This window comes from Mariniphaga sediminis (assembly GCF_003573545.1).
GTDB lineage: Bacteria > Bacteroidota > Bacteroidia > Bacteroidales > Prolixibacteraceae > Mariniphaga > Mariniphaga sediminis.
Genome location: NZ_QWET01000022.1, coordinates 1 through 57671, shown reverse-complemented (window position 1 = coordinate 57671; position 57671 = coordinate 1). Strand labels below are relative to the sequence as shown.

The following is a 57671-nucleotide window of genomic DNA, read 5'->3' as shown; positions in this document are numbered from 1 at the left end:
CTGGCGCAAAACCTTCTGCGGAAAAGGGAGGGGAAACAGCCCAGATCCTTTCAATACAAAGACAAAGGCACCATGGCCACAGTGGGGCGAAACCTGGCTGTTGTAGAACTGTCTTTCCTGAAATTCGGTGGTTTTTTTGCCTGGTTCACCTGGATGTTTGTCCACCTGATGAGCATCCTCGGGATCAAAAACAAGTTTTTTATTTTCACAAACTGGGTTTCCAATTATTTCACCTACAACCTGTCGCTGCGCCTGATTATAAAGCCTCGGAAATAGATTACTTTTTCAGCGCTGTTCCAAACAGACTGATAACAACTTCGTGCTCCACAATCATGTTATAAATCCTCTAATAAATAATGAAAAACGTACCATAATTAACAGAGAGACATTGCTGATATTTATCTATTTCGCTGCAATTATTCAACCCGTTCTAACGAGCATCATTCCGGGAGAATAACATAGAAGAAAGTTTTTAGGCGGGAAGCTGGAAAAAAGATGCCAGGTAACACAATATATTTTAGGGTAAAAAGCAAACCGGCTCCTTCCGAAGCCGGTATGTTCTCATCTCATTCGATGGAACTTGCCAAAACACGTTGTATAATTTGTTGATATGTAGCCTCACGGCTTGTTTCATGGCGTATTTTTTCTAAAAAGTCACAGCATCACCTAAAGTGATACCATAACTTTCTTATAATTATTCAGGGAGTAACACGCTGTCAATTACATGAATGACACCGTTTTTACCTTCGATGTCGGCGGCAACCACTTTGCTGTCGTTGATTTTTACACCCGACGAAAGGTCAATTTTGATTTTCTGCCCGTTAAGTGTGGCCGCCGAAGTATTTGACAAGTCGGTTGACATTACTTTTCCTGAAACCACGTGGTAAGTCAAAATCGGAGTAAGTTGCTCGGCGGTCAGGTCTTTTACACCCGAAACTCCCAATTTACTAAACAGGCTTTTAAATGCATCGTTGGTGGGAGCAAAAACGGTAAACGGTCCGTCGGCGCTCAAAGCTTCGGCCAAACCGGCCTTGGTTACCGCTTCCACCAGAATGGAGAAATCGGGATTTCCCACTGCAATTTCTACTACGGTTGAGTTGGCAGTTTTCGAATCGTCAGTGCCAAAAAGGCTGGCATCCGGCATCCTGCCTTCCATTTCCATTGTTCTCTCTGCGGTATTCAATACCCATTCTGCGTCATTGAATTGTGAAGCAGTTACTGAAGTTACTCCAACTGTCAGCGCCACTGCCATTGCGATGTTTCTCATTTTTGTTTTCATTTTGTTCCATTTTAATTGTTTATAAATATTTCAATTTTGAAATTATTCGGGAAGTAAAACCTGGTCAATCACGTGAATTACACCGTTTGAACCTTGAATATCGGCAGCAACCACTTCGCTTTCGTTTATTTTCACTCCGGCCGACAGGTCAACCGAAAGATTTTTTCCATTCAACGTTTCTACCTCTCCGCTGGAAAGTTCCGTTGAAACAACGTTTCCGGAAACAACGTGGTACGTCAAAATGGGGATCAGTTGTTCGGCGGTTAAATCATCGATTCCTGAAATTCCAAGCTGTGCAAACAGTGCATCGAAAGCTGCATTGGTTGGTGCAAATACCGTAAACGGTCCGTCGGCGCTCAATGCATCAACCAACCCGGCTTTTACAACCGCCTGAACCAGAGTGGTAAAATTTTCGTTGGCCAGCGCAATGTTTACTACCGTCGGCGGCAAAATAACCTTATCTACCACATGAATAACGCCGTTTTCAGCCTCAACATCGGCCGTGGTTACCGAAATGTTGCCATTTATGGAAACCGTGTTTTCCACGGTAACATACATGGAAACCGGGCTGTTGTCGAAGCTGGCCAGTGTAGAAACATAGCCTGTGCTTAAATCAGCCGACATCACTTTGGCACCGATTACGTGGTAAGATAAAATCTGCGTCAAGTCGGCTACCGGAATATCATCGAGTGACGAAAGCCCGAGGTCACTCAAAAGCGCAGCAAAAGCTGCATCGGTGGGAGCAAAAACCGTCAAATTGTTTTCGGTACTCAAAAACTCTGCAAGTCCTGCTTTTTGAGCAGCTGCAATCAGAGTACTGAAGTTCCCGGCATCAGCCGCCACTTCAACAATGTTTTTTGATTCCATTACCGGAGTTTCATCCTCATCGTTGCATGCAGTAAAAAAGAAAGCTGCTGCAATCAATAACATTGGAATAGTTTTAAATTTCGTTTTCATGATGTTAAATTTTTAATTTTCAATTTGTTTTCTGCTTCTGAACTGTTTTTTTGTTTTCATTTTGTCTAACACATTAAATAAAAAATTAAACACTATTTTTGTTTACAGAATTATAAAATAAATTTCACAATGATATTACAAATAACAACAAATAGCTTATTATCAATAAATTAATATAAATGTTAAAATTTGTTAATACTGAATTATTTATTTATGATCGAAATACACTTACAACTTTTGGTATGTGATGAGGCGAATCAAAAAAATCATAAGACAATGTTATACAAATACAGGAACAGGCATTTGTATGACATTATCAATTGCGGATCGACGGCACGCAAACCGGTCTGCTGTTATTATCATTGAGTTACAAAAAAGTGCTTGCCTGGAGACAAAAATGAAACCAGGTAAGAATAATTTTACATATCCGCCTCAAAAACATGATTTTTCTTAATATTTCCTAAAAACCCACTGATTTCTAAGGTTCAATCTCGTAAATAGGCTAATTTTGCAGTTCGATTTTTTTAAATAAGTATCAACATGACAGATATAAACCAAAAGCTTTTTTCAGATTTTCCTCCCGTTACAACCGATGAATGGGAAGGGAAAATTAATGCTGATTTAAAAGGCAAAGATTATGACAGGGCGCTCGTTTGGAAAACCTACGAAGGAATTAACGTGCGCCCCTATTATCGCGGGGAAAACCTTGGGAGTTTGGATTATTTAGAATCCCTGCCCGGAGAATTTCCTTTCGTACGCGGAAATAAAAAAACAGGAAACGACTGGTTCATCCGGCAAGACATTTTTGTGAAAGACTTTGCTGAAGCCAACAAAAAGGCGCTGAACATTTTGGGGAAAGGCGTTACTTCCCTGGGTTTTTATTTTGATTGCAACACCAAAGTAACCAAAGATGATTTGGCTGTGCTGCTGAAAGATATTTGCCTGGAGGCCGCAGAAATCAATTTTGTTTGCCCGTGCGACAACTGCAACTGTGCCTTGCCTTTTGCAGCGTATATTTCGGAAAGGAAAGAAAACAAGACAAAAATCATCGCCTCTTCGCCGCTGGATCCCATCGGCTCCTTTGTACTGAAGGGCAACCTGAAAAAGGATGCTTTCGATGAGTTAAAGGTCGCCGTTGAAAAAACAGCCGATCTCCCCCATTTCAGGACAATTGGGGTTCACGGAAAGTTTTTTGCCAACAGCGGCGGTTCCATTGTTCAGGAACTGGCTTTTGCACTGGCGCAGGGTGTGGAATACCTTACAAAACTTACCGGTGCCGGTTTAAGCATCGACGAAGTGGCTCAAAATATCAAATTTAACTTCGGTATTGGCAACAACTATTTTATGGAAATTGCCAAACTGCGAGCCGCACGCCTGCTCTGGGCGCAAATTGTAAAGGCTTTTAATCCGCAAAACATTGAATCGGCCAGGCTGATTGCCCACAGCGAAACAAATACCTACAACAAAACACTTTACGATCCTTACGTAAACATGCTGCGCACGCAAACCGAAGCCATGTCAGCGGTACTGGGTGGCGCCGATTCCATTACAGTGCTGCCGTTCAACGCCATTTTCGGCGACACAACGGAATTTGCCGAACGCATTGCCCGCAATCAGCAGATCTTACTGAAAGAGGAAGCGCATCTTGATAAAATTGCCGATCCGGGCGCCGGATCGTACTACATCGAAAACCTGACTGCTTCACTGGCTGAACATGCCTGGAATTTGTTCCTTGAAGTGCAGGACAAAGGCGATTTTGTTCAGGCATTCAAAGACGGTTTCATTCAGGAAGAAATAAAAGCAATGGCAGCCAAACGGGATACCAATGTAGCCCTTCGCCGTGAAAACATCTTGGGAATAAACCAGTTTCCCAATTTTTCAGAGGTGGTCAAAGAAGAATTTCAGGACACCATTTTCCAGGCTTCTGACTTTACTGAAAAAGACGCTGAAGTGGAAACATTAAAACCATACCGTGCCGCACAACCTTTTGAAGCGCTTCGTTACAAAACGGACGTTTACGCCAAAGAGAACAAACGCCCCGTGGCATTTATGCTTCCCATGGGCAACCTCGCTTTCCGTAAAGCACGGGCACAATTCAGCACTAACTTTTTTGCTGTAGCCGGTTTCGAAGTTATCGATAACAACGGCTTCAAAACAGTAGAAGACGGCGTGGCCGCTGCAAAGGAAAAAAATGCGAACATTATTGTCGTTTGCAGTTCAGATGAAGAATATGCAGAAATTGTCCCAAAAGTTGCCGACCTTCTGGGTGAAGAAATCCTGGTGGTTGCCGGAAATCCGGAATGTAAACCGCAACTGGAAGCCAAAGGAATTTCAAACTTCATTCACATGAAGAGCAATATTCTGGAAGAATTAAAAGCGTATCAGGAAGAACTGGGAATCTAAACACAAAGGCACAAAGGCACGAAAATTAATTTTAAGTTGGAAATGAAAATCCAAACAAAAAAACACCTTATTTACTGTTGAAACTGATATTCATTTAACCAACCTTTGTGCCTTAGTATCTTCGTATTAAAAATTAAACAAAGATGATTTCAAAAGTCGAAATAGAAAGAATCGGGAAACAAATTGTTCATTCAGCATTTGAAGTGCATACTGAACTCGGTCCTGGTTTGCTGGAATCGGTTTATGAAATTTGTCTTTACGAAGAACTAACAAGTCGCAATATGCTGGTTGAAAGGCAAGTGCAAATCCCTGTATTCTACAAAGGGAAACCTGTTCTTAAAGACTTTTATATTGATTTACTTGTTGAAAAATCCATCATAATTGAATTAAAAGCAGTTGAATGTTTGCTACCGGTTCATGAAGTTCAGTTACTTACTTATATGAAACTGGCAAACATCAAATTAGGATATCTTATTAATTTTAATGTTCCATTAATCAAACAAGGCATTAAACGCAAAATTAACGGTTATTTTTAAACTTTGTGTCCTGGTGTCTTCGTGTTAAAAACAAAAAAAATGAAACCTGATTTCAAAAATATAAACATCAAAACAGCCTTTCCGCAAAAAGATACTGCGGAGTGGGTTGCCAAAAACAACATTGAAAAAAACTGGCTGACTCCGGAACAGATTCCGGTAAAACCGGTTTACACCAAAGAAGATCTGGAAGGCATGGAGCATTTGGCTTATGCTGCCGGATTGCCTCCGTTTTTACGGGGACCTTACTCTGCCATGTACGCCATGCGCCCATGGACCATCCGGCAATATGCAGGTTTCTCAACGGCTGAGGAATCAAACGCCTTTTACCGCCGCAACCTGGCTGCCGGACAGAAAGGATTGTCGGTAGCGTTTGACCTGGCTACCCACCGCGGTTACGACTCTGACCACCCGCGCGTTGTGGGAGATGTGGGAAAAGCCGGTGTGGCCATCGACTCCATTCTTGACATGAAAATTTTGTTCGACGAAATTCCGCTCGACAAAATGTCGGTTTCCATGACCATGAACGGCGCCGTACTTCCTGTTATGGCCTTCTACATTGTTACAGGCCTCGAACAGGGTGCAACACTGGAGCAGCTTTCAGGAACCATTCAAAACGATATTCTGAAAGAATTTATGGTGCGGAACACGTACATTTATCCGCCGGAGTTTTCCATGAAAATCATTGCTGATATTTTCGAGTTCACCTCGAAATACATGCCGAAGTTCAACTCCATTTCCATTTCGGGATACCACATGCAGGAAGCCGGTGCCACAGCGGATATCGAGATGGCTTATACGCTGGCTGACGGATTGGATTACCTGCGTACCGGAATCAAAGCCGGGCTTAACATCGATGCGTTTGCACCGCGGCTTTCGTTCTTCTGGGCTATCGGGATGAACCATTTTATGGAAATTGCCAAAATGCGCGCTGCCAGGATGCTTTGGGCGAAAATCGTAAAAGAATTTCATCCGAAAAATCCAAAATCGATGGCATTGCGTACACACTCGCAAACCTCGGGCTGGTCACTTACCGAACAGGACCCGTTTAACAACGTAGGACGTACCGCCATTGAAGCAATGGCTGCCGCGCTGGGCCACACCCAAAGTTTGCACACCAACGCACTGGACGAGGCGATTGCCCTGCCTACAGATTTTTCGGCACGAATTGCCCGTAACACGCAGCTTCACCTTCAGATGGAAACTGAAATCTGTCGTTCGCTTGACCCCTGGGCCGGTTCGTATTATGTAGAATCGCTGACTAACGAACTGGCGCATAAAGGTTGGGAACTTATCCAGGAAGTAGAAAAACTGGGTGGTATGGCCAAGGCCATTGAAACCGGAGTTCCGAAAATGCGTATTGAAGAAGCCGCAGCGCGTGCACAGGGAAAAATCGACAGCGGAACGCAAACCATTGTAGGAATCAACAAGTACCGACTTGAAAAAGAAGACCCAATTGATATTCTCGACATCGACAACACTGCAGTAAGGCAGTCGCAGGTTGAACGACTGAAAAAACTGCGGGCTGAACGAAACGAAGAAGAAGTGCAGGCTGCACTGGCAGCCATTACCAAAACGGCTGAAACGGGCAAGGGGAATTTACTGGAGCTAGCCATTGATGCAGCAAAAAAACGCGCATCCCTGGGCGAGATATCCGATGCCTGTGAGAAAGTGGCCGGAAGATACAAAGCAGTAATCAGAACAATTGAAGGCGTGTATAAATCAGAAGCAAAAAACAAATCGGAATTCCAGGAAGCACAGGAACTGGCGCAAAAATTTGCTGAAATGCAAGGTCGCCAGCCGCGCATTATGGTAGCCAAAATGGGCCAGGATGGTCACGACCGTGGCGCCAAAGTGGTAGCAACAGGTTATGCCGACCTCGGCTTTGATGTAGACGTGGGCCCGCTGTTCCAGACTCCGGAAGAGGCCGCCAAACAAGCCGTTGAAAACGACGTGCATGTATTGGGTGTTTCCTCTCTGGCTGCCGGACACAAAACACTGGTGCCGGCCGTTATCGAAGAACTGAAAAAGCTGGGGCGCGACGACATTATGGTCATTGTAGGAGGCGTTATTCCCTCACAGGATTACAAGTTCCTTTACGATTCCGGAGCCGTGGCTATTTTTGGACCCGGATCCAGCGTGGCCGCAGCAGGAAAGAAAATTCTGGAGATTTTGATTGAAGCGTATAAAGAGGAGTAGATTTTTAGTATTCAGTAAAGAGTAGTGAGAGATTAGTACAAAGTATTGAATACAAAGATATGAGATGGAAAGCCGGTTCTGAAAAGAGCCGGCTTTTTAATTGGGAGATGCGGTTTTTAACCGCGTCAAAGTTTTCAGAGAAGCCGGTTTTATTATCTTATTCAAGATATTCAATTTTAAATCTTTCATCATCACGTTTCCATATTCTACATTCCCTAGGGAAAAGTTGAATTTCATCATTTTTCATACACATATGCTTGACCTTTATCTTTTGAGGAAAAGATAGAAATGTAAGTAATTTATTTTGAAGTCTATTTTTTTCTGTAGTTATGTAAACAAATTGATTTAGATTCTGAAATACTGAAAATTGTTTTTCAAAAAATTTAAACCCTAGATAAATCTCCTTTATTGCTTCCATATTATAAAACTTCTTCCTTTCTTCAATTTTGGGCAAAAAAGTTAACGGATCAATAGGACAATCCATAAAAATAAATCTCCATTCATTTTCCTTTTTCCACTTTTCATCTTTCTGTGTTGTCCATCTGAGTATTCTGGAAAACAATTCAATATTTAAATCTTTTTCATTCATAGACTCAATACTAAATTTATCTAATTGACTTTTATCCAAATATTCAATTGCAAAAGGCAAGTTCCAAGATTTTATAAGTTCATTACTATTAAAAGAAACTGTAAATCCTTTCTGACTGGAATAATAGCCCCACATTAAATCCTGATTTTCAAACTTTGGTTTGTTAAGACAAATTATTCCAATAAATCCAAAAAAGATACTAAAAAACTGTTCTTTATTTTCATTATCGTCTGTTTTCCATAATTCTTTGAATAATGGATTAAATATTTCAAACATTGTTTGTTGTGAAAATATTTTCTTATCCCAAACTTGAACTGGACAGTCAAATGGATCATTAAAATCCAAAGGATTTGCGGCAAAAAGATAATTATTGATTAGTGCGTCAATATTATAATCACTTAAAGAATAAAACTTTAATAAAGTTTGCGGACATTGTGTTTGTTCTGAATATTCAATCTTATTGATAATATTATCATTAGAAATAACACTTTTATGAATTCTTTGATTTGATCTTTCTTTGTTTGAAATGTAAATTGATTGTTCATCCATTTTTATTTTAAAGATACAAAAGTTCTATTCGGACAGTGTTTTTATTTCTGAACTAATAACCACGTTGTATGAACTTTGAGTATAAACTATCAAAATATTAAATTGGAGAATCGGAATTAACCGAATCTGACGCGGTTAAAAACCGCATCACCCATGCATTCTACCTGTTAAAATGGAGAAAAGAACTACATTTGAAACCATAAAATGAACATCGATTTTAAAACGGATGAAACTAAAACAAAAACAAGGAGCCCGTTACAGGGAGTTTGAACTGCAGGACAATATCCTTCATGTTAAAACAAAGTCAATGGGCGAGAAAAATGAATATACCATTGACATTGAATTTCTTGGAGACGAAAAGTTTTATAAAACACACTCCCGGCTGGGCCCCAGAATTATCGGCATTGTTTTTTTCGCGATAATGCTCATTGCTATATATGGTTTCCTATTAGAAGAAAATCGCAGTGAAAGCAGCAATATTGTTGGTCTTGTTTTAGGAATTATAGTTGGCGGTGGAATTGGTTTGTTAGCATTCCTGTCGCCGTTAAGAAATGAATTACACCTTGTTGGAGGATCGTCACAAGTTATGTTTTTCTTAAACAGTCCTTCAAAAGAAGAAATGGAAAATTTTGTTGAAGAGATTATACACAGGACACGCTCTGTTTTGCTTGAGAAATATGGGAAAATAGATCCTGACCTACCCGAAGAAATACAAATGAACAATTTATACTGGTTAAAAAACAGAGGGTTAATTTCTGAAGAGGCGTACGAAAATCTGAAACTAGAGTATAAAACCAGAAGGTTGATGACTTAGCTGCTACTCCATCGTTCCGGTTTGAATGCCAATCCGGGGAACCATTCATAGCATAACCTGAAGTTACCCTATGAATGGCTCACTCAGATGCGGGGAATTATTTCATAAACTCCGAAAGCACTTCACCCCAAATATCGTAGCCCTTTTTGTTCATGTGTAGGCCGTCTTTTATAAAAACATCCTGTAAAACATCTCCGTCTTCATCAAGCATGGCGTTCCAAACATCGGCAAATTCAAGATTATCTTTTCGTTTGCAATATTTTTCCAGCTTCCGGTTTAGTTTTTCATAATTCTGTTTAAAAGATTCACGTGCTATGCTGGGCTTAGCAGAAATACAAATGACCTTCGTTTCCGGTAGGTCCCGCTGAATCCTGCTGAATAACTCTTTTGCATCCTTGAAAACTTCGCCTGGCTTTTTATCTCCGGCAATGTCATTGTCGCCTTCGTAAATAAAAAGAATGTCGGGGTCATGTTTCAGAATCAGTTTATCGTAGAAGTACAATAAATCACTGAAATGTGAACCACCAAAACCATTGTTAACCACATTAAAACCAGGATAGTAATCCTGTACATCTTTCCACATCCTCACACTGGAGCTTCCGGCAAACACTACCCGCTTTTTTGCGGCATCAAAATTATATTCCTTTTGTACCAGTTCGGCAACCTGATCGTTGTACCGGTTAGGATCTTGTGCGTTTAGTGAAAAAGTAATGAATAGGAAAAAAATCAATAATAAAATCTGGTCATTGAATTTCTGTTTCATTTTTTAAAATTTATCGTTTTTAATTTATCGCGACGTCCGTACATATTATTTGCTCCACCCCCTGCAATGGCAGCCCAAAATTAAACTTCTGCCTGCATAATATAGCATAATCGCAGCTTTATTTCCACCTCAAAATATGCAATTAAAGTGATTGTTTCGGCAACTCGTTTCTCTTGAAGGTCTTAGCCATTTTACATTGGTGATTGGCTAAAAATGTCCGTTTATAGCCCGACCAGAAATTCCTGAAATATATGGATACTCCATTGTTTAAAAAATCGTCTTTACTATTATTGAAACATTCTAAACTTTACCCTTCTGTGAACCGGATTGCACATTACTACAACCAAAACACCCCAAGTTAAAAACATTGGTTCAAAGTGGTTTACTCAACTCAAAAAACAAAGTAAAAACTATTCTAAAAAAATCAAATTTAGAGGCTCAGTACAATTCAAAAATATCTCTTATATATATAGTCGTGATTCGGTAAATTGCTCCGTTTCTTTGTGTTTTTCCTATGAGGATTTCAAATTAAATGAACAAACCTGCTGAAAATATCTTATGGAATAACCTCAAAAACGGGGATGACTCAGCGCTTACCCTTATTTATGCCAAATATGCCGACAATCTCTATTCTTACGGGTTAAAAATTATTAACGACGAGGCATTGGTCAAAGACTGCATCCATGAGGTATTTATTCAGCTCATTGAAAAACGTAAAAGTCTTGTTGTTACATCAAATATCCAAATATACCTTTTCAAATCCCTGCGAAATAAACTCTTCGAAGAACTGCGTTCAGAAAAAAGGAGAAAACAGATTTTAGCCCAACTGCCTGGCTCCGACGATCTACCCAAAAATACGATCGAACAGCTGATTATTTCTACTGAAGAGCAACAAGCAACTGAACGTACCATAAAACAGGCTATTGGCAGTTTAACGGAACACCAACAGGAACTGATTTATCTAAAATATACCGAAGGGCTTGAAAACCATGAAATCGCCCTACTGCTCGATATCGATGTTGCCTCAGTACGCACCCTGCTCTACCGCGCACTGAAGAAGGTGAGGGAGTTACTAAAAATCAATACACAGGGCCTTTAGAATTACCCCAAAAAGCAACTCCTTAATTTTCTTCCCCTGAAAGATTTATTCGAGTTCATGGTGACTTTTTAGCATCCGGATGAAATTACTTTTTAGCGAAATATTTTCGCGCTGAAGAAAATTCTGCACATCCTTTCCCAACCTGGAATGAATATGGTTATACAAAACGTATTTATTAATCCGGATAAAGTCAATCAGGGATAAAAGCTTATGAATATCTTGCTGACCGGAACGGGGCAGGTGGAATACACAATGCATAAAACTGGTTCCCAATTCCGTTGACAATTGGTATGGCTTGTTGCTGTCAGCATCTATTACCGGCAAGAACTTACAATTTGTAAATGCTATTTCGCCGGGCATGGGATCCGCCGTTGCCGAGCTGATTCGGTGAACTGTGCTGTTTTCAACCAGAAGTGTAAAACACGCCTTTCCTAACTTCAGGGACAATGAATTACAATTGGAAATATGTATTTTAGGATAAAGGGAAAAGCTGTCATAGGGTTCTTCTGAGATCATATTCAGTTGCAAATGGTAATCATTTTCTCCCCCACTGTCTTCATCTAACTGAATATTATCAAAAAACATGTGTGCATTTGGTTGAAAGAAAAAGTTATCGTAAGAACCGGTAAGAGGCAACAAGTATCCCTGCGGATCAGTTGCTTTCATTAACCGAACCCCCTTTTCACGCCCCTCGGTAAAAACATTGTGGAATCGCAGTTCCCTTGGGAAAAATGATCGCTGCCCTTCTTTCGATTTAGAAAAGCCAGACAGCCCAACAAGCCAGCTTTCTTTTTTGCATTCAGGTATTCCTTTATAATCGATAACGAAATCTTCAACTGACAGAAACCTGGCCAATCCAATCGGATAGCCGTAATCAAAATCAGTTGCCATAGAATACAGTATAAAAGTTTCTGAATCTGTTTTCGGCTTGAGCCGGCAATTTTTTATCACAATACTGCCATCCCATTTAGCACCAAAGTCTCTTCTGAGGTTAATAAAAAACCGGTTTTCGCATGTTGTATTCTCAATAATCATTTCACCTCCCCCGGTTACAGAAATCCCCCTGTTGCCAATAAGGGAATCTTTAATCGTCAGGTTCCAGCAATGGAAATGCACATCTACGCGATTCAGCCGGCAGTTTTCCACCCTGAAATTTTTATTCATATTGGTTCCAAAAACTCCCCAATGCAACATGGTGCCTTCCGCAGTTATATTTCGAAAGGTAGTATTTAACCACCTGCTGCCACCAATGCCATACGTACCTGCAGGAACATCTCTGTCTTCCCCCTCCCTGTTCTGTTCCCAGGGAATAAGCCTGATGTTTTCAAGGGTTACATCAAAAACGTTAGACAGCGTATAGAATCCGCTTCTGGGATTCATTGAAATATCTCTGGCTTCAGGCTCCAATCCGACCCACTGATTCTGTATGATTGTTCTGCTTCGCGAAACGACAAAACCATTGTGGATATACATTACCTTTTGACTCTCAGGAACATCTCCTGAAAGATAAAAAGAACCTCCCTCCAGCGTAAGGTAGCTGTTCTCTGCCGGATAGGCTTTCAGGTCGGTATAATCTTTAAAGTTCCAGGCAATGTCACCAAGAATTCTTCCATCCTCCTCCACATAGAAAAGTTCTTCCTTAGCCCAGGATCTGCCTTTGTATCGGCTGCCTGCCCGAAAGCCAATTCGGTCACTCTGATCCTGGATGACAATGAGATGGTTATTATACTCTTTTAAAACCGTAATTTCCTGTGCTCCCGGAGTAAGCTGCTGCAATAATTCCTTTTTTTGGAAAAAGTTTAATTCTATCTCTTTAGGCGAATTATAACTTGTTACCCGAAATACCGGCCGTTTATCATTGTATTTTTCATTGATGTGAAAGATAGTGGTTCCCCATTGTACAGAAGTTTTGATATCAATACTTCGCGTTTGTTTAATCCAAAATTCTCCGTGAATGTTCTCAACGGGCAAATGATATTTATTGGCATACTCATGCGCTAAATTTATTTGTACCCCGTCATCATTATGCGAATCACCCACTGCTCCAAACATCTTATAATTAATCGCTGTGCGGGCCATAAGAACAGCGGCCAGATCCTTGCCAACGGAAACCACATCTCCGTGATTTATTTCGATATCGCTGTTTTTTTCCACAATCCGATAGCAGGCTCCACCGCCATCACCCAACTCATAAAAACCATAAGTCAACAGAATGTCACCCGGGGCGGCCCCCTTCAATTCCCGGGCATTCTTCAACGATACAGACTGAAAAACAGTAGATTCTTCTGTCGTTGGCAATTCGGAAGGAACACCCAAAATTTCGTTGGACAACAAACCTCCCCCAACCAGAATCCCCAATTTCCCAAAAAGTTTCCTTCGGTTGATTATTTCCTGATTTCCGCTTTCTTCTGCACTAACTGGTTCTTTCATAGTAAATACAAATTCGTTACAATATGACAATCAATAAAAAAACCTGCACTCCCCCGGTTTTGACAGGTGATGCAAGTTACCTCATTCCGTAAATTTGGGAAGATAGGAAATACTTTTTAAAAAGCTATTTCTCATCTGCAGCCAGCACAAACATTTTTTTAGAATTTCTTAAGCGAACCCATGTAAACATGTTATTTAAAATTTAAATGCCTAAATAGAAACTATTTTACAAATATTTTAAAGGCTTCAGTACCAAAGTTAACGATATAAACTCCTCCTTTTTGAAAAGTAAAGGTAAAACCTTCTTTTACTGATCTTTTTTGAAGAAAAGCCTTTCCGTGTATATCATATATATACAAATAGTTATGATCTCCCCTTACAATCAGTTCTCTATTATTTATTACTATTAACCGACTAAAGTCGGTTAATAGTAAGACAGTTGCATTACTGTTTTTTTATTTCAGCCAAAACCAAAGGATTTAAATCCTGACTATGTTCGGCATGAAATACAACAGCCCCGTTGCCCAGGTCTAAAATGTACGTGAAATTATCCCGGCCCGCCACCTGTGAGATGGCCTCATTTATTTTTTGGTAAACCGGCTGCAAAAGTTCCACATTCCGCTTTTGTAACTGTTGTGTGGCATTTTGATGAAATTGCTGAATTTTACCGGCAGATTCCATCAGTTCCGCTTCTTTTGTTTTTCGTACAAATTCAGAATACGAACTACTTTCATTTTCAAACTTTTGCACATTCTTTTCGTGCTCTCCCAACATTTCGGAATACATGGCTTCCATCTCTTTCGCTTCTTTATTCAATACTGCCTGAATACTATCGGTTTCGGGCATTTGTTGTACCAGCTCAGGAATATTTACATGCCCTACTTTTAATGTTTCCTGCGAAAAGGCCGTACAAAAACTCAACAACAAAACAACAACCAGAAAATTCAATTTTGGGTTCATAACTTAGTCAATTTAGTACCTGAATAAAAATATCAATACTAAATTAGATACTCTCTGAAAAGCAACTATTTAAGAGATGTTAAAAACAAACGAAGAAAGCGTTAATTATCATAAAAGAGCCCGGGATTTCATCTAATTATTGTTTCAACCAATAAAATATGTTAACAATATTAGAAACTGTTTAAAAATCGTAAAAACATAATACTAAATAAAATGTGTTTTATCGCACAAATTATGAGATTGAAAATCAATTTTTTTAACCCCGACCCTAAAGGGAGTAAACTGATTTTCAGCACACCCTTCAGGGATTGGGGTAAAAGCTGAAAATCAAAACAATATAGTGCCGTGGAATAAAATTTAAACAGTTTCTTACTGTCAGCATCCGGGAACTTATTTTAGGAGAAGTCCCATTCGGACCCCAAATGAAAAAGCCAGTGGAAAATTTTCGCCCAGGGTAGCAAACCCATAAGGATAAGTTAAATCCAAATCTTCGAGACTGTTGTCTCCCAGACCAATTCCGCAATAGATATCTATCAGAAAACTGTCGTCGAAAACCCACTGCTTGCCGGGCACCATGAGCAATGCCCACTTGGTATTGTTATATCTTTTTTCTTCATCAAAAAAAGCTTGCTGACCGGTTACCGCATAACTGGCAAAATCGAATTCAAGCTTTACGTAAGCTCCTTTTAATATGTGGGAATAGCGCATCTCCCTCAGGTAAAAATCAGGGTTTTTGGCAAATTTGTAGCCTCCCCTGAAAAGAACCCCGGATGCATTTTCCTCCTCCAGTGCGACTCCAATTCCGATTATTCCGCCCGAAAACTCAACCGATCTTCCCGGCTTTAAGCATCGCTCATACGTTACAGTCAGGGTGTTGGCCGCAATGGACAAAAAATCAATTTTCAGCGCATTTTTTTTTTGAATCTGAAAAAGTTCCGCCGAGTTTTCCTCGATGGTTCCCCACTCCGTGTCAAATTTCTGTACCTGCCCGTTGGCAAAAACAATCCGGTCAACTTCATTTTTATCAATGGCATAAACCACATCTGTATTCATTTGTGGTTGAATATACTTCACCTCCGAGGTTCCTATTTCCTTCACTTTTCCCGTGAGTACCTTCCCGTTTTTTGTAAAAATTGAATCGGGTTTTTCTGTTTGTCCGAAGAGGGTTGTGGCTAACATAAAAAATGTTGCAATCAGCACCAGATTTTTCATTGCACAGGATTTTCGGTTTTCTGATACAATTTACGAAATAAGTTTTGAAGTATAACCCAAAAAGAAACGGACACCAAACATTTATTTTACTCCCTTACAACTACTTACCAGCTTCAGGTTTCCGGCAACCGGCTGTTGTCCTGCTTTAATTTCATTTCTAGCTGAAAACCGGAACTGTAAACTGCCCGTTAATCACTGCCCGCTTTTTCCTACCTTTACGCTGGTAACTTTACATTACGATGGCCGACGTGCATAACAAAGCAACCCGCTCGTTTAATATGAGCCGCATAAAGGGCAGGAACACCAAGCCGGAAATGCTGGTGCGGAGGTTTTTTAGAATGTTACTTATCGTCCGTTGATACACATTCTTCTATTGCTTTTCTTTGCTTCATGAAAAAGCACATATTTATTATTAAATACCTTTATCGTGATGCGGCCAATTATAAGTTATATAAGGAATCCATAATTAAAAACCCAAATAACTGGGATTTAAAAACGTTTAAAAAATGGTTCAAACTTCAATTAATTGATCAGTTGTGGTTCAATCCCCTAGATTTTGGGTTACCAAAACCTCAGTTTCCAAATTACAATCCTGAACTGGATCATGACTGGTGCGAATTTATTGGACTAAAAGAAAAAAAATGAAACTGTCATTATTTTATGTTCATTTTCTGTTAGCTTTATGGTTGACTTTTGAACAATAAATAAATGAAAAGAGCTTTTTACAATAACACAATCAAAAGTTTTAATGAATCATCTTATTCAGAAATACTTGGTACTCTTGTAGACAACAATGAATATTCTACCGAGCAAACTCAAAAAAATGCTTGGAAATATCAAATTATTTTTTTGCAACAAATTCTATCTGAATTAAATGGTTCCATTTATTTTGAATATGCTATTCCACGAATAGGAAAAAGGATTGATGTCCTACTAATTATTGAATCAATTATTTTCATTATTGAATTTAAGGTCGGAGAGAAGGAATACCATTCGCATGCCATTGACCAAGTTTGGGATTATGCTCTAGACTTAAAAAACTTCCACGAAACCAGCCACGATAAAATTATAATTCCAATTCTTATTGCGACGGATGCAAAATCTTCTGATATTTTATTATCTATTTTTCAAAATGATGATAATCTATTTAATCCAATTAGAAGCAATTCTCAAACGTTGCCTTCAATTCTTTCAACTGCTCTAAGATTTCTAGATGGGCATTCACAAATCAATACGAGTGAGTGGGAAAAAGGTCGCTATCAGCCAACACCTACCATTATTGAAGCTGCTATGGCTCTTTACAATCAACATTCCGTTGCAGATATTTCAAGAAGCGATGCAAGTGCAATTAATCTGAGTCAAACTTCTGATGAACTTTCAACAATCATTAAAAAATCTAGGGACAAATCAGAAAAAGCAATTTGTTTTGTTACAGGCGTTCCTGGTGCAGGAAAAACATTAGTAGGATTGAATATAGCAACGAAACATTTCGATAAGGAAAGTGAATTGTATAGTGTATTCCTCTCTGGTAATGGCCCTTTAGTGAAAATATTACAGGAAGCTTTAGCACGCGATAAAGTGAAGCGAGCTAAAGAAAGGGGTGAAAAGCTTACAAAAAAGGAAGCAAAGAGTCAGGTTCAAGCTTTTATACAAAATGTTCATCACTTTAGAGACGAGGGGATACGAGATAAAGGAGCTCCTATTGAACATGTTGTATTATTTGATGAAGCGCAACGTGCTTGGACATTTGAGCAAACAACAAATTTCATGAGACAAAAAAAAGGTATTCATGACTTTAATATGTCGGAGCCTGAATTTTTAGTTTCTTGCCTTGATCGTCATCCTGACTGGGCAGTTGTTGTTTGTTTGGTTGGCGGAGGACAAGAAATAAACACAGGAGAAGCTGGTATTAGCGAATGGCTCTTGGGACTTGAACGTAAATTTCCAGATTGGAAAATTTATATATCGAACCGCTTAACGGATAGTGAATATAATGCAGAAGAAATACTTCACAAAATTCGTTACAGAAATCATGTAATACACTCTGAATATTTACATTTAGCTGTTTCAATGCGTTCTTTTCGTGCTGAAAATGTTTCATTATTGGTTAAACAAATTCTGGATTTAAATATTGATGATGCGAAATCTACCTTACTTGAGTTAAAATCAAAATATCCAATTGTTGTTACAAGAGATTTTTCCAAAGCAAAGGAATGGTTGAAAAACAAAGCACGTGGCACTGAAAGATATGGAATTGTGGTTTCATCTCAGGCTCAAAGATTAAAACCTTATGCTATTGATGTAAAATCACCTATTGATCCTATTCATTGGTTTTTAGATGGAAAGGACGATATACGTTCTTCGTATTATTTAGAAGATGTTGCAACAGAATTTCATATTCAAGGCTTAGAACTTGACTGGGCTTGTGTTGCATGGGATGGCGATTTTCGTTTTAGCCCTGAAGGTTGGGTTTATAAATCTTTTAAAGGGAAGAAATGGCAAAACATTAATAAGACAGAAAGAAAATTATATCTAAAAAATGCCTATCGGGTATTACTTACAAGGGCCAGGCAAGGTATGGTTATTGTTATACCTACAGGTGACAAGAAAGATCCAACTAGATTACCCGAATTTTATAACGACACTTTTAATTACCTAAAGGCCATTGGTTTTGAGGCTTTATGAATCTTATTTCTCCGCATATCCTTACCTACATGATCCTACCACTCTTTTCTTACTCTGCAAAAACAAAATTATTTGCCTGAAATGGCAAGGTACAAATTTGTGCCAGCATAGTGATTGAAAAGCATCACGTCCCCCAAAACCTCCTGTATCCCTTTATTCACAAGCCTTTTGCCAATTTTATATATTGGGGAGCAGCATTATCCTCCGAGTACTTATTCATTTCCCTTAGGTACTTAAAGCCATCCCCCGTGTACGCAGGAATTTCCCTTCGACACACAGGAAAATCCCCAAAGTACCCAAAGAAAGTCACAAGGGGAAAAGGCTTTTCCCTTTGTGACCCGGGGCAAGGCACAAGGGACGAAAGGAAATCCCCTGTGTTCCGGCCCATATCCCCCCGGGGAAATAGCCAGGTCCCCCTGTATTTGCGTAGGGTAACAGGTTGACCGGGAGAAAGTATAACCAACAAAAAACCGGATACTGATTTTCAGTATCCGGTTTTTTGTACGCTTACTCAGAAGCTTCCCGCGGAGATCGTGGTCTTCGTTCGGTGTTCCGTAGTTTTTTGATTTCGAGCACAAGATTGTCTTTTTTGCCCAGCAACCCGGTAATCAGGTCGACTGTGGCCGATGCATTGGTGTAGGCCACATCCAGCGTTTGCTGCGCAGTCCGGGTAGCATCTTTGGCTGCCGCCGCCGCTTCGCGTTGCCGCGCTTCGGCCGCATCAGCGTCAGTCATTTCCTGCTTCAGGGCTGCAATCTTTTCCTGAGGGTTAAATCCCTTGTCGGTGAGCAACTGCTCATTTTGTTCCATAATCACAACCAGTTGCGATACAAAATCGCGTTTTTTAGATTCTGTCATTTTTCCCATCTTTGGAAAGTTTTAATGGTTATACATATAATTATTAAATCAATGGCTGCCTGTAAGCTTTCCACGGCGCAGGCGGCCTGTTTTCTTTTATACTTTTTCAACTGCTGCGGATATTCCGCTTTCTCCGGTTTCAGTATTTGCGACAGGATTATATAAGCTGAGGGCCTTCATTGTTTTTGGTTTTAATACATTTTGATAATCGGTTGTGTTTTGAGAAAATTTTACGTTGCTTAACGGAACCTAAAATAGAAAAACCTGATTAATTTTCAAAGCTTTACAGGAATAAGTTTTTATTTTTTTGATACGAAAGAAAATACCGGATGCCATGAGATTCTTCTGGCTCACCCGAAAAATCCGGTGGAGTAATCTGTTTTCAGATACATTTTCCATCCATATTTTTATGCCTTATCAGGCCGATTTTACTCTTTGCCTTGACGCAAATAGTAAACAGAAAAGTCAAGGCTGCGTTCGCTTCACTCGGAAAAACTACGTGTTGCCGGCTAAAATTACTGAAACTCGTCGTACCTCCTCAAACAACAGTAATTTTTTAACGCCGTCTTCACTTGTTTTCCGGCTCACCGACCGAGGCCATCACTCCGATGTGTTAGCCATAAATGTTTATATGTGAACCGGCCTATTCTATCAATTCCTGACTTTGATTTATAAGTGAGCTATACCTGATGCGGGCTGTGTCAAAATTCCGTCAGTCGAGCCAGTTCGCTATATTGAAAAAACGCAAAGGTTAATTTTGACATGATTCTTTTTTCTTCGTTTTTCTCATCCTAAGGAGAAAAATGAAGTGGGGATTGGGGCAAAGCCCCAAACAAGTGGATAACCAGTCTGTTGTTATGAATAGGGTTTTGCAGGTAAAGTTTCTTACATTGAACTCACATTGTTTCGTGAGATCTGATCACACCTTCAAAGTTAGTTTTGGGAGAATTTTAAGGTAGAAAAAAAGTTAAATGAATATTGAAGGTTAAGCGTGATTACTTTTTTACTCCACCGGATTTTCAACGTGACCCATTCTTCTCTGGTTCCCCGCCGGTGAGGGCCTGTAGCCATGTCCTGCTTTTCAAAAACAAAATTATTTATGCGGACGGATACCCTACAAATTTGCTCCGGGATGGAGGGCCCGTTAGCACAGGGACTACCTTCTCTTCCGGTTTCCTTGTCAGTGTGCTGCCAGCTCTTCTGCCTTTTGAAACGCCCGGAGAAAATTGCCGCCCCACACTTTTACAATTTCTTCTTCGGTATAGCCGCGTTGCAGCATTTCGCGTGTAATGTTGGGGAACTGGCTCACATCCTGACAATCGGCCAGCCCGCCACCCCCGTCGAAGTCGCTCCCGATGCCCACAAAATCGATACCCACCAGTTTTTTTACATGGTCAATGTGGTCAACCAAATCTTTTACGGTGGGAAGTTTTTTCTGGTATTTCCGGTCGGTTTCCCACCAAAGTTCCCGGAAAGCCTGCTTTTCCTCTTCGTTCATCGATTCAAACCGGGTATCATATATTTCCAGCAGCTCCTTCATTTTTTGAAAATGCACGGTGGTGGAATCCGGATCTTTCACATAATCGTCGAGCAAACAAATTTGGATCACTCCGCCGTTTTCCGCCAACGCCCGTATCATATCATCTGACAAGTTCCGCGGATGACGGGCAATGGCACGCACACTGGAGTGGGAGGCAATAACAGGCGCTTTACTCAGCTTCACCACATCGAAAAACGATTTATCGGAAATATGCGACACATCGATGAGCATTCCCCGTTGATTCATCTCTTTTACAACCTTCTTCCCGAAAGGGCTCAATCCGTTATGTTCAGGTCCTTTACGGTCGGTAGAAGAATCGCAGATATCATTGTTTTGCGAATGGCAAAGCGTAATGTACCTTACCCCGCGATCGTAAAACGCTTTCACCCGCGAAAGGTCCGTACCCAAAGGAAATCCATTTTCCAGTCCGATGTACACAGCCCTTTTTCCTGTGGCTTCAATACGTGCCGCATCGGCAGAGGATGTGGCTACTTCAGCCAGTTCGCCATATTTTTGGCAAACCTCGTATGTGGCGTCAATCATTTGGTGCGCCTTTTTCCAGGCCGCCTCCGTATTCTCCGGCGTGCGCTCCCGCTGACCGGTAAATGCCGCAAAAAATATGGCATCGAGTCCCCCTTCCTTCATCCGCACAAAATCGACCCGGCTTTTGGGAGGTTCATTCCGTTTGCCTATATCAAATTCCTGGTTCAGCAACGCCATTGGCGTGTCGCAATGTGTGTCTACGGTCCATGCTTTTTGATGAATTTCCATCACCTGCTTTTCAGGTTCCTCCGCCTTTAAAGCAAATGCTGTTGAAAACAGGTAAACCAGCACTACCGAATGCCATAATTGAGCCATACGTTTTATTTGTAACATGAATGAAGTACAAGTATAAAAAAATTGTGGCAGAAGATACGAATCGTCATGCTAAAAACTGAACCGAACCCATTGGTTCAGTTTACGTTGAAACGGTAGGCAACCCCGAAAATAAAGGTGGTGTATTTATAATCTTTCCAACCGGTCCTGTATTCCAGTTTCCAGTCGAAACGTTCTCCTTCTTTCAATAATTTCGCCCTGTAAACAATAGGTGCGGCAAAACTTTTCACCCCCAGAAAATCGTAGGCACCATATCCCCAATATCCCCCCATTTCATTCATTAACGAAATGGTTTTATGCCTGATTTTTACCCCGGCTTCAAAAAGCGGTCCCTCATCCTGTGCCATTTCCACTTTATTGGTTTGCCAGATATAAAACCCACCCATTCCGGCAACTCGTACTTCACTCAGAAAGTGGTTTTCAGGGAAAAAGCTTTTTCCAAAAGCCGCATAAAAATAGTGTACAGGTGCGTCTGTATAACGGGCATGCAGGATGGAGCCGGTGGTTGTTTTCAGCGAATAGTTCAAAACTACATCGGGCCACTTATTCCTGTCTTTTATAATTTGTATGAATGTGCTAATCCAAATATCACCCCCGCCGGTCATCCAACCCGTATCGTCGTAGTAAATTTGCCGGTCATCGCGCACTTCATTGTTTGTCCGGAATGTTTCCGTAGGAAATCCCCAGATTTTCACAGCCACCTTTTCAGGCACCACGGCCCAGTCAAATGCCAGGAAAGAAGAGATTGAAGTGTCTCCTTTCATTACATTAAAATGGGTACCGGCTTCAAATCCCGACCGGTTTGGTACCTGTGCGTAATCCATTTCAGGCACCGGCAATGCATTTGGCCCCATCTTACCGGGCGCTACCTGTATCCATTTACTCACATGGTTGCTTCCAAAATTTATCCAGTCACTGGTTTTGCGGGTTTGTCCGTAAATTGAAAAACTCAAAAATAAAAAAATCAGAATTGCTGAAATTCGCATACATGGTTGCTTTAGGCTTCAAAAATAAGAATGTTACTCCAAATACCGGCATCCAGTAAGCATTTGCATCATTGTTTCCTTCCGCCAAATAAGGCCTGCCAGAGTGTAAGGCTATGAATATTCAAAAATTAGCTGTTTTTTTGTACCACATGAATCCTGACATTCCGGATTTGAAAAAGGGTAATGAAAACAAAACATTTCAACATAAAAAGATGGTTGTTTTTGCCGGTTACAGCACTCCTGTTTTTCGGATTGACACAAATTTGGGCTCATAACCCGGAGTTTGTGGAACGTTACTATTCCCAAATGTTGTACCCCGTTGTGGCGTCTTGTCTCTCTTTTCTCAGCAAATGGCTTCCCTTCTCCCTGGATGATGTGTTCTACATATTCCTGATCCTCTCTTTTATTTTTGGCACAATCCTCCTCATTCTCCGGAAAATTTCCTTCTCCCAATCGGCAAAAATCCTGTTAAATGTACTTGCCACAGTGTATATTTCATTCTATCTTTTCTGGGGTTTCAATTACTTTCGCACTGATTTAAACAACCGCCTGACAATGAAAGAACAACAGGCCGAAACAGAGGCTTTTGTTTCTGTTTTTACTGAACTTGTTGAAAAAACAAATGCAAGCTGGTGCTCCTTCCATAACATGGATGAACAGGAAATGGCCCGCTTTATTGAACAGTCGTACGAAAAACTGGCGCCGGCGCTGCAGCTGAACACTCTTTCAGGAAAGCAAAACGCCAAAAAAATTACATTCAGCCACTTTTTTGCGCAGGCAGGTATTTCGGGTTATTTCGGACCATTTTTTAATGAAGTGCATGTAAACCGGTTCAATCTGCCGGTAGAATACCCGTTTGTGCTGGCACATGAAAAAGCACACCAATACGGCATAACCGGCGAGGCAGAGGCCAACTTTTATTCCTGGCTGGTTTGCAGCCAAAGTCCGTCGGAACATCTGCAATACTCAGCCAACCTGGCCATTCTCCGGTATTTTATTTACCACGGGAGAAGGTTAGAACAGTTTCCTGAAATTGTCGGGCAACTGGATGAAAGGGTGAAAGACGATTTTCGAAAAATACAGAAACACTGGTCAGAACTCCGAAATGAAAAGATAGATCGTGCGGCTTCCAAAGTGAACGATGTATACCTGAAAACAAACAACGTGGAAAAGGGAGTTCAGGACTACACCGGCGTAGTTAAACATGTAATGGATTTTTCACTTGACACCGCTTTTCAACAAAAACTGGTATCTGTTTCTGATTGAAAATTCTATTTTTGCCCCCTGGTTATAACAGGATAACAGATAGGCTCTACACAGAATTTTATTGATTTACAAAAGGTTTGAACTATCTGGTATCTTTCAAAATTTTTAAATATGAAGCTCATTCCCGTTTCAGCCGGAAGTTTCCATTGCGATGGCGGCGCGCTTTTCGGAGCCATTCCCAAGGTATTATGGAGCAAGGTGTACCCCGCCGACGAGAACAACTTTACAAAGCTGGCTTTACGCTGCCTGTTAATAGAAAATGGCGCGCAAAAAATTTTGATTGAAACGGGAATTGGAAACCACTATCCGGAAAAACACCTGAAAAACAACGGCGTAATTCCGGGGAACCACCTTGAAGATTCACTGGCAAAAAACGGGTATTCCCCCTCCGATATAACCGACGTTTTTCTCACGCACCTGCATTGGGATCATGCCACCGGGGGCGTAAAAAATGAAAACGGCAAACTGAAACCGGCTTTCCCCAAGGCCAATTACTGGTGCAGTAAAACCCAGTGGGAGCATTCAAAAATATCCAACCAGCGGGAAAAAGCCGCTTACCATACTGAAGTGCTGGATTTTCTTTTTCACTCCGGAAAACTCAGGCTGGTGGAAAAAGAAGGAGAGCTTTTTCCGGATATCGGAGTACGATTTTACGATGGGCACACGCCGGGGCAAATGATCCCGTTTATCCGTTTTGAAGGCAAAACCATTGTTTACACATCCGACCTCATTCCTACCCTGGCCCACATCCCTTTACTCTGGATGGCTTCGTACGACCTCTACCCGGTAAAAACCATGGAAGAAAAAGAGACCTTTTTAAACCAGGCTGCCGAAAACAATTACATCCTGTTTTTCGAACACGATTTTTATACCGAACAGGCCACCGTTGTTAAAACAGAAAAAGGATTTCAGGGAAAAAGGACAACACTGTCGTAAGCCTTAACCGCACCTGCACACAGAAATTATCTTTCACGCCATTCTACAGGTTTTCTTTCTGAAACAGCCTGTACCGGGTAAATATTTTTGTTATGAAGGACAAACAAAACCACAGGAGTATCGTACAAGAAGGCGATATTTTTTTTAAACCTTAAAAACAAAAAGTTATGCCAGACAGTGTTTATAAAATTATTGAAATTGTGGGCAGCAGTCCCGAATCATGGGAAAAAGCAGCCCAGAATGCCATTACCCGCGTTTCTGAAACGCTGCGGGATTTGCGCATTGCTGAAGTTACCCAAATGGACATGCACCTGCACGAAGGGAAAATACAGTATTACCGGGTCAAGCTCAAAGTTTCTTTTAAATATCAGGGACACGAATAACTAAAAAAGCATGAAACGAAGGAAATTTATCAGAAACAGTGCATTGGGAACGCTGGCGTTAACCATTCCGGCTATCCGAAATTTTGGAAGCAACTTCCCGGCGGACTACCGTATTCCACGGCGTGTACTTGGTCAAACAGGCGAGAAGCTTTCCATCATTGGCTTTGGCGGGATTATGCTGAATGACAATCCTCAGGAGTTTGCCAATGAACTGGTTAGCAAAGCTTACGAACTGGGGGTTAACTATTACGATGTGGCACCTACTTACGGCAATGCAGAGGAGCGATTGGGGCCGGCGCTAAAACCTTACCGCAACCATTGTTTCCTGGCCTGCAAAACCAACCAGCGCGATGCCGACGGGGCACAGAAAGATCTGGAAAATTCGCTGCGGCACCTGCAAACCGATCATTTTGAACTGTATCAGTTGCATGCGTTGAGTTCAGTCGAAGATGTAAAACAGGTTTTTGCACCGGGCGGAGCCATGGAAGTGTTTGAAAAGGCAAAAAAAGACGGGAAAATCAAACACCTTGGTTTCTCGGCACACTCGGTAGATGCCGCGATGCTGGCCATGGAGAACTACGATTTCGATTCCATTTTGTTCCCCATCAACTTTGCCTGCTGGAATGCCGGAAACTTTGGACCACAGGTATATGCCGAAGCAGAAAAACGGGGCATGGGCATCCTGGCACTGAAATCAATGGCGCTGACCCGCCTGAAGCCCGATGAACAAAAAATTTATAAAAATGTATGGTACCGGCCTGTGCTCGACGAGGAAATAATGAAAATGGCGTTGAAATATACCTTGTCGAGAAATGTCACCGCGGCCATTCCTCCGGGAAAAAATACCCTGTTTTTAAAAGCACTGGAGTTTATGAATGATTTTGGTGCGATTACAACCCGGGAAACGAACCAGTTAAAAGAGCTGGCCCAGGTGACCGAACCTATCTTTATGCATGCTTAGACCAAAGAAGGGACAACGGGCTTTTCAGACTTGTGTTTTTTCCGCAGACTAAAAACAGGACATGATACTACCTCAATTCAAAAGTGGTAGTGGCAATGTTGTACCCGTCGGCAAAAAGGTCGACGGTGTATTCACCTGTCATCAGTTCCGGTTCGTTGGAATTATCCCAGAAAATAGCTACCGGGAGATCGTGGCCTTCATAAACCACCTCACGCATGGCAGAGTATTGTACTTTTAAATCTTCAAACCGGAAAAGATTGTCGGCCGATTTGCTCATTAAAAGCTGATCCGGACGCATTATACGTACATAAATATCTTTCGACCCCCGCTTTGCTGAAACATTCTCGCTTAAAATAAAATAGACGCGTATTCGCTCCGCACGGTCAGCAAAACGTGTTTCTTTGTCGCGCCGGTTCAGGGCCTCCACAACAAAATCGCGTACCTGAAGTACAGATGCACGTTCCAGGTTTCTCTCCAACCTTTTTTTCTCCACGCTTAACTGCTCTTTCTCGGTGGCAATCTGCTTATACTGTTCTTTTACTTCCAGATTCTCGGCCAGCAGTTCCTGGTTGCGGCGGTTCAACGAATCGATTTGCACCACAAAATCGCGCATAATACCGCGAAGGGTGGTCACCTGCTTCTGGTATGAATTTATTTTCTCCAGACTCACTTTTTTAGTCTGTTCAATCTCCAGCAGCAAATCTTTTACTTTGGTTTGTGCCACCAATATCTGTTCGTTAATAGTGTCGTTTTCGGTTTGCAATGAATCATACCGAACTACCAGGCCTCCCAACTCCGATTGAATGGAATCTTTCTCTGCGTTCAGTTCACTCACTATCAAACGGTGTTCCCTGTTCTGCATAAAATATAAAACAGCCAAAGCGACAAGAATAACCGAAAGGGCAATTACAATAATGTTGTTTCTCTTATCCCGGGCTTTTAACTTATTCTGGACATCCAATTCATTCATTTCCGAAGTTTTAACCTATATTAGTGAACGGCGTAAAATTACAAATCTTTTGTCCCGTTGCAAATAAAAAGAGGTTGCCTTTGAGTTGACAACCTCTTTTTAAACAATTACAGGTTCCCTATCTTTAATCCCAGATAAATTGTCCGGGGTGAAAGCGGCCCGTATATATATGCGGGGTCGCGGTCAATCCCGGTATCGAAATCATTCTGGAAACTGTCAAACAGATTTTTTACGCCCCCGTTAACCTGCAATTTCACATTCTCTGTTATCCTGATATCATAACTCAGCTTCACGCCGATGTCGAAAAATGAATCAGACTTGTTCAACTGCCCTTCTGCCGGCTTATCCAAACGCGATCCGAAATAAGGGACTAACATGGGGCCGGTATAATTGCAGGTAAAGGCTACATTAAAAAGCATGTAAGGATTATAATTCATACTTAAATAACCGTAAGTGTCAGGTGTTCTGAAAAAGCGGGTTTCGCCAAATTCCTGCGGCTCTTCAAATGTGCTTTTCTGAAAGGTAAAACCCGATTGAAACTGCAGCCGGTCAGAAGGCGAAGCATTCAGTTCCAGGTTAACTCCGTGAACTTTTGCCCCGCTTTCGGCATTCACACGGGTGTAAATTACCACACCGTCTTCATCGGGCGTACCATACTCATTGGCAAACGGATTAATTAACTGCGTATAAAAACCTTCTACCAAAAGCTGGTACTGCCATGGGCCGGAACTATTCGAAAAATCCAGAGAAGCCGTAAAACTGTTGGAAGACTCCTGCCTCAGTGATTCATCATTTTTATGCAGCACCTTCCGGGAGCCCGACGTTTCAATGTGAAGGTCTTCATCAAAAATCTGAGGAGCCCTGAATCCCCGGGCAAACCCCGCCCTGAACTTAAAAAAACCGGTTACATCATACAGCAAATTTACCCGCGGACTTAATACATCTCCTTTTATATCACTGGTTGAATTTGCCTTATCTTCAATCGTGTAATGATCCAACCGCAACCCTGTGCTTATAACCAGCTTATCTATCTTCCATTCCGACTGAATAAAACCGGCCTGCGTGGCCATTTTTTGATCTGCCACCAATGTATTACCATAATGTTTATCTTCATCAGGGTCGTAATATCCCAGCTTTTCATCGGTTAGCGAACTTCCGTTCGATTCCAGCCCCGAGGTAATGGTGGCAGGCGAAAAAAGGAAGTTATCCAGATGGCGGATATACTGAATACCGGCCGAATAGGTCAGATCACCGGTTTCACCATAAGCCGACAAATCCTGTTCTGCCCCGTAATACGAATCGCGGCTAACATCCTGCATGGAAATAAATGCTGAAAATTTATCGTAGTCGCGCAACAGCAAGTCGAAGTTAACGGCAGCCGAGTTAATCCGATGCATCACGCTCTCTGTAATATCCGCCTCATGTTTGGGCAAATCGAATTTATTTCCTCCCCTTCTCGACTCGTTAATATGAAAGTAATCCAGGGTAATTTTCCCCCGGCCGGAAATCCTTTGAAACAAACGCGAACCAACGGTAACATTCTCAATGGAAGACATTTCCGAAAAACCATCGCCGTTGGCATCCAGGGGATCGCGCTTCCGGTGAAACCCAAAAAGGCTCAACCCGGTTTTATAATCATCGCTCACCAACGAGCCATTTAAATCGATGTTATAATCATTCGAAGCTTCATAATCCTGCCCCATACCACTGAATGCCTGCGAAATGGCAGCTGAAAACCGGTTGGCTATCGGATCTTTTGTAATCAGGTTAATGGTTCCGGCAATGGCATTGCTTCCGTACATAGAAGAGCCGCCACCGCGAATTACCTCCACGCGTTCAATCATATTGGCCGGAATCAGTTCGAGGCCATAAACTCCGGCCAACCCACTAAACACTGGCCGTGAATTGATAAGAACCTGGGAATAGGGACCTTCCAGCCCGTTCATACGAACCTGTGAAAAGCCACAATTCTGACAGTTATTCTCCATCCGTAACCCCGGAGAAAAGTTCAATCCTTCGCTCAGCGTTACGCTCTGCGTCCGTTGAAACAGCTTCGGATTAATACTGTTTACGATTGTGGGGGTATGTGTCCGGCTTTTCTCATTCCGGTCGGCAGAAACAACAACCTGTTCAATACCAATATTGTCCGTCTCAAGTTGGGCATAAAGCGTAACACTTTCATTTGCCCGGAGCTCCACTTCCTTTTTCAGGGTTTTGTAACCAATGGCGGAAATAACTACTGTTTGCTTTCCCACAGGCAAGTTTGTCATTTTAAAATGCCCCGTGCCATCGGCAGCCGATGCAATGGTGGTTCCTTCCACTACAATGGTTGCAAATGCAACATGTTCTTTGCCTGAAACCACATGCCCGAAAAGCATGGCATCGGTCTTTGGTTTTTTCTCCGGTTCGTCGGCATAAACAAAAAATGGACTATAAAAAAATAATGATGTTAAATAAACTACGGTTAATAATCTCATGTTAATTTTTTCTGTAATGAGCGGTATCAAACCACCCTTTTTGGTTTTTTTGGAATCAATGTCAGGGGCAAAAGTAGATGATAATCCCCTCTGCTGAAATCCCCATTTTTGGGGATATTTTATGTTGCCATTCAACTTCTCTTCTTAAAAACATAAAAAAAGAAAACTTCCCTTTTCAGGCTTCAAATATTATGCAAGTTGGTTAAAAGAATGGCTAAATACTGAGGGTGGGCCGCGGTTAACAGGTTGTCTCCCAAAGCTGAAGTCAGAGTTCAGCTCGTCAAAAAGAATAAAACTGACCGGGAGGGAGGGCCTGTCTGAAATAACTTGTAATTCAGGAGTATATATAAAATAATCAAAATTTAACTGATGGAAGAAGCAAATTTCTGTTTTGCAGTGATCGTGCTCATTAATGGGGTGTCCGTTTTCCGTATCAACAGGGTGCGAATGTGTAACTACAATCCCGTTGGGATAGAAATGCGTATGTTTGTTTTGGAATGAACTCTGAACGATATAAAAATATACCGGCAGGATAAAAACAAACAAAAGTTTACTATTTCCCCTGATAAAAACCACCTGTAAAAATTTCGTCGCAAAATTACTACATTCTCACTCAAAAAAAATATTTTTAAACATACTTTGAAAATATTTATACTGATGGTAAAGCGCAAACGTAAATATGAATTTAAAATGATAAGCTACGGGGAATACTCAAAATGGGACCGCGAAAGCAAGGATATTCCCCGAATACAGGATTTTACAACCAAAATTGAAGCAGAAATCGGAACTGAATTTGGATACGTTTTACATATTAAAAAGGCGAAAGCAGAAACCATCACTTTTAAAATTGAACATCCGCCATTTAAAAATGAAAAAGGAGAGGTTGCGCCTCCGTTTGAAGGCGAGCAATTTATAAGCACCAACGATTACCGCTTTTATCTGGGCGATTGCGTATGGGGCCCCCTTGAAGACAAACTGGGTAAATGGGAACTAACTACTTACCACAAAGGGAAAGTAGTAGCCAGTAAAATATTTGAGCTGGTAAAAAAATAAATCAGGCTACCTTTTTTACTTCTGCAGAAAGTTTTTCGAATGCCTCATCAGCTGCAGAAAGCACATCGGAGATCAAATCATTAAAGTACCTTTTTACCAATTTGGGATCATCCTTTCCATCGGGATGGTTAACCCTGATACGAAACTCCCGGTGTTTTTCAATCACTCCTTCAGCAATCTTCATAACAGCTACGGCATCTACTTTCGTATTGTATTCCACGATGTAAAAACAATCGTTCAGTACCAGCGACATCAACAGGTCAATTTCCTTTTTCAAACTTCTAACACTTGCCATAATTTTCCCGAATTAGGTTTTTTTATTTTCACCACGCAATGTAGCAAATTTTCCCCACAGAAAAGCCGGATGAAATCATATATCATGATATAACAGGGCCTGCAAAAAGAACAAACAAAAGCGGCATCTTTAAAAAAGATGCCGCCGGGAATTAAAAAGCCAACGAAGCTTGATGGCTGAATTTATATAGTACTAACTGAACGGTTCCAACTTTAACTTCTCTATAACCTTGAGACAACAGGATTTATGTAGCAAATGATATGCCAAACACTCTTCAGCAAAAATGTCTTACAGCATTTATTGAAATAAAAACTATTTAAAAGAGGAAATCGTCTTTCTCAGCAGTTTAATCACACTTTCCACATTTCCGTTAAAAACCCGCAGAACCTCTTCCCATGTAACCGGCTCCTCGTCGGTTTTCCAGCAGTCGTAGTCCGTGCTGAGCGCTACTGCTGCATACGGAATCCGGAGTTCATTCGCCAGAATACATTCGGGTGCTACCGACATATTGACCACATCGGCGCCCCACAACCGGAACATATTCGACTCAGCACGTGTGGAAAAACGTGGTCCTTCGATAGAGATTACGGTGCCTCTGGGGTGAAAAGAAAGATTAAGGCTACCGGCAGCTTCAATAAGATTCTGCCGCAATTCTTTATCAAACGGATCGGCCATAGGGGTGTGCTGAAGGTCATTATTCTCGAACTTTTCATAAAAAGTGACCTCACGATGGCGTGTAAAATCAATAAACTGATCGAGGATGACCATATCTCCCCTTTTGATCTCTTCACGCAGACTGCCACAGGCTGTAGTTGCCAAAATATGAGTACACCCCAACTCCCGGATAGCCCAAATGTTGGCGCGGTTGTTTACCTGTGAAGGCGGAATACCGTGATCCCTTCCGTGACGCGAAAGAATAACTACTTCCACACTTTCAATTTGCCCGGTTTTAAACACTGAGGAAGTTTTTCCGTAAGGTGTATCCACTTCTGTTTCCCGGGGATTTTTCAGGATCTCGGGATCTTCCAGTCCCGTTCCACCTATAATTGCAATTTTTATCATTTCTTTTTTTCAGGAAAAAGGTTCAAAATATCTTGTTTATTCGCTTTGCAGATCCCACGTTCGGTAATCAAACCGGTTACCAGTCGCGCAGGGGTCACATCGAACCCGTAATTGGCAGCCCGGCTGTTCTCCGGAATCAACCTGACTGATTGATGGGTTGCTCCGCTCCAGCCTTCAATATCAGTTACTTCAGCCGCCTCCCGTTCCTCAATGGGAATTTCGGCCACGCCATCTTCCATATTCCAATCAAACGAAGTAGAAGGAAGCGCTACGTAAAAAGGCACACCATTATCCTTTGCAGCAAGTGCCTTGAGGTAGGTTCCTATTTTATTGGCTACATCGCCCGTAACCGTGGTTCGGTCGCTACCAACAATAACCACATCGACCATTCCATGCTGCATCAGGTGCCCGCCCGTATTGTCAGCAATCACAGTATGCGGAACGCCCTCCTCTCCCAGCTCAAAAGCCGTCAGCCTGGCTCCCTGGTTGCGAGGCCGGGTTTCATCCACCCACACGTGTAGCGGAATACCTTTCTGATGCGCTTTGTAAATGGGAGCCGTTGCTGTTCCCCAATCGATACAGGCCAGCCAGCCGGCGTTACAGTGAGTTAAAATATTTACCGGCTCTCTCTTTTCCTGGTAAATTTTCTCTATGATTTCCAGCCCGAATTCTCCAATTTTTTCACTAAAACCGATTTCAAGTTCTTTCAATGCATTTGCCCTATCCAGTGTTTTTAGCATTATGGCTTCATCGTTCAAATTTTGAAGCATAAACTCCAACATTTCATCGATGGCAAATGCCAGATTTACTGCAGTGGGCCGGGCAGACTTCAGGTAGTCTGCTGTTTCGGCAAGAAAAACTTCCGGATTTTTCCCTTCCAGATGAAATAAAGCGAGGTACATTCCAAAGGCCGCCGTTACACCAATAAGTGGTGCTCCGCGAACCGCCATATCACGGATAGCACCAAAACAATCTGCCGGGCTTTCCAAATCCCGAATGATAAACTCAAAAGGCAGTTTTCGCTGATCAATTATCTGAACAATCGAAGACCTGTCACCCTTTACCCAAATAGTATGATAATGTTTGCTTTGAATTTGCATCTACCCGTTAACAGAAATTTTAATCTTATATTCGTGGCTTAAAATAACAAAATGAAACCCGATCTTACAAATATAAAAAACATCGTTTTCGACCTGGGCAATGTATTACTGAACCTTGACTTCAATGCATCCATCCATGCTTTCAGGCAACTGGGACTAAGTTCTGAAGTAATAAATCGGCAACAGGCTTATGCCGACCCAATTTTTTACGATCTGGAAGTGGGACGGGCGTCGCCGGCACAGTTTAGAACGCGGGTACGACAAATTCTGAAAAATCCCGGGGCTACCGACCAGCAGATTGACGATGCCTGGTATGCCATGGTACTGGACATTCCGGCTAAAAGAGTAGAAATGGTAAAAGATCTGAGAAAGAAGTTCAACGTTTTTCTTTTCAGCAACACCAATCAAATTCATATCAGCCGGTTACACAAGGAATTCAGGGAAACGCACGGGATTGATTTTCCCTCGATCTTTGAAAAAGATTTTTATTCTCATGAAATACACGAACGTAAACCCGATTTAAGTTCGTTCCAAAAAGTGATTCAACTATCCGGAGTCAGACCCGAAGAAACACTTTTCGTGGATGATTTGGAGGATAATATTGCCGGTGCACAAAAAACAGGAATGAAAACGTACTGGCTGAAAAACGGAACAGAAATTTCATCGTTATTTTAAAACTGAAATCTGTTCCCCTACTTCCATTCCATTTCCATCTTCACATCCTTGAGGGGACGATCGTTCGCATCCGTTCCAACAGCAGCAATTTTCTCCACTACCTCCATTCCTTCCACTATCTCACCAAAAACAGTATAATCTCCATCCAGCGAAGGATACCCTCCGATGGTGGTATAAATTTCCCTTTGCTCATCCGTAAATTTGAAGCCCAGATTTTGGGCCGAAAAAAGGCTGTCTACCTGCTCCCTTACTTCTGCCACTTTCAGGTTAAAACCAGTATGATCGTTATTCGCCCTGAATTGCTGAAGTTCGTCTTCCAGGCCTTTCAAATGTTCCTTTAACATGTCATTTTTAATCCGTTGATTTTTTGACACCTCCAGGGCATCAAGAGTTTCTTCTGAAAAAATTTCACCATGGACAATATAAAACTGTGAGGCACTCGACCGTTTCTCCGGATTCGCTGCTCCGCCAAGACGAGCAGCAGCAAGCGCTCCCTTTTTATGAAAATACTCCGGGACAAATTCCGCCGGTAATGTGTAATCGAGCGATCCACCTCCAAGCCTTTGACCCGGTTGCGCCTCTTTGGAATCAGGGTCGCCGCCCTGGATCATAAAGTTTTCAATCACGCGGTGAAAAAGCAAACCATTGTAAAACCCTTCATTCACCAACTTCTCAAAATTCTTCCTGTGTTCTGCCGTCTTTTCATAAAGCTTCACTTTTATATTCCCATAAGACGTTTTAATCAACACCAGACCTTCTACTTCTTCTCCTTTTTGATTTTGACCGGAATTCCTGCATGAAATACTTACAGCCAATATGAAAATAAACACAAATATTCCCTGTTTTTTCATCACACTATATTTTAAAGTTACAAAAGGCTCTCATTTTCTCGCATCAATTACTTTAATGCATGTAAAACTCGCGAATTTATTCCGACGTAACCCGCCTTTATAACGAACCGTCTGTATGGAAAAATTTCGTTATGCTCATTTCATGTTTTTCATTTTTTTGTCAAAGATAACAAGTTGGCAAAAAGCTGTAGTGGCATTGTAACATTTCGGAATTATTTTTGTCTGATAAAAAAACCGCAAAAAATGGAACACATTCAGGTAAACACAAAAATACGTCTGGAAGCAATTAAACTTTCGATGGCAAAAATTATTTTTGAAGCCATTGATGGCGACAGAGAGTATCTGGGAGAATGGCTCCCCTTTGTAAGTACCACGCAACAAATTTCAGACACCGAAGCGTTTATAAAAAGTGTTATCTCCCAAACAGAAAAAAAGAGCGACGAAATATACACGATTTGGTACAACGAAAAATTTGCAGGCCTGATAGGTTTTAAAGACACAGACTGGATAAACCGCAAAACCGAAATTGGCTACTGGTTGATTCAAAACATGCAGGGAAAAGGAATTATCACATTGTGCACAAAACAACTCATAAAACTTGCTTTCAAAAACATGAAAATGAACCGGATACAAATAAAGGTGGCAAAAGGAAATACAAAAAGCGCAGCCATCCCATCCCGTCTTGGGTTTCAGCATGAAGGAACTGAGCGGGAAGGAGAATTTTATCAAAACCGGTATTTTGATCTTGAGGTTTTTAGCTTCCTAAAGTCAGACACAAGCACTCTCATGTAAATGCTTTACACCACTGACATAGAATTAATTATGTGTAAACATTGTGTTAATATGCTCTAATGAAATTTTTTTATAAAATAAAATTCATATATTTGACCTTTGAATTCATTTGTTCGGTTTTTTTAATGGATACTGCAGTAAAAATAATTTTTGACAAAATAACCATGAATAAAAACCATTCATATAGGATTATAACTACAAATTTCATGGGAGTTCTTTGTTTGACTGAGCAAGCCAGGCAGGCATGTTTTACCATTGAAAACAGACAACTATAAACACATGAAAAAAATTATGGAAGAAAAGAAAATAAGAAGAAACCTTTACCGTGTATTAAGAAAAACGGGGGTACAAAAGAATGACATTCAGCCGGAAGCATCATTCAGAAAAGATTTGAATTTTGACTCGGTCGATTGGAAAATATTTACTTTTTACCTGGAAGGAATTTTCAATATTTCTATACGTGACGAAGAGTTACTGAATTTAGCAAGTGTAAACGACACTGTAAAATTTTTAAAACATACAGCTTAGTTTTTTTGGGTGATTATTAATTGTTTAATGAGAAGGGGGCAATTCACGTTGCTCTCTTTTTTTTGAAAATCCTTCAAACACAAACCCCCTTTATCTGTAAAAATCGGCAGGCTAACTATCTGTTAAGCCTATTGCTCTAATGCACCCTTTTATCTATTTTCGATATAGATAATTCTCTTTTGCTGAAGTTAGCTTTTTTAATCTGAAAATCTACCAATGAATTAAATCGCTGGAAATGAGATCGAAAACTCTTCTCGAATCAAGTTTCTCCACTATTTTTTCTTTCAACCGGCAAAATATTCTAATTTAATGCCTGATAACTATATCATGATGAGAAAGGCATTTTTAATAATCTTGATTTTTTTATCTTCTTTCTGCTTGGCTCAGGTAAAGAATATTGGTAGTCCAAATATTCGTAATTATTCCAAATCAGAGTATAATGGCAGTACGCAGAATTGGGATATTGCACAAGACCAAAACGGTATTATGTATTTTGCCAATAACGATGGGCTTTTATCATTCGATGGTTCTCAATGGAACTTAACGAGAGTTTCTTTTTCATCTCCCCTTAGATCGGTACTGATTGATAAAAATAATAACCTTTTTGTTGGCCTGATTAATGATTTCGGAATAATTATCCGTGAAAACTCGAAACCTCCTGTTTTTGTAAGTCTGAAACATCTACTTCCGGATGAATACCAAAATTTTGACGATATATGGAATATCCATGAAATAAATGATGGGATGGTGTTTCAATGTTTTAAGTATCTTTTCATTTATAAGGAAGGGACCATTAAAGTTTTGGAGCCGCAAGTTGATTTTCATTTTTCATTTCAAATTAAAGAAAGGCTTTTTATACATGAACCAGAGAGTGGTATTTTTGAGCTGGTTGACGGTAAAATAGTAAAGCTTCCATTTTGGGACGATTATTTGGAACAGGATATTAGTGCAATTCTGGAAACAGGGAATGGCCAGGTTCTTATATGTACCTCGGCTAATGGAATTTACAAAATGGAAGATGAAAAAATGGAACCATGGGATACTCCGGTTAACAACTTTATAAAGAAAAACCGCCTGTATAGCGCGACCTCTCTTCCGGGCAACTATTTTGCATTTGGCACTATTTTAAACGGACTTGTTATTGCAGATGGCAATGGAAATATAATTCAAAGTATAAACAGCAGAAACGGGTTACAAAACAATACGATATTAAGTTTATTTGTAGACAGAACACAAAACCTTTGGTTGGGCCTTGATAATGGAATTGATTATGTTGAGATAAATTCACCACTCCGTTTTTTTAACTCTGAAAACCTGGGAACGGGATATTGCTGTACCATTTTTGAAGGAAACCTTTACCTTGGAACAAACCAGGGATTGTATGTTCGGCCTTTTGATGAGTTCGACAATGATCATCCATTTGAACTGGTAAAAAATACAGCAGGGCAAGTGTGGTCACTTGAGGTATTTGACGGAGAATTAATTTGCGGGCATAACCAGGGAGTCTTTAAAGTAAAGGGAAATACAGCTACTAAAACCCGTCAGACAGAGGGTACATGGAGATTTATACAGCTAAATACCAAGCCGGAATTTTTGTTGGGAGGATGTTATAATGGACTGATCCTTTTCAAAGAAGGAGACAATGGGTGGAATTTTTATAAAAAACTGGAAGGTTTTCGGGAATCAAGCCGTTACATTCAACAAGATAAAGAAGGAGATATTTGGATAGGGCATGGAGGAAAAGGTATTTTTCGCGTGAAGTTAAACGACACAAATGATAGTATCCTCCAGTTTATTCATTATACAAAAGAATATGGCTTGCCTTCAAATACAGGGAACATCTTGCTGGGATACAAAAAAAACATGTATGCTTCAACCGATTCAGGAATCTTTAGATTTGATAAAACGACCAACCGTTTTGTATTATCAGAAGAAATGAACCGGATATTTAATACAAGTGCAAAAATCAAGACATTGACAGAAGATGAAGAAGGAGATATATGGTATATTGCTGATAATGAATCTGGAATTATAAGAAAAAACGAGGATCAGACATTTACCAAAATAACAGCGCCCTTTAAAAAGCTTGATAACAGGTATGTAAATGAATTTGAGTTTATCTATCCGTATAACACCAATAATGCCTTTGTAGGTATCGACGACGGTTTTGCCCACTATTCTGCAAAGGTAAATAAGCCTTATAACGAAACGTTTAGTTCAATAATTACAAAAGTAGAAATTCAGCACATGGATTCTGTGGTTTATCTTTATGAACCTGAAACAGAGGAACATTTTAAATTCCCGTTTCGAAAGAATTCATTACGTTTTCATTTTGCAGCACCTTTTTTTGAAAATGAAATTCCAATGCAGTTCAGTTATTTTCTGGAGGGCTTTTCGGAAGATTGGTCGCCCTGGTCGACACATTCCTATAAAGATTTTACGACCCTGCACGAGGGGAATTATCAGTTTAAATTAAAAGCCAAAAACTCCTACGGGATTGAGAGTGATATTTCTTCTTTCGCCTTCGAAATTTTGCCGCCATGGCATCGTTCGGGGATTGCGTACCTCGTTTATATACTGATGTTCGGATTGCTTGTTTTCCTGATAACAAAGCTTATTTTGAAAAGGCTTGAGAGGGCCAAGGAGCAGGAAAAAATAAGGCATCAACAGGAAATTCGCAAACAGGAAGAACAACACCAGCGCGAAGCCCTTGTTGCTGAAAAGGAAATTATTAAGCTCAGAAACGATAAGTTGCGTGCCGAAATGATTCATCGCGACAAGGAATTGGCAAACCAAACCATGGGCATTGTTCAAAAAAATAAATTTATGATTAAAGTAAACGAAGACCTGAATGCCATACAAGACTTCGTTATTAACGAAACGGCTAAAAACCGGATCCTTAGCCTTAAAAAGCGTATAAAAAAGGAAGTTGACATTAAACAACAAAGCCAAATTTTTGAAACTTATTTCGATGAGGTTCATGAGGAGTTTTTTAAAAAGCTAAAAGAAAGATATCCTAACCTTTCGCCAAACGATTTGAGGATTTGTGCCTTTATCCGCATGAATCTGACGACAAAGGAAATAGCCACTATTTTAAACATATCCTATCGCGGAGCCGAAATCAGTCGTTACCGTTTACGAAAAAAACTGGAGCTCGACAGAAGCGCAAATCTTTCCACCTTCCTTTCGAATATTTAAAAAGTAACAACTACGGAGCAATTTCCAATGTTATTTTGTTTTTCCGGCACACCAATTAATAAAAGTAATAGAACAACCATAATACAAATTATAAATTACTAAAAATAAATGACTTATTATTTTAGTGATGTGTTTTTGTAGTGTATAAAATTTGAGTGTGTAGTGTTTAAGCAGAGTGTGTTTTTTAGGACTTGAAAAAGACAAGTAAGAACTTTGGGGAACAAAAATGCAAGAGCCTCAGTTCTTAATAATAAAATTCAAAATCTAAAATCGTATGAAGAAAACAATCTATCTGATTATTCTTACTCTGTTATCTACAGGAGTATTTGCGCAGGAGATTACACTTAAAGGTGTGGTTACTTCAGCAGATGACGGGATGCCTCTTCCTGGAGTTACTGTAGTTCAGGAAGGAACAACGAATGGTACAATAACCAATATTGATGGTGTTTATCAATTACAGATTCCGGCCAATGCCAACGTTCGGTTTTCATTTATTGGATTAAAAACACAAATTATTCCGGTAAACAGTCAAACCGAAATTAACGTAGTTCTTGAAACCGAAACCACAGGCCTTGATGAGGTTGTTGTTATTGGTTACGGTACACAAAAGAAAGAAGATGTTACCGGAGCTGTTTCAATGGTAAATGCAGAAACCATCGAAAACATTAAACCGGTTAAGGTGGAACAAGCTTTGCAAGGAACCATGGCCGGTGTAAATGTAACTACGCAGTCGGGGGCACCGGGAGCTGGCCTCGACATTCGAATCCGGGGGATTTCAACCAATGGCGATGCCTCTCCGGTTACCATTATTGATGGTTATCAGGGAGACTTGAGCACACTGAATCCAAGCGATATTGAATCTATTACGGTATTAAAAGATGCCCAGGCAGCTATTTACGGAACAGTTGGTGCAAACGGTATTATTTTGATTACTACGAAAAGCGGCAAAAAAAATACGCCAACAAGAGTTACTGTCAACAGTTCGGTAGGTATCCAGAAAACTTCGCGTAAGTTACCTGTATTAAACGCCACCGAATATGCGGTTTTGCTCAATGAAGCATATGCTGCCAATGGCCAGGATCTTCCTTATGCAAACATTTCTGGATTAGGAACCGGAACAAACTGGCAAAATGAACTTTTTGAAACGGCTCCAATTTATAATAACGACATTAGTGTTTCAGGTGGTTCAGAAAAAATGGTGTATGCCTTAAGCGCTTCTGACTTGCACCAGGAGGGTATTATTGGCCGGGACAAATCGGGATATGACAGGAATACCGCCAAAGTAAGCCTGGGTGCCGATTTGGCTGACTGGGTGAGGTTTAAGTCATCGCTCATGTTTACCACTATCGATCGCCAGTCGTTTAACGATTTTGGTTTGGCATCGGTACTCTTTAACGGAATAAATATGCCTTCAACAATTTCTGTTTACGACGAAAATGGAGATTATACGCTGGCTCCTTCAAATTTAGGTATCGAAATTATTAACCCGTTAGCACAAGTTGCCAATACCCATAATGCTTACAATCTAAAAAAATGGAACGGTAATTTCGGATTAGACTTTGATATTACACAGCATATAAAAGCTACTTCACGAATTGGTTTTAATACATCAAACAGTAACTACAAGTCGTTTTCGAAAATTATTGATTACGGAGGTAAAGTATTTGATGTTAGCAGAAGCAGCGTGACGCAGGAAAAAAAATCATTTAACGATTACACTTTCGACACATTTTTAACTTATGATAATACCTTTAACGAATCACATCATTTAACAGTCACGCTTGGTACTACAGTATTTAAAACCTGGGGAGACCATTTGGAAGCAACAGGGTACGATATACCAAATAATTCATGGGAATTTGCGGATATCGGATTAGCCAATGGGATTCCAAATTCCAAGTCTGCAGATTCATGGACCTATGACCAACGTCGGTTGTCATATTTTACACGTTTACAATATGATTATAACGGAAAGTACCTGGTATCGGCTATGTTAAGGCGGGATGCTTCCACAAAATTCGGCCCGGAAAATACCGTTGCATATTTTCCTTCAACAACATTGGGTTGGAATATTTCGAAAGAGAACTTTTTAAAAGATAAGGAAAATATTGATATGCTGAAGCTTCGTTTAAGCTATGGTATTCTGGGATCGGACAAAATTGACGATTACCAGTATTTTTCCCGGTTATCCGGAGAAGGAACCTATGTTTTGGATGGAACTCTTGTAAACGGTACAGCTGTTGGCGCCAGTCCGAACCCGGCTATTAAGTGGGAAGAATCGGAACAGTTTGATGTGGGGGCTGATGTAAAATTATTTAACAACAGGCTCGACATTAATATGGATTATTTCGTTAAAAAAACAAATAACCTACTAATTGGAAATATTCCGGTTTCAGGAATTTTAGGTGTTGGCGCGCCTGGTGCGGCTGGCCCAACAGTAAATGCCGGAACAGTTAAAAACAGCGGTTTCGAGTTTGCCATTGGTACCCGGGGAAGCATAGTGAAAGGTTTTACTTTTGATGTTAACTACAACCTTACCACTCTGAAAAATGAAGTTTTGGAAGTGAATAACGGATCCGGTTTTGTGGTAGGCGGAGGTTTTGGTGTTGGTCAACCATTACCGGCCCGTATGGAAGTTGGTCTGCCAATTGGTTATTTTTATGGTTATAAAACCGATGGGCTGTTCCAAAGCCAGGCCGAGGTTGACGCACACCCATCTCAGACGGCTTTGGGTGCTGAAGCTGCCCCCGGCGATATCCGTTACGTAGATATAAATAATGATGAGGTAATTGACTCTGATGACCGTACAAATATTGGGAATCCGATTCCTGATATAACCATGGGGTTAAATGTGTCATTGAAATTTAAGGGCTTCGATTTTATTGCGTATTCCTATGCATCAATCGGCAATGAAATGGTCAGGAACTACGAGCGTGTGCAGCCAAATGCCAATAAACTTAGTTATACCCTTGCTCGTTGGACTGGCCCCGGAACAAGCAATAAAGTGCCCCGAATTACTACGGCCGCAACTTCAAATAACGTATTTTCAGATTTTTATGTTGAAGATGCCTCGTTCTTAAGGCTGCAAAACCTGCAGTTGGGGTATACTATTCCGGGTCGTTTAACCGAAAAAATTAAAATCTCTTCACTGCGGTTTTATGGAAGTGTTAGCAACTTGTTCACTCTTACCAATTATACTGGTTATGACCCGGCAAGTTCAGTTGGCGGAGGAGAGAGAGAATCTGATGAATTCGGAAGCCCGCTGGGTGCAGGTTTTGACGCTGGTGTTTATCCGGCAGCACGAACGTTTACTTTCGGTTTAAATCTTAACTTCTAAAAAGTAGCAAAATGAACAATAACATAATTTATAAAGTCACATTTACCGTGGTTCTGATAATTTCATCACTCACATTTTCATGTACCGATGACTTTGTCAAGATATCTCCGGAATACTCAATCGATTCTGAGAACTATTTCAATTCGGAAGGCGATTATTACAATGCACTTGTTGCTGCTTACGATTTGCTGCAATCAACTTACGCCAATGCTATTGTAGGTGAATTTGCTTCGAACAACACCTTGTGTGGAGGCGAAAGCGCTACGGATGTTGTAGGATGGCAACAAATTGATGATATGATTCATACACCAACCAATAGCAACCTAAAAGATATTTGGAACTGGATGTTTGCCGGTGTGCAGCGTACCAACTATTTTATGGAATTTAAAGACAAAACGGAATTTGACGGGAAAGACGAAATGGTGGGAGAAATTCTGTTTCTAAGAGCCTATTACCATTTTGAACTGGTAAAATGGTTTGGTCCTATTCCGTTAAAAGTGGATGAACGCTTTAAACTGGGCGATGAAACAACTATTCCCCGTTCTTCAGTCACTGATGTTTATGCTCAAATTGAAAGCGATTTGCTGGCTGCCATTTCGGTGTTGAACGAAATTCCAGAGGAAACAGGCCGTGCCACCAAAGGTGCTGCCCAGGCTTTGCTCGGAAAAGCGTACCTGTTTCAGGATAAATTTAGCGAAGCCGCTTCGGTTTTGGAAGATGTGATAAACGGCGGAAATTACTCGTTGGTTGAAGATTACAACTCTATTTTTGAAAATGAAGGAGAAAATGGATCTGAATCGGTTTTCGAAGTTCAGTACACCGATGTGGAAGGAGCGGATTTTGGATGTTTACAATGTAGCGAAGGGAACGTTGCTGTTGGTTTTAGCGGGGTTCGCGGATACGATGGCCCATTGTTTACTCCTGGTTTCAGCTTTAACGTTCCTACGCAGGATGCCGTTGATCAGTTTGAGCCCGGAGACCTGCGTAAAGATGTAACCATTTTGGATATTGAAGCCTGGGCTGAAGAAACAGGTGCCACGTATACCACAGGGAACGAACACACCGGTTATTTCAACCGTAAATATATTCCACGCAAAAGAAGTGCCGATGCTCAGGGTGACTTAAACCTGACCAATCCCAATAACTACCGGGCAATTCGTTATGCCGATGTGTTATTAATGGCTGCAGAAGCAAATAACCGCGGAGGAATATCTGACACAAAAGCACAGCAGTACTTATCGGAAGTGCGCGCCAGGGCATTTGGCGACGACGACCATGCTGTTACTCTAACCGGTGCTGCGCTAACAGATGCGATCTATCAAGAACGTCGTGTGGAACTAATGGGAGAAGGACACCATTTTTTCGATTTGGTACGCACCGGACGAGCTGCCAATGAAATTGAAGGATTTGTAGCTGGGAAACATGAAGTATTTCCAATTCCATTGGAAGAGATTGAATTCTCGAACGGACTTTGGGAACAAAACCCAAATTATTAAACCTATAAACTTTGAATAAAATGAAGATGTTAAAAAATAGTTTCGCATTTCTGTTTATTCTCCTTTTGGCCATAGCCTGCGTAACAGACGAAGATAAATTTTATTCGCTGGATTACATTACAGCGCCTCAGAATGTAAACGCGGTTTTTGATGTAACCCAGGATAATACCGGTTTGGTAAGTATTTTCCCAAACGCTGAAGGGGCAGCAAGTTACCTGGTAGAGTTTGGCGATGGTGAATCTGAAGAACTTAGTACGCTGGAATCAACCACTCATATATATCCTGAGGGAGTTTATCAGGTAGAGATTACAGCAACAGGAATAACTGGTTTAACTACCAAAATTACCAAGGAGTTAAATGTAACTTTTAAAGCCCCTGAAAATCTTGTGGTTACCATTACCAAAGATGATACAAATCCGAAAATAGTTAAGGTTTCGGCCACAGCAACTTTTGCCACTGTTATCGATATTTATTTTGGCGATGTGGAGAACGAAGAACCTACACATGTTTTACCTGGAGAGGAGGCAACGCATACCTACTCAGAACCCGGTGATTACGAATTAAAAGTAATTGCAAAAAGTGCAGGTGCTGCTACAACAGCTTACACTGAGACGATAACAATTGATGCAGCTTCCGATCCGGTTAACCTGCCGGTAAGTTTCGAATCATACACCGTTAATTATGCCTTTGGCGATTTTGGTGGTGTAGCTTCTGAAGTAATTGATAATCCTGATGCAAATGGCATGAATACCAGCGCAAGAGTAGCACAGTTGGTAAAATCAGAAGGTGCTGAAGTTTGGGGAGGGACACTGCTCACCCTTGAAAACCCGATCGATTTTTCAACGAAGCAAATCTTTAAGGTGAAAACATGGTCGCCAAAAGTGGGTGCTGTGGTTAAACTGAAAGTGGAAAATCTAAACGATGGAGCCATTTCAATGGAAGTTGACGCTGCAACAACTGTTGCCAACGAATGGGAAGAACTTTCATTCAACTTCTCGACTATCGATATAAATAACGAATATCAGAAAGTGGTAATATTCTTCGACTTTGGCAATACCGGAGACGGTTCAACCTACTATTTCGATGATATTAAGTTAACAGCAGCACCATCGGGTGGCAGCCCGCTTGCAGGTATTTGGCAGGTGGCTCCTGAGGCAGGTTCTATTGGAGTTGGTCCAAACTTTGGCGATATTTCATGGTGGGCCATTGATGCTGCCGGAGTTGCCGACAGGTCTTGCTTCTTTGATGATCAATATATATTCTATAATAACGGAACATTCAGCAATGTTTTAGGAGCCGATACCTGGATTGAAGGCTGGCAGGGAGGAAGCGATGCCTGCGGAGCCCCGGTTGCTCCGCATGATGGTTCGGCAATGGCTGCCTTCAGTTATGATGCGGGTGCCGGAACAGTAACCCTGAATGGCAAGGGCGCATTTCTGGGAATTCCAAAAGCCTACAATGGTGGAGAGCTTGCCAATCCGGCTGATGCTCCGGAGGCGATTACCTACCAGATCGAACTGGTTGATGATAATACCATGATTGTAAACATCGATATTGGCGGAGGCTGGTGGCGTTACAAACTGATTAAAACTGCCGATATTGCTGCCTCGCCGTTTGAAGGAAGCTGGAAAATTGCTCCGGAGGCTGCAGCTATTGGCGTTGGTCCGGGACAAGGTGATATGTCCTGGTGGGCTATTGATGCTGCCGGAGTTACTGACAGGGCATGTTTGTTCGACGATGCCTATATATTTGGTGCGGATGGTTCATTTACGAACGACCTGGGTACCGACACTTGGGTTGAAGGCTGGCAGGGGGGCAGCGATGCTTGTGGAGCACCCGTTGCTCCGCATGATGGTTCAAATGCAGCAACATATACCTACGACGCCGGTGCCGGGACACTTACCTTAAATGGCAAAGGGGCTTACCTCGGTATTCCAAAAGCCATTAATGGTGCTGAGTTGGGAGATCCTGCCAATGCGCCTGAGTCGGTAACTTATATCGTTGAACTCTCAGAAGATGAAACGGTAATGACCGTGGATATTCATGTGGGTGGTGAAGCCTGGTGGAGATTTAAGCTTGTTAAAAACTAAAAGATGAAACGGGGTTACATTGAATTTTTAATAAATCAATTAATAATAAGGAGATGAAAAATCTAAAATATATATTAGTTATCCTGCTTGGTTTCCAATTAGTATTTAGCGGGTGTAAAGACAACAATTACGAATTGGGAGAATTGGTTACACCAACAAATGTAGAATTAAGTTACGAAGTAGTTGGTGTTGATGCGGATAATCCTTACGGCGATGGTAGTGGTTTGGTAAATTTTACCGCCTCTGCCAGCAACAATATCACCTTTAACTATATGTTTGACGATGGCAAAGACAATGAAATTTCTGCCGACGGAAAAATTACCCATCGTTTTTCGAAAAATGGAGTGAATACCTATAATGTTACGGTTGTTGCTGTAGGTACCGGAGGCATTCAATCGAGCGCAACGGTTCCGGTTGAAGTTTTCAGTAGTTTCACCGACGATGAGGTGGTGGAATTCTTAACCGGAGGAAGTTCAAAAACCTGGTATTGGGCGGCCGATCAGCCTGCACATGTGGGTTTGGGGCCGAACTTCGAAGATCCGGGAAAAGCGTATGCCGCATGGTATACCGCAGCAGCCTATGAGAAAGAATGTATGTACGGTGCCGAATTTGTTTTTACAAAAACAGCTGATGGTATGACATTCGAACAAACCGAAGGAACTTCATTTATACCCGGAACATATGCCGGAAAAATTGGTGTGGAAGGCGATGTATGTCATGGCACCGATGTAGTTGATCCGTTTGGCGTTAAAAATGTTTCATTTGCTCCTGCTTCGTCTATTGCAACCATTGATGGTGGTTACCGGGGAACAAGCTTCAGCCTGTCCGATGGCGGATACATGAGCTGGTGGGTTGGCAAAAGCGATTACGAAATTATTGAGGTTACCGACAATATTTTAAAAGTTCGTATTGAGGAAGACGGAACCTATGCCTGGTATCATATTTTTACATCGGTAAAACCCGGCGATAATAACCAGAGTGTTGATGTTGAATACACCAACCTGGTATGGGCCGATGAATTTGATACCAATGGTGCACCTAATAACGCCAACTGGACCTACGATATTGGGACAGGAAATAATGGCTGGGGAAATGGCGAATCACAGTATTACACCAACCGCACAGATAATGTATCTGTTATCGATGGGATACTGAAAATTACAGCTAAAAAAGAAGACTACGAGGGAAGCAGTTATACCTCTGCAAGGCTAAAATCGCAGGGCTTATATGATTTTACATATGGTAGAGTGGATGTAAGAGCCAAACTTCCGGAAGGGGGTGGTACCTGGCCAGCCATATGGATGTTGGGATCCAATTTTGAAACTGCCGGCTGGCCTGCATGTGGCGAAATTGATATTATGGAAGCAATTGGCAACAATCCCGGTCATGTTCAGGGGGCAATACATACCCCGTCAAGCTACGGTGCAACTGAAAATATGGGTTCAACAACAGTGGCCGATGCTTCTTCCGGGTTCCATATTTATTCAGTAAACTGGTCACCGAACCAAATATCATTTTTAGTTGACAATGAGATTTTCTATACCTACAAGCCTGATGTTAAAGATGCTGATACCTGGCCATTCGACGCCAATCAGTTCCTTATTCTTAATGTGGCGATGGGTGGAAATTTAGGAGGAACAATTGATGGGGCCTTTACCGAATCTTCGATGGAGATAGACTACGTGCGTGTTTATCAATAATGAGGAAAGCAGTAACTCTACTTTCAGATCGGGGTAAAGATTGTGTTTAATGTAACAAAGACTTTGCAGAAAGGGAGACACTTTTTTCTTCCCTTTTTGCAAAATCTTTAACACTGTTTGTGTCTGTTTTTAATTTTAACCTTAACAAAATGAGACCATTAAACCTTGTTGCCCCTATACTGTTGGGTCTGTTTTTATTTTGTTGTGCTGCCCACCCACCAAAAACAAATAAACCTTTGGCAGCAAACGATAAAGGATACAAGTTGATATGGAGCGATGAGTTTGATTATTCGGGATTGCCCGATTCCGCAAAATGGACCTACGATACCGAAGGAAACAATGCCGGATGGGGAAATAACGAAGCTCAGTTTTACACCAGCAAACGAATAAAGAATGCTCATGTTAAAGATGGAGTACTTCATATAGTGGCACAAAAAGAGGATTTTGGGGGGAAAGAGTATACTTCGGCACGACTAATTACCAAAACCGCATGGCAATACGGACGCTTTGAAACACGGGCAAAACTGCCTGATGGAAGGGGAACCTGGGCAGCCATCTGGATGATGCCTGGCGGCTGGTCTTTTAATGATGGCAACTGGCCCGATGTTGGAGAATTCGACATTATGGAGCATGTTGGGCACGATGCCGGAGTGATTCATGCTTCGGCGCACTCACGCGATTATCAGTGGCAAAAAGGGACACAGCAAACCGATACTATTCACATTGCCGAAGCCACAAACAAATTTCATACATATATCTGGGAATGGACACCGAAAGTAGTGAAGGCTTACGTAGATGATCAACTCTATTTTGAATATAAAAACGAAGGTTTGGGTGAAAACAAATGGCCGTACGAAAAACCATTTTATCTGATTTTGAATGTGGCTGTGGGCGGTACATGGGGAAGCATGCAAGGCATTGACAACGAAGCCTTCCCGCAAGCCATGGAAGTAGATTATGTAAGGGTATATCAGAGAGAATAACAAAGATATTCGCATAAAATGAAGGAAATTTATCTGGGAGAAAGTCGGATTAATTCAGGGGTTCAGCAAGTTTATGGTGGATTTGTTGAAATAGAAAATGAAAAATTTTACAAAATCGGCAATTACAATCGTATGCCCGATTTTTTTATGACCATTGTAAGCGACTCCGACCACTGGATGTTTCTATCAAGCAACGGCTCGCTGACAGCAGGTCGGAAAAATCGCGACAATTCACTCTTTCCGTATTATACCGATGACAAAATTCATGATTATAAAGGCAAAACAGGAAGTAAAACTATTTGTTTGGTTGAAAAAAACAATAAGGCTTTTTTATGGGAACCATTTTCCGGCGAAGCGGAAAAAATATATCGTATTGAGCGAAACCTCTACAAAAGCATATACGGCAACAAGATTATTTTTGAAGAGCAAAATAACGATCTGGAAGTACGGTTTCAATACGGTTGGTACAACAGCGAAAAATTTGGCTGGATAAAAAAAGCGGCCCTTCAGAACATAGGCAGCAGTAATGTTAAAATTGATGTGCTGGATGGCATTCGTAATATTCTTCCATATGGTGTGGATTATGCTTTCCAGAACGAATACAGTAACCTGCTCAATGCTTACAAAAAAAACGAGTTGCTGGCCGATAGCAAAATAGGATTGGTTATGTTAAGTTCTATCCCTTTTGATCGTGCCGAACCAAGCGAGGCCTTAAAAACTACCAGCATTTGGTCGATTCTTCCTGTAGCAGATGCAAAATATTTAATTTCTGACAAACAATTAAATACCTTTAGGAGCGGGCAGGAGATTGAAACGGAGCTGGATGTTCGGGCAGAGCGTGGCGCATATTACGTGAATGTTGCGTTCCGGCTGAAAAAAGAGGAAAAACAGAAATGGTACCTAATGGCGGAAGTTAGTCAGGATGCCGGCGATATTGCTAATCTAAACAGCCTCATAAAAACAGAAAAAAAGATAACTGAGCAAATTGACCAGGACATTACCGCAGGAACAGAAAAGCTGATAAAGATTGTTTCAGGCGCCGATGGCTTGCAGCAGGGGAACGAGGAATTGGGATTTGCACGACATTTTTCGAATACACTTTTTAATGTTATGCGCGGTGGTGTTTTTGCCAATGCATATACATTCGATTCCAAAGATCTTCGGCTATATGTAAAACAAACCAATACCGATGTTGCCAACCAGTTTGAAAAAGAATTGGATAACCTTCCAACAGAAATAGAACAACATAATTTGTTGTCGTGGGCTAAAAAAAACGGAAGCCCGGAACTGGAACGTATTTTCACCGAATATCTGCCACTTACGTTTAGCCGTCGCCATGGCGATCCTAGCCGACCATGGAATCAGTTTTCTATCGAAACAAAAAACGACGATGGTACCGACAAACTGAATTTCCAGGGAAATTGGCGCGATATATTTCAAAACTGGGAAGCACTTTGTTTGTCGTACCCCGAGTACATTGAAGGCATAATTGCAAAATTTGTAAATGCCTCAACTGCCGATGGCTATAATCCTTACCGAATTGCCCGTGGAGGGATGGATTGGGAATGCCCCGATCCGGACGATCCATGGGCTTACATAGGCTACTGGGGCGACCACCAGATTATTTACCTGCAGAAATTCTTGGAGCAGTCGGAAGACTACCATCCGGGAAAACTGGATGAATTATTGACCAAAGAAATTTTTGTTTACGCCAATGTTCCGTACCGCATAAAATCATTCAACGAACTATTGGCAAATCCAAAAGATACCATCTCGTTTGATGCAGAATTGAATAAACATATTGAAAAATTGACTGTCCAAAAAGGTGCGGATGGGAAATTGATTTTTGGGAAAGATGGTATGATTTATAAGGTAAATCTGATGGAGAAAATACTGGTTCCCTTGTTGTCTAAGCTAAGCAATTTCATTCCCGAAGCAGGCATATGGCTGAATACCCAGCGTCCGGAATGGAACGATGCCAATAATGCACTGGTTGGAAACGGAGTATCGATGGTAACATTGTATTACCTGCGCCGTTTCCTGGAATTCTGGCAAGGTAAATTCAGTAAAATGGATGATAAAGCGTTTGCGGTTTCAGAAGCGGTTAATCAGCTATTCAAAAAAATACTTTCTCTCTTCCAGTCAAATACTGCTTTGATTGATTCAGGGTTCTCTGACAAGGATCGCTACCATTTTACAAGCAGCCTGGGAAAGGCAGGTTCTGATTACCGAAGCATCATTTATGCCCCTTCATTCCCGGGGGAAAAAGCAAGTATTTCATTGGAGAGCTTACGTGATTTTATTCAGCTTGCACTAAAATACATCAACCAGTCTATTCAGAAAAATAAACGCGAAGATGGGCTGTACCACGCTTACAACCTGGTGTCTTTCCGGAAAAATAAAATCAGCATTCGTCCCCTGTATGAAATGCTTGAAGGGCAGGTGGCAGTGCTCAGCTCAGGAGCTTTAAATGCGGCAGAAAGCCTTCATGTTATGGATGCTTTAAAAGCCAGCAAATTGTTCCGCGATGACCAATACAGCTATATTTTGTACCCTGACCGGCAATTGCCACGTTTTGTCGAAAAAAACAACATCCCGAAAGAACTGATAGAAGAATCAGTGTTGCTGAAAACACTACTGGAAGAAAATGATTCGACCATTTTAACAAAAGACTGCACAGGCACGTATCATTTTAACGGCACATTCAGAAATGCCGATGTTTTAAAACAGGCATTGGCAGGGTTGGATACAGGTAAATACGGAAGGCTTGTTCAGCAAGATACAGCATTGGTTCTGGATATTTATGAAAGAACCTTCGATCACCAGTCTTTTACCGGACGTTCGGGCACTTTTTATGGCTACGAAGGACTGGGAAGTATCTACTGGCACATGGTTTCAAAACTGTTACTGGCTGTTCAGGAATGCTTTTTTAAAGGAATTGCGGAAGAAGCCACAGAAAATGTTCTTGGCCGGATAAAAGCACACTATTACGAAATTAAGGCAGGTATTGGCTTGTACAAATCGCCTGATCTGTACGGAGCTTTCCCAACGGATGCCTACTCACATACTCCCGGAAATGCCGGGGCCAGGCAACCGGGTTTAACCGGGCAGGTGAAGGAAGATATAATCTCGCGTTTTGGGGAATTGGGTGTTCATGTAAACGAAGGGAAAATAACATTTACAACTTCTCTGCTCAATTTTAATGAAATACTAACTGCACAAAATGTTTTTAAGTTTATTGATTCGGCCGGAAGAAAACAATCCATTGTTTTGAAGCAGAATCAAATGGCTTTTACAGTTTGCCAGGTTCCGGTGATCTATTCGCCTGGTGAGGAAATGACAATCGAACTGTTGTATCGTGATGGAACGCGCAAACAAATCAAAGGCAGTTCCCTCGATGCAGAAACCAGCGCCTTGATTTTTTTACGAAGCGGAGAAATCAAACAAATAAATTTTACAACAATCAATTAATTCTAAGTAATATGTCATTTAGAAGCGAAAAAGTATTATCCCTTGTTGGCGAAGATTTTCAGCAAAAAACGGCCGATGATCTTGCCCGGATGTTCAAGGTTTTACTTGATGGTGGTATTCACGGGCTTTGCTTTAGTGCTTACCTCGAAGGACAGGCTCCGGGGTCTATTCTTTCTGAACAACAAATAAGGGAGCGCATAGCGATAATAAAGCCATTTATCCAATGGGTACGAACCTTCTCCTGTTCCGATGGCAGTGAATTAATTCCGGCCATTGCCAAAGAAAACGGCTTAAAAACAATGGTGGGGGCCTGGTTAAGCGATGATAAAGAAAAGAATGAGGAAGAAATTAACAACCTCATTCAGGTAGTAAAATCGGGGAATGCTGATTTAGTTGCCGTTGGAAACGAAGTATTGTATCGCGAAGAACTAACAGAGGAAGAATTGCTGGGATACATCAGCAGGGTAAAAAAGCTGGCTCCGGAAGCGCAGGTAGGTTATGTGGATGCCTACTACGAATTTGTAAACCGTCCGGCACTGGCCAATGCCTGTGATGTTATTTTCGCCAACTGTTATCCGTTTTGGGAAGGTTGTCATATTGATTATTCGCATGTGTATATGCAAAATATGTATTACCAGGCTTTGGGAGCTGGTAAGGGAAAGCGGGTAATTATAAGTGAAACCGGCTGGCCAAATATTGGAACAGCATTCGAGGCTTCGGTTCCAAATACCGAAAATGCACTGCGCTATTTTATAAATACCCAGAAATGGAGCCGGGAGGAAGGCATTGAGGTGATGTATTTTTCAAGTTTTGACGAAAGCTGGAAAGTTGGCGTTGAAGGTGATGTTGGCGCTTTTTGGGGGCTTTGGGATAAGAATGGGAAATTGAAATATTAGCCCTTGCATTCCCGGGAAAGAGGGCACAAGGGTACCCAAATCCCTCCCCGCAAGGAGGTTCGGAGAACTTCATCATAAAACTTAATCGACATGAACAGTCGGAAAAACTTAAAATTCCCGCTTTGGACAATGGTATTATTGATGCCCGCATTACTTGTGTCGGGTGCCATTAAAAACGATAAAAATAAAGAAACAGCAAACATGAATCGTTCAGGTACAAACTCAATACAGCAGAAAAAAAAGAATTTGATTGAAGGAGTGGTTGAAGCGGTGTGCTACTCGGGGTTCAGGACCGGACAGCACCCCGACCGAGGCGACGGAGCAAAAAATCCATCAGCAAAAGAAGTACTTGAAGACCTGCAAATCATTCAAAACGAAATGGGATTTAAACTTATTCGCTTGTACGATTCAGGGCGAAACTCGGAGATGGTACTGCAGCTTATCCGGGAGTACAGGCTGGATATAAAAGTAATGCTTGGAATTTGGCTAAATGCCGAACTAAGTGCTCATGAAACCTGCGAATGGCTTACTGAACCTATTCCGCAGAAAGCATTGGATGCTAATAAAATTGCCAACCTGGCAGAATTGCAACGGGGTATAAATCTGGCAAATAAATATCCTGAAACTGTTTGTGCCGTGAGTGTAGGAAACGAATCTCTGATTGAATGGAATGATCACAGAATGCACGTGGATACGGTTATCGCATATTGCCGGCGGGTTAAGGATGCTGTTGAGCAACCGGTTACCGTAGCCGATAATTATGAATGGTGGGCAGCTCATGGTCAAAAGCTTTCAAAAGTGCTTGATTTTGTATCAGTTCATATTTATCCGGTTTGGGAAGGCTTTGATATTGACCAGGGACTTTCCTATTCTATCGATAATATTCAAAAAGTGCGTAATGCATTGCCGGATGCAAAAATTGTAATCAGCGAGGCCGGATGGGCTTCGGTTGCATCGGAGTTTGGCCAACGTGCCAGCGAAAAGAACCAGCAGCGCTACTACAACGAGTTTATGCAGTGGGCAAAAGGTATGAACATTACTACTTTCTTTTTTGAAGCCTTTGATGAAGACTGGAAAGGAGACCCAAAAGATCCATGGGGAGCCGAGAAACACTGGGGCCTTTATACCGTGGACAGGAAGCCTAAATTGGTGATGAAGGAGGGGGGAAAGAGTTAAACAATTGTCACTACCACCTCCTGGCTTAAGGTCGGGTTAATCCTCCTCAAAAAGAAAGGGAAACGTTCTTTTTTCAATGCACCTTCCGGGAATAAAAAGGTAAAGAGAAAAACACAAAATTTCCTTTCTGCCGGAAGTAAGAATGAATAATATAAAAAAAATGCTGTTAATGAATACTTTATCTATCACAAACAAGAATAAATAATAATCAATAAAACATTGCTTATGACACTTTATAGAACGGCAAAAGAAGATATTGTTCCTTTTGGACAAAAAATAGCATTTGGCTCCGGACATTTGGCAAACCAGTTATTTCCGGCTGCGCTCGGGGTGTTTATGGTGGTGCTGGTGATGTCGCTGAATATGAATCCGGTTCTTGCAGGTATTTTAGGGGCGTTGCCACGTTTACTCGATGCACTTACCGACCCAATAATGGGTTTCATCTCTGATAATACCAGGTCAAAGTGGGGGCGCAGAAAACCCTACATCCTGCTGGGGAGTGTTATTACCGGGGTGGCGTTTATGGTAATGTGGCAGCTCAATCCGGAAAATTCACAGACCTATAACTTTTTTTATTTTCTTATCATTTCCATTTTCTTTTACATTGGGTATACCGTTTTTGCTACCCCCCTGATTGGCCTGGGGTACGAAATGACCCCCGACTACAACGAGCGGACACGGTTGATGGCAGTTTCGCAGTGGATGGGCCAGGTGGCCTGGATGATTGCTCCTTGGTTTTGGGTAATTATCTACGACCCTGATATTTTTGCATCAGCACCTGAAGGTGCCCGGCAACTGGCAGTTTGGGTAGGTGCAATTTGTATGGTGTTAGGTATTATGCCTGCTCTCTTTAATAAAGAAATGATTGTTCCCGACAAAGATAAAATGGCAAGTTTGTCTTGGAAAGAATTGGCAAACAATACAAGGGAATTTCTGAAAGGGATAAAACTGACAGTTAAAAACAGTCAGTTCATGCGGCTTTGTGGTGCTACCTTTTTTATTTTCAACGGTTTCCAAACTATCGCACAGTTTGCCATGTTTATTATTGTGTATTACCTGTTTAATGGCGATAAAGTGGCCTCGGGCACCTGGCCTGCCTGGTTTGGGACAATTAGCGCTATGGCCACGGCATTCCTGGTTATTCCGGTTGTTACCAAAATTTCAGAAAAGATAGGTAAAAAGAATGCCTTTGTTATTGCCACCTTAATTTCAATAATCGGCTATATTCTAAAATGGTGGGGGTTTAATCCCGAAAATCCGTGGCTAATGTTTATACCTGTTCCGTTTCTATCTTTTGGAATTGGAGGGTTGTTTACCCTTATGATGTCGATGACTGCCGATGTGTGTGACCTGGACGAGTTGAACAACGGAGAACGCCGCGAAGGAATGTTTGGAGCTGTTTACTGGTGGATGGTAAAATTAGGTACAGCCTTGGCGCTCTTAACCAGTGGCATTGTGTTGCAGGCAGTGGGTTTCGACCAAACCATCGATCAGCAAACGGCAGAATCTATTGTTAAACTTCGTATTGCTGATATTGTAATTCCGATAGTTACAGCACTTATTGCCATTGCTATTATCTGGAAATACAATATTACTGAAGAACGGGCACACGATATCCGTGAGGCATTGATTTTACGACGCGGAAAGACAAAACATCAGGGAGAATAAAAGTATGTTGCCTGCATAATTTTACGAATGAACGCATATGGGTAAAATCACCTTTGAAATCATTTGCAGATATCAAAGTAATCGGCAAAAAATTATTCAAAACATTAAAGAATGAAAATAAAGCAGCTGGTCATAATCTGGATCGTGTGTCTCGGGACTTCTTCTTGCGTTGTTGAAAAGAAGAATACAATACAAATAAAAGGAAGAAAAATTGAATTAAACGGTTCGCCTTATCTGATAAAAGGAGTTTGTTATCATCCTGTTCCGAAAGGAAGCGGTAAGCGAAGTTTTGAGAACCTGTCCGAAGATTTATCCCTGATGAATGAAGCCGGGGTAAACACGATCAGACTTTATGCTCCTGTTGATGATGGAGCTGTTTTAGACAAAATAGATAAAGCTGGTGTTAAAGTAATTATCGGTTTTGGGTATAACCAGGATGGCTATTTCGATATTCGTTCCGGAAGTTTTATCAGCTATATTAACAAATACAAAACGCACCCGGCCATTTTATTTTGGGAGTTGGGCAACGAGTACAACTATCATCCGGAATGGTTTGACGGAGATATTAGAAACTGGTACGTTGCATTAAATAATGCAGCAGCATTGATAAAAGAAAACGACAATTCGCATCCGGTAGCAACCGCACACGGCGAACTGCCTGATTCATTGGCACGCACACTTTGTCCTGAAATTGACATTTGGGGGATGAATGTTTATCGTTGGGATAATCCGGAGTCGATTTTCAGCCAATGGGAAGCTTTGGGTGAAAAACCCATGTACCTCTCTGAAGCCGGTGCCGACAGCTACATGACCATTGCTAAAATGGGTTATATGCAAGGCCCAAACGAAAGAGCCCAGGCCGATGCAACGAAAAATATTTTGGATGCAACCTTCAGTAATAAGGAAATATGTAGTGGAGTTACGTTGTTTGCCTTTGTTGATGAGTTTTGGAAGGCCGGAAATATTAACACACAAGACCCGGGAGGCTGGGCGCCTAATAGCAGCGGTGTTCCGTATGATGGCGCCCCGAACGAAGAGTATTGGGGCATTGTTACTATAGAGCGCCAAAAAAAGCTGGCTTTTGAGGTGGTGAAGGAGAAATATTTGATTGCGGAATAAGTAAGTGGAAGGTTTGGGCCTTGTTGTCTGTCCTTGATTTTTACCAATACCTTTTCGATACCATCATGCTAATTACGCGATTTTGGAATATGGCAAGCAATCCGGTAATAGGTGTAATTGCGGATCGCACTACAAAACGCTGAGGAAAATTTTGTCCCTACATTTTACTGGCGGCCGTTTTTAAGGCAAGCAATCTGCCTTATTCATCATTAGGTACAGTAATGATTGCCGATTCTTATGAACCGGGGCAGACTTATATTCTTACTACTTTATTTTTGCTTTTATTGGGCAGTTTATTATTTCAGGCGAACCCCCTTTTCGGCTCACCCGAAAAATCCGGTGGAGTAATCCGTTTTCAGATACATTTTCCATCAATATTTTTATGCCTTATCAGGCCGATTTTACTCTTTGCCTTGACGCAAATAGTAAACAGAAAAGTCAAGGCTGCGTTCGCTT

43 protein-coding genes (1 of these 43 running past the window's edge) are annotated in these 57671 nt (G+C 41.2%); 27 read left to right on the top strand and 16 right to left on the bottom strand.

Annotated elements, in window-relative coordinates:
• Positions 1-276, top strand: the final stretch of a protein-coding gene (locus D1164_RS20340) for an NAD(P)/FAD-dependent oxidoreductase (protein WP_119351745.1). 1014 nt of this gene lie to the left of the window's left edge; 276 of the gene's 1290 nt are visible here — the last part of the coding sequence; the start codon falls outside the window, past its left edge; it ends in the stop codon at positions 274-276.
• A 418-nt stretch (positions 277-694) separates the two neighbouring features.
• On the opposite strand, the gene D1164_RS20335 is transcribed toward D1164_RS20340, so the two are convergent.
• Both D1164_RS20335 and D1164_RS23925 read right to left on the bottom strand, forming a co-directional pair.
• Entirely contained in the window at positions 695-1279 is a 585-nt protein-coding gene (locus D1164_RS20335) for a fasciclin domain-containing protein (RefSeq protein ID WP_119351744.1), read from the bottom strand.
• 42 nt (positions 1280-1321) lie between these two features.
• Positions 1322-2236: a fasciclin domain-containing protein gene (locus tag D1164_RS23925; RefSeq protein ID WP_119351743.1), complete on the bottom strand. Its 915-nt coding sequence runs from the start codon at positions 2234-2236 to the stop codon at positions 1322-1324.
• A gap of 540 nt (positions 2237-2776) precedes the next feature.
• On the opposite strand from D1164_RS23925, the gene D1164_RS20325 reads away from it, so the two are divergent.
• From D1164_RS20325 to scpA, 3 genes are all read left to right on the top strand, one after another.
• Positions 2777-4639 (top strand): methylmalonyl-CoA mutase family protein, encoded by a 1863-nt coding sequence (locus D1164_RS20325; RefSeq protein ID WP_119351742.1) that lies wholly within the window; start codon positions 2777-2779, stop codon positions 4637-4639.
• A gap of 143 nt (positions 4640-4782) precedes the next feature.
• On the top strand, positions 4783-5175 hold the full coding sequence (locus tag D1164_RS20320; protein WP_119351741.1) for a GxxExxY protein: 393 nt from the start codon (positions 4783-4785) through the stop codon (positions 5173-5175).
• A gap of 39 nt (positions 5176-5214) precedes the next feature.
• Positions 5215-7371, top strand: a complete 2157-nt coding sequence (scpA, locus tag D1164_RS20315) for a methylmalonyl-CoA mutase (protein WP_119351772.1) — start codon at positions 5215-5217, stop codon at positions 7369-7371.
• 157 nt (positions 7372-7528) lie between these two features.
• Here the strand turns inward: scpA and D1164_RS20310 are convergent, their stop codons facing one another.
• Entirely contained in the window at positions 7529-8509 is a 981-nt protein-coding gene (locus D1164_RS20310; protein WP_119351740.1) for a DUF2971 domain-containing protein, read from the bottom strand.
• 226 nt (positions 8510-8735) lie between these two features.
• Here D1164_RS20310 and D1164_RS20305 point away from each other — a divergent pair, with 226 nt between their 5' ends.
• Positions 8736-9323 (top strand): hypothetical protein, encoded by a 588-nt coding sequence (locus tag D1164_RS20305; RefSeq protein WP_119351739.1) that lies wholly within the window; start codon positions 8736-8738, stop codon positions 9321-9323.
• A gap of 97 nt (positions 9324-9420) precedes the next feature.
• Here the strand turns inward: D1164_RS20305 and D1164_RS20300 are convergent, their stop codons facing one another.
• Positions 9421-10086, bottom strand: coding sequence for a GDSL-type esterase/lipase family protein (locus D1164_RS20300; RefSeq protein WP_119351738.1), 666 nt, complete (start codon positions 10084-10086; stop codon positions 9421-9423).
• Positions 10087-10618: 532 nt separating this feature from the next.
• Here D1164_RS20300 and D1164_RS20295 point away from each other — a divergent pair.
• A complete protein-coding gene (locus D1164_RS20295; RefSeq protein WP_119351737.1) occupies positions 10619-11185 on the top strand; it encodes an RNA polymerase sigma factor in 567 nt (188 codons plus the stop codon).
• Positions 11186-11230: 45 nt separating this feature from the next.
• Here the strand turns inward: D1164_RS20295 and D1164_RS20290 are convergent, their stop codons facing one another.
• From D1164_RS20290 to D1164_RS20280, 3 genes are all read right to left on the bottom strand, one after another.
• Entirely contained in the window at positions 11231-13615 is a 2385-nt protein-coding gene (locus D1164_RS20290; protein ID WP_119351736.1) for a hypothetical protein, read from the bottom strand.
• 444 nt (positions 13616-14059) lie between these two features.
• Complete coding sequence (locus D1164_RS20285) at positions 14060-14575, bottom strand: OmpH family outer membrane protein (RefSeq protein ID WP_119351735.1); 516 nt, start codon at positions 14573-14575, stop codon at positions 14060-14062.
• Positions 14576-14965: 390 nt separating this feature from the next.
• Positions 14966-15787, bottom strand: a complete 822-nt coding sequence (locus D1164_RS20280; RefSeq protein ID WP_119351734.1) for a hypothetical protein — start codon at positions 15785-15787, stop codon at positions 14966-14968.
• A 239-nt stretch (positions 15788-16026) separates the two neighbouring features.
• On the opposite strand from D1164_RS20280, the gene D1164_RS24135 reads away from it, so the two are divergent.
• Complete coding sequence (locus D1164_RS24135) at positions 16027-16146, top strand: hypothetical protein (RefSeq protein ID WP_262707175.1); 120 nt, start codon at positions 16027-16029, stop codon at positions 16144-16146.
• Positions 16147-16495: 349 nt separating this feature from the next.
• The gene (locus D1164_RS20265) at positions 16496-18472 is read left to right on the top strand and encodes a DUF2075 domain-containing protein (RefSeq protein ID WP_119351732.1); all 1977 of its coding nucleotides are present in this window, start codon (positions 16496-16498) and stop codon (positions 18470-18472) included.
• Positions 18473-18979: 507 nt separating this feature from the next.
• Here D1164_RS20265 and D1164_RS20255 read toward each other — a convergent pair.
• The 3 genes from D1164_RS20255 to D1164_RS20240 form a co-directional block, all read right to left on the bottom strand.
• Positions 18980-19339: a hypothetical protein gene (locus tag D1164_RS20255; protein ID WP_119351730.1), complete on the bottom strand. Its 360-nt coding sequence runs from the start codon at positions 19337-19339 to the stop codon at positions 18980-18982.
• Between the two features lie 1171 nt (positions 19340-20510).
• Positions 20511-21728 (bottom strand): dipeptidase, encoded by a 1218-nt coding sequence (locus tag D1164_RS20245; RefSeq protein ID WP_172594554.1) that lies wholly within the window; start codon positions 21726-21728, stop codon positions 20511-20513.
• Positions 21729-21823: 95 nt separating this feature from the next.
• Positions 21824-22732 (bottom strand): hypothetical protein, encoded by a 909-nt coding sequence (locus D1164_RS20240; RefSeq protein ID WP_119351727.1) that lies wholly within the window; start codon positions 22730-22732, stop codon positions 21824-21826.
• Positions 22733-22915: 183 nt separating this feature from the next.
• Here D1164_RS20240 and D1164_RS20235 point away from each other — a divergent pair, with 183 nt between their 5' ends.
• From D1164_RS20235 to D1164_RS20220, 4 genes are all read left to right on the top strand, one after another.
• Entirely contained in the window at positions 22916-23998 is a 1083-nt protein-coding gene (locus D1164_RS20235) for a DUF3810 domain-containing protein (RefSeq protein WP_119351726.1), read from the top strand.
• Positions 23999-24109: 111 nt separating this feature from the next.
• Positions 24110-24934: an MBL fold metallo-hydrolase gene (locus D1164_RS20230; protein ID WP_119351725.1), complete on the top strand. Its 825-nt coding sequence runs from the start codon at positions 24110-24112 to the stop codon at positions 24932-24934.
• Between the two features lie 167 nt (positions 24935-25101).
• Positions 25102-25317, top strand: coding sequence for a dodecin (locus D1164_RS20225; protein ID WP_119351724.1), 216 nt, complete (start codon positions 25102-25104; stop codon positions 25315-25317).
• Positions 25318-25327: 10 nt separating this feature from the next.
• Positions 25328-26278 carry an aldo/keto reductase gene (locus D1164_RS20220; RefSeq protein WP_119351723.1) on the top strand — a complete coding sequence of 317 codons (951 nt, stop codon included), beginning with the start codon at positions 25328-25330 and terminating at the stop codon, positions 26276-26278.
• Positions 26279-26345: 67 nt separating this feature from the next.
• Here D1164_RS20220 and D1164_RS20215 read toward each other — a convergent pair whose 3' ends face one another.
• Both D1164_RS20215 and D1164_RS20210 read right to left on the bottom strand, forming a co-directional pair.
• Positions 26346-27248, bottom strand: a complete 903-nt coding sequence (locus tag D1164_RS20215; protein ID WP_119351722.1) for a hypothetical protein — start codon at positions 27246-27248, stop codon at positions 26346-26348.
• A gap of 107 nt (positions 27249-27355) precedes the next feature.
• Positions 27356-29725, bottom strand: a complete 2370-nt coding sequence (locus D1164_RS20210; RefSeq protein WP_119351771.1) for a TonB-dependent receptor — start codon at positions 29723-29725, stop codon at positions 27356-27358.
• 657 nt (positions 29726-30382) lie between these two features.
• Here D1164_RS20210 and D1164_RS20200 point away from each other — a divergent pair.
• On the top strand, positions 30383-30778 hold the full coding sequence (locus D1164_RS20200; RefSeq protein WP_119351720.1) for a DUF3859 domain-containing protein: 396 nt from the start codon (positions 30383-30385) through the stop codon (positions 30776-30778).
• A gap of 1 nt (position 30779) precedes the next feature.
• On the opposite strand, the gene D1164_RS20195 is transcribed toward D1164_RS20200, so the two are convergent.
• The 3 genes from D1164_RS20195 to mtnA all read right to left on the bottom strand — a co-directional run bounded on the left by D1164_RS20195 (position 30780) and on the right by mtnA (position 33235).
• Positions 30780-31073: a hypothetical protein gene (locus D1164_RS20195; RefSeq protein ID WP_147372244.1), complete on the bottom strand. Its 294-nt coding sequence runs from the start codon at positions 31071-31073 to the stop codon at positions 30780-30782.
• Positions 31074-31385: 312 nt separating this feature from the next.
• A complete protein-coding gene (gene mtnP / locus D1164_RS20190; RefSeq protein WP_172594553.1) occupies positions 31386-32135 on the bottom strand; it encodes an S-methyl-5'-thioadenosine phosphorylase in 750 nt (249 codons plus the stop codon).
• Positions 32132-33235, bottom strand: coding sequence for an S-methyl-5-thioribose-1-phosphate isomerase (gene mtnA / locus D1164_RS20185; protein ID WP_119351718.1), 1104 nt, complete (start codon positions 33233-33235; stop codon positions 32132-32134). Before mtnA ends, mtnP begins: the two co-directional genes overlap by 4 nt.
• A 51-nt stretch (positions 33236-33286) precedes the next feature.
• Here mtnA and D1164_RS20180 point away from each other — a divergent pair, with 51 nt between their 5' ends.
• Complete coding sequence (locus tag D1164_RS20180) at positions 33287-33910, top strand: HAD family hydrolase (protein WP_119351717.1); 624 nt, start codon at positions 33287-33289, stop codon at positions 33908-33910.
• A 17-nt stretch (positions 33911-33927) separates the two neighbouring features.
• Here the strand turns inward: D1164_RS20180 and D1164_RS20175 are convergent, their stop codons facing one another.
• A complete protein-coding gene (locus D1164_RS20175; RefSeq protein ID WP_119351716.1) occupies positions 33928-34761 on the bottom strand; it encodes a peptidylprolyl isomerase in 834 nt (277 codons plus the stop codon).
• A gap of 243 nt (positions 34762-35004) precedes the next feature.
• On the opposite strand from D1164_RS20175, the gene D1164_RS20170 reads away from it, so the two are divergent.
• The 13 genes from D1164_RS20170 (at position 35005) to D1164_RS20105 (ending at position 57215) form a co-directional block, all read left to right on the top strand.
• Positions 35005-35553: a GNAT family N-acetyltransferase gene (locus tag D1164_RS20170; protein WP_119351769.1), complete on the top strand. Its 549-nt coding sequence runs from the start codon at positions 35005-35007 to the stop codon at positions 35551-35553.
• Positions 35554-35832: 279 nt separating this feature from the next.
• Positions 35833-36081 carry a phosphopantetheine-binding protein gene (locus tag D1164_RS20160; RefSeq protein WP_147372243.1) on the top strand — a complete coding sequence of 83 codons (249 nt, stop codon included), beginning with the start codon at positions 35833-35835 and terminating at the stop codon, positions 36079-36081.
• Positions 36082-36459: 378 nt separating this feature from the next.
• Positions 36460-39279 (top strand): triple tyrosine motif-containing protein, encoded by a 2820-nt coding sequence (locus tag D1164_RS20155; RefSeq protein ID WP_172594552.1) that lies wholly within the window; start codon positions 36460-36462, stop codon positions 39277-39279.
• 274 nt (positions 39280-39553) lie between these two features.
• The gene (locus tag D1164_RS20150; protein ID WP_119351712.1) at positions 39554-42616 is read left to right on the top strand and encodes a SusC/RagA family TonB-linked outer membrane protein; all 3063 of its coding nucleotides are present in this window, start codon (positions 39554-39556) and stop codon (positions 42614-42616) included.
• A gap of 11 nt (positions 42617-42627) precedes the next feature.
• A complete protein-coding gene (locus D1164_RS20145; protein WP_119351711.1) occupies positions 42628-44112 on the top strand; it encodes a RagB/SusD family nutrient uptake outer membrane protein in 1485 nt (494 codons plus the stop codon).
• Positions 44113-44132: 20 nt separating this feature from the next.
• A complete protein-coding gene (locus D1164_RS20140; protein ID WP_147372242.1) occupies positions 44133-46202 on the top strand; it encodes a PKD domain-containing protein in 2070 nt (689 codons plus the stop codon).
• Positions 46203-46255: 53 nt separating this feature from the next.
• Positions 46256-47902: a family 16 glycosylhydrolase gene (locus D1164_RS20135; RefSeq protein WP_119351709.1), complete on the top strand. Its 1647-nt coding sequence runs from the start codon at positions 46256-46258 to the stop codon at positions 47900-47902.
• A gap of 149 nt (positions 47903-48051) precedes the next feature.
• Positions 48052-48885: a glycoside hydrolase family 16 protein gene (locus tag D1164_RS20130; RefSeq protein ID WP_119351768.1), complete on the top strand. Its 834-nt coding sequence runs from the start codon at positions 48052-48054 to the stop codon at positions 48883-48885.
• An 18-nt stretch (positions 48886-48903) separates the two neighbouring features.
• A complete protein-coding gene (locus D1164_RS20125; protein WP_119351708.1) occupies positions 48904-52356 on the top strand; it encodes a hypothetical protein in 3453 nt (1150 codons plus the stop codon).
• 11 nt (positions 52357-52367) lie between these two features.
• A complete protein-coding gene (locus tag D1164_RS20120; RefSeq protein WP_119351707.1) occupies positions 52368-53252 on the top strand; it encodes a glycoside hydrolase family 17 protein in 885 nt (294 codons plus the stop codon).
• A 90-nt stretch (positions 53253-53342) separates the two neighbouring features.
• The gene (locus D1164_RS20115; protein ID WP_119351706.1) at positions 53343-54428 is read left to right on the top strand and encodes a glycosyl hydrolase family 17 protein; all 1086 of its coding nucleotides are present in this window, start codon (positions 53343-53345) and stop codon (positions 54426-54428) included.
• Between the two features lie 225 nt (positions 54429-54653).
• Positions 54654-56096 (top strand): MFS transporter, encoded by a 1443-nt coding sequence (locus D1164_RS20110; RefSeq protein WP_119351705.1) that lies wholly within the window; start codon positions 54654-54656, stop codon positions 56094-56096.
• A 111-nt stretch (positions 56097-56207) separates the two neighbouring features.
• Positions 56208-57215: a glycoside hydrolase family 2 TIM barrel-domain containing protein gene (locus D1164_RS20105; protein WP_119351704.1), complete on the top strand. Its 1008-nt coding sequence runs from the start codon at positions 56208-56210 to the stop codon at positions 57213-57215.
• Positions 57216-57671 lie beyond the last annotated feature (456 nt).

Coding starts and splice junctions, on each gene's coding strand:
- D1164_RS20160 (WP_147372243.1), top strand. CDS start 35,833: ATGAAAAAAATTATGGAAGAAAAGAAAATAAGAAGAAACCTTTACCGT.
- D1164_RS20145 (WP_119351711.1), top strand. CDS start 42,628: ATGAACAATAACATAATTTATAAAGTCACATTTACCGTGGTTCTGATA.
- D1164_RS20225 (WP_119351724.1), top strand. CDS start 25,102: ATGCCAGACAGTGTTTATAAAATTATTGAAATTGTGGGCAGCAGTCCC.
- D1164_RS20285 (WP_119351735.1), bottom strand. CDS start 14,575: ATGAACCCAAAATTGAATTTTCTGGTTGTTGTTTTGTTGTTGAGTTTT.
- D1164_RS20120 (WP_119351707.1), top strand. CDS start 52,368: ATGTCATTTAGAAGCGAAAAAGTATTATCCCTTGTTGGCGAAGATTTT.
- D1164_RS20170 (WP_119351769.1), top strand. CDS start 35,005: ATGGAACACATTCAGGTAAACACAAAAATACGTCTGGAAGCAATTAAA.
- D1164_RS20180 (WP_119351717.1), top strand. CDS start 33,287: ATGAAACCCGATCTTACAAATATAAAAAACATCGTTTTCGACCTGGGC.
- D1164_RS20130 (WP_119351768.1), top strand. CDS start 48,052: ATGAGACCATTAAACCTTGTTGCCCCTATACTGTTGGGTCTGTTTTTA.
- D1164_RS23925 (WP_119351743.1), bottom strand. CDS start 2,236: ATGAAAACGAAATTTAAAACTATTCCAATGTTATTGATTGCAGCAGCT.
- D1164_RS20240 (WP_119351727.1), bottom strand. CDS start 22,732: ATGCGAATTTCAGCAATTCTGATTTTTTTATTTTTGAGTTTTTCAATT.
- D1164_RS20215 (WP_119351722.1), bottom strand. CDS start 27,248: ATGAATGAATTGGATGTCCAGAATAAGTTAAAAGCCCGGGATAAGAGA.
- D1164_RS20210 (WP_119351771.1), bottom strand. CDS start 29,725: ATGAGATTATTAACCGTAGTTTATTTAACATCATTATTTTTTTATAGT.
- D1164_RS24135 (WP_262707175.1), top strand. CDS start 16,027: ATGGCCGACGTGCATAACAAAGCAACCCGCTCGTTTAATATGAGCCGC.
- D1164_RS20255 (WP_119351730.1), bottom strand. CDS start 19,339: ATGGGAAAAATGACAGAATCTAAAAAACGCGATTTTGTATCGCAACTG.
- D1164_RS20140 (WP_147372242.1), top strand. CDS start 44,133: ATGAAGATGTTAAAAAATAGTTTCGCATTTCTGTTTATTCTCCTTTTG.
- D1164_RS20280 (WP_119351734.1), bottom strand. CDS start 15,787: ATGAAAAATCTGGTGCTGATTGCAACATTTTTTATGTTAGCCACAACC.
- mtnA (WP_119351718.1), bottom strand. CDS start 33,235: ATGCAAATTCAAAGCAAACATTATCATACTATTTGGGTAAAGGGTGAC.
- D1164_RS20150 (WP_119351712.1), top strand. CDS start 39,554: ATGAAGAAAACAATCTATCTGATTATTCTTACTCTGTTATCTACAGGA.
- D1164_RS20295 (WP_119351737.1), top strand. CDS start 10,619: ATGAACAAACCTGCTGAAAATATCTTATGGAATAACCTCAAAAACGGG.
- D1164_RS20305 (WP_119351739.1), top strand. CDS start 8,736: ATGAAACTAAAACAAAAACAAGGAGCCCGTTACAGGGAGTTTGAACTG.
- D1164_RS20220 (WP_119351723.1), top strand. CDS start 25,328: ATGAAACGAAGGAAATTTATCAGAAACAGTGCATTGGGAACGCTGGCG.
- D1164_RS20195 (WP_147372244.1), bottom strand. CDS start 31,073: ATGGCAAGTGTTAGAAGTTTGAAAAAGGAAATTGACCTGTTGATGTCG.
- D1164_RS20235 (WP_119351726.1), top strand. CDS start 22,916: ATGAAAACAAAACATTTCAACATAAAAAGATGGTTGTTTTTGCCGGTT.
- D1164_RS20230 (WP_119351725.1), top strand. CDS start 24,110: ATGAAGCTCATTCCCGTTTCAGCCGGAAGTTTCCATTGCGATGGCGGC.
- D1164_RS20335 (WP_119351744.1), bottom strand. CDS start 1,279: ATGAAAACAAAAATGAGAAACATCGCAATGGCAGTGGCGCTGACAGTT.
- D1164_RS20115 (WP_119351706.1), top strand. CDS start 53,343: ATGAACAGTCGGAAAAACTTAAAATTCCCGCTTTGGACAATGGTATTA.
- D1164_RS20300 (WP_119351738.1), bottom strand. CDS start 10,086: ATGAAACAGAAATTCAATGACCAGATTTTATTATTGATTTTTTTCCTA.
- D1164_RS20320 (WP_119351741.1), top strand. CDS start 4,783: ATGATTTCAAAAGTCGAAATAGAAAGAATCGGGAAACAAATTGTTCAT.
- D1164_RS20135 (WP_119351709.1), top strand. CDS start 46,256: ATGAAAAATCTAAAATATATATTAGTTATCCTGCTTGGTTTCCAATTA.
- mtnP (WP_172594553.1), bottom strand. CDS start 32,135: ATGATAAAAATTGCAATTATAGGTGGAACGGGACTGGAAGATCCCGAG.
- scpA (WP_119351772.1), top strand. CDS start 5,215: ATGAAACCTGATTTCAAAAATATAAACATCAAAACAGCCTTTCCGCAA.
- D1164_RS20175 (WP_119351716.1), bottom strand. CDS start 34,761: ATGAAAAAACAGGGAATATTTGTGTTTATTTTCATATTGGCTGTAAGT.
- D1164_RS20125 (WP_119351708.1), top strand. CDS start 48,904: ATGAAGGAAATTTATCTGGGAGAAAGTCGGATTAATTCAGGGGTTCAG.
- D1164_RS20325 (WP_119351742.1), top strand. CDS start 2,777: ATGACAGATATAAACCAAAAGCTTTTTTCAGATTTTCCTCCCGTTACA.
- D1164_RS20245 (WP_172594554.1), bottom strand. CDS start 21,728: ATGGCTCAATTATGGCATTCGGTAGTGCTGGTTTACCTGTTTTCAACA.
- D1164_RS20200 (WP_119351720.1), top strand. CDS start 30,383: ATGGTAAAGCGCAAACGTAAATATGAATTTAAAATGATAAGCTACGGG.
- D1164_RS20290 (WP_119351736.1), bottom strand. CDS start 13,615: ATGAAAGAACCAGTTAGTGCAGAAGAAAGCGGAAATCAGGAAATAATC.
- D1164_RS20310 (WP_119351740.1), bottom strand. CDS start 8,509: ATGGATGAACAATCAATTTACATTTCAAACAAAGAAAGATCAAATCAA.
- D1164_RS20110 (WP_119351705.1), top strand. CDS start 54,654: ATGACACTTTATAGAACGGCAAAAGAAGATATTGTTCCTTTTGGACAA.
- D1164_RS20105 (WP_119351704.1), top strand. CDS start 56,208: ATGAAAATAAAGCAGCTGGTCATAATCTGGATCGTGTGTCTCGGGACT.
- D1164_RS20265 (WP_119351732.1), top strand. CDS start 16,496: ATGAAAAGAGCTTTTTACAATAACACAATCAAAAGTTTTAATGAATCA.